The organism is Streptomyces sp. NPDC048297, assembly GCF_043201585.1.
In the GTDB taxonomy this organism is placed as follows: Bacteria; Actinomycetota; Actinomycetes; order Streptomycetales; family Streptomycetaceae; genus Streptomyces.
The window spans coordinates 1-41455 of sequence record NZ_JBICZA010000053.1 but is presented as its reverse complement, the minus strand read 5'-3'; the positions used below and the strand labels follow the sequence as shown (position 1 = coordinate 41455).

At 70.6% G+C, this 41455-nt stretch carries 37 protein-coding genes and 2 pseudogenes; 24 read left to right on the top strand and 15 right to left on the bottom strand.

Features of this window, described 5'->3' with window-relative positions; translation table 11 throughout:
• From ACGFYV_RS35290 to ACGFYV_RS35280, 3 genes and pseudogenes are all read left to right on the top strand, one after another.
• A pseudogene (locus ACGFYV_RS35290) lies at positions 1 to 97 on the top strand (IS5/IS1182 family transposase); the annotation flags it as partial.
• A gap of 1 nt (position 98) precedes the next feature.
• Positions 99 to 4196: pseudogene (locus ACGFYV_RS35285) on the top strand (RHS repeat-associated core domain-containing protein); the annotation flags it as partial.
• Complete coding sequence (locus tag ACGFYV_RS35280) at positions 4178 to 4615, top strand: hypothetical protein (RefSeq protein ID WP_393882624.1); 438 nt, start codon at positions 4178 to 4180, stop codon at positions 4613 to 4615. The pseudogene ACGFYV_RS35285 and the gene ACGFYV_RS35280, both read left to right, overlap by 19 nt.
• A 315-nt stretch (positions 4616 to 4930) precedes the next feature.
• Here ACGFYV_RS35280 and ACGFYV_RS35275 read toward each other — a convergent pair whose 3' ends face one another.
• Positions 4931 to 6625, bottom strand: a complete 1695-nt coding sequence (locus ACGFYV_RS35275; RefSeq protein ID WP_393882629.1) for an ATP-binding cassette domain-containing protein — start codon at positions 6623 to 6625, stop codon at positions 4931 to 4933.
• Between the two features lie 555 nt (positions 6626 to 7180).
• On the opposite strand from ACGFYV_RS35275, the gene ACGFYV_RS35270 reads away from it, so the two are divergent.
• Entirely contained in the window at positions 7181 to 7735 is a 555-nt protein-coding gene (locus ACGFYV_RS35270) for a YciI family protein (RefSeq protein ID WP_393882623.1), read from the top strand.
• A gap of 353 nt (positions 7736 to 8088) precedes the next feature.
• On the top strand, positions 8089 to 8589 hold the full coding sequence (locus ACGFYV_RS35265; RefSeq protein WP_393882622.1) for a transglycosylase SLT domain-containing protein: 501 nt from the start codon (positions 8089 to 8091) through the stop codon (positions 8587 to 8589).
• Between the two features lie 109 nt (positions 8590 to 8698).
• Here ACGFYV_RS35265 and ACGFYV_RS35260 read toward each other — a convergent pair whose 3' ends face one another.
• A complete protein-coding gene (locus ACGFYV_RS35260; protein WP_393882621.1) occupies positions 8699 to 9271 on the bottom strand; it encodes a dihydrofolate reductase family protein in 573 nt (190 codons plus the stop codon).
• A gap of 272 nt (positions 9272 to 9543) precedes the next feature.
• On the opposite strand from ACGFYV_RS35260, the gene ACGFYV_RS35255 reads away from it, so the two are divergent.
• Complete coding sequence (locus ACGFYV_RS35255) at positions 9544 to 10308, top strand: YqjF family protein (RefSeq protein WP_393882620.1); 765 nt, start codon at positions 9544 to 9546, stop codon at positions 10306 to 10308.
• Positions 10309 to 10401: 93 nt separating this feature from the next.
• On the opposite strand, the gene ACGFYV_RS35250 is transcribed toward ACGFYV_RS35255, so the two are convergent.
• Together ACGFYV_RS35250 and ACGFYV_RS35245 are read right to left on the bottom strand one after the other, a co-directional pair.
• Positions 10402 to 10839 (bottom strand): glutaredoxin domain-containing protein, encoded by a 438-nt coding sequence (locus ACGFYV_RS35250; protein WP_393882628.1) that lies wholly within the window; start codon positions 10837 to 10839, stop codon positions 10402 to 10404.
• Positions 10840 to 10954: 115 nt separating this feature from the next.
• On the bottom strand, positions 10955 to 11932 hold the full coding sequence (locus ACGFYV_RS35245; RefSeq protein ID WP_393882627.1) for a phosphotransferase family protein: 978 nt from the start codon (positions 11930 to 11932) through the stop codon (positions 10955 to 10957).
• A gap of 224 nt (positions 11933 to 12156) precedes the next feature.
• On the opposite strand from ACGFYV_RS35245, the gene ACGFYV_RS35240 reads away from it, so the two are divergent.
• Positions 12157 to 12366, top strand: coding sequence for a hypothetical protein (locus ACGFYV_RS35240; RefSeq protein ID WP_393882619.1), 210 nt, complete (start codon positions 12157 to 12159; stop codon positions 12364 to 12366).
• Positions 12366 to 13133 carry an NPP1 family protein gene (locus ACGFYV_RS35235; protein ID WP_393882618.1) on the top strand — a complete coding sequence of 256 codons (768 nt, stop codon included), beginning with the start codon at positions 12366 to 12368 and terminating at the stop codon, positions 13131 to 13133. The genes ACGFYV_RS35240 and ACGFYV_RS35235 overlap by 1 nt, the downstream gene beginning before the upstream one ends.
• A gap of 169 nt (positions 13134 to 13302) precedes the next feature.
• On the opposite strand, the gene ACGFYV_RS35230 is transcribed toward ACGFYV_RS35235, so the two are convergent.
• Positions 13303 to 13821: a hypothetical protein gene (locus ACGFYV_RS35230; RefSeq protein WP_393882617.1), complete on the bottom strand. Its 519-nt coding sequence runs from the start codon at positions 13819 to 13821 to the stop codon at positions 13303 to 13305.
• A 250-nt stretch (positions 13822 to 14071) separates the two neighbouring features.
• Between ACGFYV_RS35230 and ACGFYV_RS35225 the strand changes: the two genes are divergently transcribed.
• Positions 14072 to 14938 (top strand): LLM class flavin-dependent oxidoreductase, encoded by an 867-nt coding sequence (locus tag ACGFYV_RS35225; protein ID WP_393882616.1) that lies wholly within the window; start codon positions 14072 to 14074, stop codon positions 14936 to 14938.
• 45 nt (positions 14939 to 14983) lie between these two features.
• Here the strand turns inward: ACGFYV_RS35225 and ACGFYV_RS35220 are convergent, their stop codons facing one another.
• Together ACGFYV_RS35220 and arsM are read right to left on the bottom strand one after the other, a co-directional pair.
• Entirely contained in the window at positions 14984 to 15679 is a 696-nt protein-coding gene (locus ACGFYV_RS35220; protein ID WP_393882615.1) for an alpha/beta hydrolase, read from the bottom strand.
• 82 nt (positions 15680 to 15761) lie between these two features.
• Positions 15762 to 16589, bottom strand: a complete 828-nt coding sequence (gene arsM / locus ACGFYV_RS35215) for an arsenite methyltransferase (protein ID WP_393882626.1) — start codon at positions 16587 to 16589, stop codon at positions 15762 to 15764.
• A gap of 94 nt (positions 16590 to 16683) precedes the next feature.
• Between arsM and ACGFYV_RS35210 the strand changes: the two genes are divergently transcribed.
• The 5 genes from ACGFYV_RS35210 (at position 16684) to ACGFYV_RS35190 (ending at position 19942) form a co-directional block, all read left to right on the top strand.
• Entirely contained in the window at positions 16684 to 17058 is a 375-nt protein-coding gene (locus ACGFYV_RS35210) for an ArsR/SmtB family transcription factor (RefSeq protein WP_393882614.1), read from the top strand.
• Positions 17055 to 17828 carry an aquaporin gene (locus ACGFYV_RS35205; protein ID WP_393882613.1) on the top strand — a complete coding sequence of 258 codons (774 nt, stop codon included), beginning with the start codon at positions 17055 to 17057 and terminating at the stop codon, positions 17826 to 17828. Before ACGFYV_RS35210 ends, ACGFYV_RS35205 begins: the two co-directional genes overlap by 4 nt.
• 30 nt (positions 17829 to 17858) lie before the next feature.
• A complete protein-coding gene (locus tag ACGFYV_RS35200) occupies positions 17859 to 18281 on the top strand; it encodes an arsenate reductase ArsC (RefSeq protein ID WP_393882612.1) in 423 nt (140 codons plus the stop codon).
• A 114-nt stretch (positions 18282 to 18395) separates the two neighbouring features.
• Positions 18396 to 19343, top strand: a complete 948-nt coding sequence (locus ACGFYV_RS35195) for a GNAT family N-acetyltransferase (RefSeq protein WP_393882611.1) — start codon at positions 18396 to 18398, stop codon at positions 19341 to 19343.
• Between the two features lie 98 nt (positions 19344 to 19441).
• A complete protein-coding gene (locus ACGFYV_RS35190; protein WP_393882610.1) occupies positions 19442 to 19942 on the top strand; it encodes a GNAT family N-acetyltransferase in 501 nt (166 codons plus the stop codon).
• A gap of 106 nt (positions 19943 to 20048) precedes the next feature.
• Here the strand turns inward: ACGFYV_RS35190 and ACGFYV_RS35185 are convergent, their stop codons facing one another.
• Both ACGFYV_RS35185 and ACGFYV_RS35180 read right to left on the bottom strand, forming a co-directional pair.
• Positions 20049 to 20576 (bottom strand): hypothetical protein, encoded by a 528-nt coding sequence (locus ACGFYV_RS35185; RefSeq protein ID WP_393882609.1) that lies wholly within the window; start codon positions 20574 to 20576, stop codon positions 20049 to 20051.
• A 164-nt stretch (positions 20577 to 20740) separates the two neighbouring features.
• Positions 20741 to 21712 (bottom strand): alpha/beta hydrolase, encoded by a 972-nt coding sequence (locus tag ACGFYV_RS35180; protein WP_393882608.1) that lies wholly within the window; start codon positions 21710 to 21712, stop codon positions 20741 to 20743.
• A 504-nt stretch (positions 21713 to 22216) separates the two neighbouring features.
• Between ACGFYV_RS35180 and ACGFYV_RS35175 the strand changes: the two genes are divergently transcribed.
• The 5 genes from ACGFYV_RS35175 (at position 22217) to ACGFYV_RS35155 (ending at position 28082) form a co-directional block, all read left to right on the top strand.
• The gene (locus ACGFYV_RS35175) at positions 22217 to 24100 is read left to right on the top strand and encodes an amidohydrolase (RefSeq protein ID WP_393882607.1); all 1884 of its coding nucleotides are present in this window, start codon (positions 22217 to 22219) and stop codon (positions 24098 to 24100) included.
• A gap of 279 nt (positions 24101 to 24379) precedes the next feature.
• Positions 24380 to 25042 carry a hydrolase gene (locus ACGFYV_RS35170; protein ID WP_393882625.1) on the top strand — a complete coding sequence of 221 codons (663 nt, stop codon included), beginning with the start codon at positions 24380 to 24382 and terminating at the stop codon, positions 25040 to 25042.
• Positions 25043 to 25095: 53 nt separating this feature from the next.
• A complete protein-coding gene (locus tag ACGFYV_RS35165; RefSeq protein WP_393882606.1) occupies positions 25096 to 25620 on the top strand; it encodes a DoxX family protein in 525 nt (174 codons plus the stop codon).
• Entirely contained in the window at positions 25601 to 26338 is a 738-nt protein-coding gene (locus tag ACGFYV_RS35160; protein ID WP_393882605.1) for a YoaK family protein, read from the top strand. Before ACGFYV_RS35165 ends, ACGFYV_RS35160 begins: the two co-directional genes overlap by 20 nt.
• Positions 26339 to 26420: 82 nt before the next feature.
• Complete coding sequence (locus tag ACGFYV_RS35155; protein WP_393882604.1) at positions 26421 to 28082, top strand: MFS transporter; 1662 nt, start codon at positions 26421 to 26423, stop codon at positions 28080 to 28082.
• A 63-nt stretch (positions 28083 to 28145) separates the two neighbouring features.
• Here ACGFYV_RS35155 and ACGFYV_RS35150 read toward each other — a convergent pair whose 3' ends face one another.
• From ACGFYV_RS35150 to ACGFYV_RS35135, 4 genes are read right to left on the bottom strand one after another with little or no spacing between them, the layout of a single operon-like run.
• Complete coding sequence (locus tag ACGFYV_RS35150; protein ID WP_393882603.1) at positions 28146 to 29015, bottom strand: carbohydrate ABC transporter permease; 870 nt, start codon at positions 29013 to 29015, stop codon at positions 28146 to 28148.
• Complete coding sequence (locus tag ACGFYV_RS35145; RefSeq protein WP_393882602.1) at positions 29012 to 29980, bottom strand: carbohydrate ABC transporter permease; 969 nt, start codon at positions 29978 to 29980, stop codon at positions 29012 to 29014. The genes ACGFYV_RS35150 and ACGFYV_RS35145 overlap by 4 nt, the downstream gene beginning before the upstream one ends.
• The gene (locus ACGFYV_RS35140; RefSeq protein ID WP_393882601.1) at positions 29974 to 31503 is read right to left on the bottom strand and encodes an extracellular solute-binding protein; all 1530 of its coding nucleotides are present in this window, start codon (positions 31501 to 31503) and stop codon (positions 29974 to 29976) included. The genes ACGFYV_RS35145 and ACGFYV_RS35140 overlap by 7 nt, the downstream gene beginning before the upstream one ends.
• Positions 31500 to 32480 (bottom strand): GNAT family N-acetyltransferase, encoded by a 981-nt coding sequence (locus tag ACGFYV_RS35135; RefSeq protein ID WP_393882600.1) that lies wholly within the window; start codon positions 32478 to 32480, stop codon positions 31500 to 31502. Before ACGFYV_RS35135 ends, ACGFYV_RS35140 begins: the two co-directional genes overlap by 4 nt.
• A gap of 280 nt (positions 32481 to 32760) precedes the next feature.
• Between ACGFYV_RS35135 and ACGFYV_RS35130 the strand changes: the two genes are divergently transcribed.
• Genes ACGFYV_RS35130 through ACGFYV_RS35115 form a run of 4 tightly spaced genes read left to right on the top strand, consistent with a single transcriptional unit; the run spans position 32761 to position 38882 of the window.
• Entirely contained in the window at positions 32761 to 34128 is a 1368-nt protein-coding gene (locus ACGFYV_RS35130; protein ID WP_393882599.1) for a cytochrome ubiquinol oxidase subunit I, read from the top strand.
• Entirely contained in the window at positions 34121 to 35383 is a 1263-nt protein-coding gene (locus ACGFYV_RS35125) for a cytochrome d ubiquinol oxidase subunit II (RefSeq protein WP_393882598.1), read from the top strand. The genes ACGFYV_RS35130 and ACGFYV_RS35125 overlap by 8 nt, the downstream gene beginning before the upstream one ends.
• On the top strand, positions 35380 to 37146 hold the full coding sequence (locus ACGFYV_RS35120; RefSeq protein WP_393882597.1) for an ABC transporter ATP-binding protein/permease: 1767 nt from the start codon (positions 35380 to 35382) through the stop codon (positions 37144 to 37146). Before ACGFYV_RS35125 ends, ACGFYV_RS35120 begins: the two co-directional genes overlap by 4 nt.
• Positions 37125 to 38882, top strand: a complete 1758-nt coding sequence (locus tag ACGFYV_RS35115) for an ATP-binding cassette domain-containing protein (protein ID WP_393882596.1) — start codon at positions 37125 to 37127, stop codon at positions 38880 to 38882. Before ACGFYV_RS35120 ends, ACGFYV_RS35115 begins: the two co-directional genes overlap by 22 nt.
• A 147-nt stretch (positions 38883 to 39029) precedes the next feature.
• Here the strand turns inward: ACGFYV_RS35115 and ACGFYV_RS35110 are convergent, their stop codons facing one another.
• Positions 39030 to 39563: a CE1759 family FMN reductase gene (locus ACGFYV_RS35110; protein WP_393882595.1), complete on the bottom strand. Its 534-nt coding sequence runs from the start codon at positions 39561 to 39563 to the stop codon at positions 39030 to 39032.
• A gap of 153 nt (positions 39564 to 39716) precedes the next feature.
• Between ACGFYV_RS35110 and ACGFYV_RS35105 the strand changes: the two genes are divergently transcribed.
• Positions 39717 to 40568, top strand: coding sequence for an NmrA/HSCARG family protein (locus ACGFYV_RS35105; protein ID WP_393882594.1), 852 nt, complete (start codon positions 39717 to 39719; stop codon positions 40566 to 40568).
• A 63-nt stretch (positions 40569 to 40631) separates the two neighbouring features.
• On the opposite strand, the gene ACGFYV_RS35100 is transcribed toward ACGFYV_RS35105, so the two are convergent.
• Entirely contained in the window at positions 40632 to 41354 is a 723-nt protein-coding gene (locus ACGFYV_RS35100) for an alpha/beta fold hydrolase (RefSeq protein WP_393882593.1), read from the bottom strand.
• Between the last annotated feature and the right edge of the window lie 101 nt (positions 41355 to 41455).

Below are 41455 nucleotides of genomic sequence, written 5' to 3'. Positions count from 1 at the left end.
CCGCACCCGCTACGAACGACGCGCCGATCTCCACCAGGGCCTGCTCGAACTGGCCTGCAGTCTCATATGCCTCCGCCGCCTACGAACCTCATTCTAAGTCCTCCGACGGCTCGGCGATCTCGTCCTGGCCTGTCGCCGTCACCAGTGGTGTCCCGGCGGCCTTGACGTGGAACGTCACCGACTCCCTGTCCGAGGACGGTTTGCTCGACATCCGGGCGGCCTTCACGGACGGTACGACGACTGCCTACTCGTCGGCCCACACGATCACCTTGGACCGCAACGCCGGCACCGCCCCCAGCGCAGATGTCGGCCCCGGTTCTGTCAACGCTCTGACCGGCGACTTCACCCTGTCCGACACGGACGCCTCCGGCTTCGACCTGTCCGTGTCGCGGACCGCCTCCTCCCGCCGCCCAAGTGCGGGTTCGGATGCCGAAGGCCAGGTGGCGATCTTCGGCCCGCAGTGGACCTCCGGGACCACTGCCGAGATCACTGACTCCGACTGGGCCTACATCCGTAAGACCTCCGGGACCTCGACCTCCGCGACCTCGGTGGCCCTGGTCGACGCGGACGGCGACGAGACCGGGTTCACCGCCACCTCTGCGGGGGGCTGGAAGTCCGAGCCCGGCTCGGAGTACCTGACCCTGACCGGTTCGCTGACCGGATCGTTTACACTCAAGGACGACCAGGGCACGACCACCACGTTTGCGAAGGTGGACTCGGCGGCGACGACCTGGCAGGTGGCCAGCACCTACTTGGCGACCGACAACTCCACCACCAAGGTGGTCTCAGAGAAGGTCACCTCCGGCAGCAGCACCCTGGCCCGCCCGAAGTACATCATCGCCCCCACCTCGGCGGTGTCGTCCTCGACGTGTGAGACCACGCCGTCGACGAAGGGCTGCCGGGTTATGGAGTTTGTCTACGCCACCTCCACTACCGCCACCTCCACCGCGCTGGGCGACTACAGCGGGCAGGTCAAGCAGATCAAGGAGTGGGCCACCGACCCGGGTGCCTCGGCGGCGACCGCCACGGTGGTCGCCCAGTACTCCTACGACGACTCCGGCCGGCTGCGTGAGGACTGGGACCCCAGGATCAGCCCCGCGCTGAAGACGACCTACACCTACGACTCGGCAGGCCGGGTCGTCACACTGACCCCGGCCGGCGAACTGCCATGGACATTCACCTACGGCACGGCCGGCAACGCGGCCACCGCCGGTTCGGGGATGCTGCTGTCGGCTTCCCGGCCGAACCTGAAGGCGGGCAGCAAGAGCGAGACCGACGGCACGACAGCCACCACGAGCGTGGTCTATGACGTGCCGCTGACCGGCTCCAAGGCGCCCAACGCGATGGGTACCTCGGACGTCGGAGCCTGGGGCCAGACGGACGTGTCGACCGACGCGACGGCCGTCTTCCCAGCCGACGCCGTGCCGTCGTCCAACACCGGCAGCGACCTGGCCGCCTCTGACTACAAGCGGGCGACGATCACCTACAGCGACGCCTCCGGCCGCGCGGTGAACACGGCCACGCCAGGTGGTCATGTCGACATGACCGAGTACGACCGCTTCGGCAACACCATCCGCGAGCTGACCGCCTCCAACCGCGAGTTGGCTCTGGCCACCAGCGGTGACAGGCTGGCCGAGCAGGTCGCACTGAGCATCGACCAGATGAGCAGCGCCGACCGGGCAGAGTTGCTGTCCACCCGCTCGGTGTACTCCAGCGACGGCCTGCGGACGCTGGACCAGAAGGGCCCGCTGCACCTGGCCACCCTCACCTCCACCCTCGCCGCAGGATCCGGTGGAACCGACGTGCCCGCCGGAACCTCATGGCCGGTCCGCCAGCACACCGTCAACACCTACGACGAGAACCGCCCCACCGACGGCACCGCCACCGTCGCCAACCAGATAACCACCACCAAGGTCGGGGCGTGGGCCAACGGCTACCCCTCCGATACCGACGTACGAACCACGAGTACGCAGTATGACTGGGTCAAGGGCCTGCCCACGGCCACCATCACCGACCCGTCCGGCCTGGCGCTGAAGACCACCACGTCGTACGACTCTCAGGGCCGGGTCACCAAGACCACCCTGCCGAAGTCGTCCGGCTCGGACGCCGGAGCCACGGTCACCACGTACTACTCGGCCACCGGCAGCGGTGCCTGTAACGGAAAGCCCGAGTGGGCCGACTTCGTCTGCTCCACCGGCCCGGCCGGCGCCATCACGCTCGGCGGCTCCAACCCCACCGAACTGCCCACCAAGACCGTCGAATACGACCGCTGGGGCAACGCCGCCAAGACCACGGAGACCGCGAACTCGGTCACCCGCACCGCCATCAACACCCACGACGGCGCGGGCCGCGTCCAGACCACCTCGGTGAGCGGTGGGGTGGGCACGGCCGTGCCAGACACCACCACCACCTACGACACCGACAGCGGCGACGTGGCCACGGTCACCTCCAACGGACAGACCATCACCCACACCTATGACCAGCTCGGACGGGAGATCTCCTACAGCGACGGCGCGGGCAACACCGCCGCCACGCAGTACGACGCGCTCGGCCGGCCGGTGAAGACCACCGACTCCGCCCCGTCGACCACCACCTACACCTACGACACGTCCAAGGACCCGCGGGGGCTGGAGACCTCGCGCACCGACTCGGTCGCCGGCACCTTCGCCGCGACCTACGACGCGGAGGGTGAACTCGCCACCGAATCGCTGCCGGGCGGCTACACCCTGACCATCGGCCAGGACGAGACCGGCGCCGAGACCTCCCGGGTCTACACCCAGGACAGCGACAACACTGTCGTCGCCTCCGACACCACGGACGAAAGCGTCCAAGGCCAGGTCGTTGACGACACCAACACCGCCGGCCAGACCCGCAGCCGCAACTACACCTACGACGCGGCCGGACGCCTCACCCGGGCGGACGACACCGACCCGGACGGCGCCTGCACCCGCCGCGACTACACCTTCGACAACAACACCAACCGCACTGCCCTGGCCACCTCGACCAGCGACGTCGGCGCGGCCTGCACCTCCACCGGCGCCACCACCACGTCGTACTCCTACGACAGCGCCGACCGCCTGGTCACCTCCGGAACGGTCTACGACGCCTTCGGCCGCACCACCACCCAGGCGTCCGGCGCCACCATCGGCTACTACGCCAACGACCTCGTCCGCCAGCAGACCAAGGACAGCAAGCGCCAGACCTGGTCGCTGGACGCGGCCGGCCGCCTGGCCTCCTGGACCACCGAGTCCCAGGGAACAGACAGCACCTGGACCCAGACCGGATCCAAGACCAACCACTACGGCTCCGATGGTGACAGCCCCGACTGGATCCAGGAGACCAGCTCCACCATCACACGCAATGTCCAGGGCAGCAGCGGAGACCTGGACGCGATCACCAGCGCGTCCGGCGACACCGTCCTGCAGCTGACCGACATCCATGGTGATGTGACAGTCCGACTGCCGCTGGACACCTCCCAGGCTGTCACCGCGCTCGCCTACGACGAGTACGGCAACGCGGAGGGCGACACCTCCACCACCCGCTACGGCTGGCTCGGCGGCAAGCAACGGTCCAGCGAGACGGTCACCGGCGCCACCCTCATGGGGATACGCCTCTACGACCCGACCACCGGACGCTTCCTGTCCGTCGACCCGGTCCCCGGAGGCTCGGCAAACGCCTACGAGTACTGCAACGGCGATCCCGTCAACAACTACGACCTCGACGGCAAGAGCTGGTGGCGTCGGGCACTGAAATACACCGCTATCGGAGCCGGCATCGCCGGCGCAATCGCATGCGGCGCCTCGGTCGTCTGCGGTATCGCTGTGGGCGCGGCAGCAGGCGCCGGTGCCTACGCTGCGTCGCACGCGGGACGGCGAAGCTGGAGATGGGGTGGATTCGCCAGGGCAACGACCGTCGGAGCCCTCAGCGGTATCGGATGGGGCGGCTTTACCCGGGGCGCCGGCCATGAAGGCATACACTTCGCCTGGCGTGGCGCAAGGCGCTTCGGAGTAAGCTTCACCAAGAAGGCATCCGCACGCGGCAGCAATTTCTGGTGGAACCGCGCCGGAAGATACAGCAACAACTTCCGCATTCACAGTCACCGCATTCCGGGAATGTCGCGCTGGAAGTTCGTCCACTACCACCGTCGTGGAAACGGAAACATCGGAAATCACAGGCCGTGGCAGGGAAGGTGGTAACCACGAACAACGAGCAAGGGCAAGCGGACAACGCGGTCTCCTTTCCGATCGTTCTGATCGACGACGATCATTGGCTGACCGTGTGCGGATCCTTGCCGGACCTACAACTGGCCGTCGAGCCGGATTTCCTCGATGACATCGTGGCCGGATATGATGCGCTGGCTCGCCCTCTGCAGCTCTTCGCACAAGAGAAAAACGGCAGTTGGGGTACGAGGGATGCTGATACGATGGTCCGGGTGTCAGGAGCACCCGAACCGGAAGCACTTCAGCGAGACGTTCGGAGCTTCTTTTCGCTCTGGACCGATGAAGAGGAACCCGGGTTCGGTGACGATCTACTGCAGTACATCAACTCCGTAAAGTCCCGCGTAGAAACAGTGCGGACCCGGAGAAAAGCAAGAAGGCCAGAGGATCAGATTTGACGCCGTTGACGGCCCGCCATATTTCTTGGCGGGCCGTCGACGGTCTCCTGGCATCATGGCCCCGGAATGGCCCCACCCGATATCAGGTGACAAGGCATAGGGCCCAGGAGCTGGTTGGCTCGTGGACCCTGATCATGATGGTCACAGGGTTGGTGTGCGGGAGCCCATGAATATTCTCCGCCCCCGGAGATACGCCTACGGTGCGGCCAGGAAATGAAACGGGCACACCTCCGACAGCCACGTGATCACCTGATCCAGCGATAGCACCACACCTGTTGCAACGAGTAGGCTCAGGCGAGCCGGGGCTGAGCTGCATCAACCGGAACGTCCCGTCACCGCTACGCTCCGAACCCCCGGAGAGTTCGTGTTCTCGAGTTGGTGGGTGACGACGATCGTCATGCGTTCGGCGGCGATGCGCTTGATCTGGAGGAAAATGGCGTGCTCCCCACGGGCGTCCATCTGCGAGGTCGGCTCGTCCAGGATCAGGAGCGGTGTCCGCCGGTACAGTGCGCGGCCGCACACGAGTCGCTGCCACTGTCCTCCGGACAGTTCCGCGCCGCCCCACAGTTCTCTGGCGAGGAGGGTGTCCAGCTGCTTGGGGAGCTTCTCGATCGCCTCACGCATGCCGACGGCGTCGACGACGTCCCACACCGGCCCGTCGTCGTACGTCCTGGGCCGGCCGAGAGTGATGTTCTCGCGGGCGCGCACCGGCCAGCACGCGAAGTTCTGCGGGACGAGCGCGGTGCGCTTCCACACGGCGTCGGGGTCGGCGTCCGCGAGGTCGACGCCGTCCCACAGGACCCGTCCCTCGTCGGCGAGCAGGATGCCGGTGATGAGCTTGGTCAGGGTCGACTTGCCCGAGCCGTTCTCGCCGACGACGGCCACGATCTCGCCGCGCCGGAGCGTGAGCGACACCCCGGCGACGGCCGGCTCCTCCTTGCCGGGGTACCGGTACGCGACCTCGTCGAGGCGGATCTCGTCCACGCGCTCGGGGATGACCGACTCCCCTCGTTTCGGCGCGCGTTCACTCGCCATCTCCAGGAAGGACCGCATGTCCGCCAGATAGAGCGAGGTGTGGAACATCGCGGCACCGTGGATGACGAACTGGGACAGCGCGCCCAGTGTGGTCTGTACGGCGACCACGGCGGTGGCCGCGACAGGCAGGGCGATCCGGCCGGACACGGCCAGCCACGCCAGGGTGGCCCAGGTACACAGCAGGAAGATCCCGCCCAGGGCACTGGTGGCCACGACGATGCGCAGCATGCGGGGGGCCGCGGTGAGCATGCGCTGGTCGATGCGCTCCGACAGGGCCCGGTACCAGTAGATCAGGTAGTCCGTCATCCCGTTGGCGCGGACCTCGTCGCCGTAGCGGGAGTAGGTGGCCCAAGAGCGCATCATGGAGCGGACGTTGCGGTCGCCGACGTTCAGATAGTGGGTCTCGTAGTCGACGCGGGCGGACAGCACGGCCCCGACACCTGCCGGGATCACGGCCAGCAGGAGGAGCGGGAGCATCAGGGGGTGCAGCGCCGTGATGACGCCGCTCGCGGCGAGCATACGGATCAGGGCGGACATGAACCGCTGGGCGTCCTGCACCATCAGCGGCGTCCGGGTGACTCCGACCTCGGCGGCCTCCTGCCGGTCGGCGAATCCGTCCTCGCCGTACGCGGAGGACTCCACTCGGCACACGGCGGCGACGAGGGCGATGTCCGCCTCTGTCGTCAGCAGAGGGGTGATCCGGCCGTCGGCGTACGAGGACAGGGCGCCACTGACACGGCCGACGCCCGCAGCCGTCGTCACGACGATCAGCGCGGGCAGTGCGGCGTGCAGGCGTTCGGAGACGGCGCCGGTGGAGAGGATGTGGGTCATCGCCTGAGCGGTGAACGCGAGGACGACGGCTGCCGCGGCACCGGTGAGCAGCTGGCAGACGAGCAGGACGACGTCGCCGGTCCTGTCGACGCCCCACGCCATCCGCGCGGTGTGCCCGAGTACGGAGGGAAGCCGTCGGCACATGGCCCCGAAACCGGCGTCTGCCAGGGGGGTCTTCCCGAACTTCCCCTCGAAGCTGATGGTGGCCGGGGGCGGTGGTGGTGGCGTCTCCGCGTGCGCGTTCGCGGTCGCGTGCGCGTGCGCGTGCGCGTCCGTGTTCGAGGCGTCAGTCACAGTCACCTGGATCCCTCCTCGGGATTCGGTGCCGCACCTGGATGGCTCGGCGGTGCACGGCATAACGACGTGCCACGAGATTCGAACGCACTCGATTCCGGACGCCTTGGAGCCCATGCAGCACAAGGGGTCGAACGCGTGTGCGCCGTGACAGGGCCCTCCTCGGGCGCCATGAGTTGGCCGAAACGCCGACCGTTGAGACGCCTGTGACGTATGAGGTTTCACCTCGGGATCGGGATCCGGATCTGGATGGATCTGGATCAGGATCTGGATCCGGGCGGATCGGGATCGGGTCGGGGTGGATCGGGGTCAGCGGAGGGCTCCTTCTCCCCACTGCCGGTCCGCGAGATCGATCCCGCCGGATAACCGCTGTGCCGATACCCACGAACCCGGAAGACTGCCGGCATGGAATTCCTCTGCTACCACCGTGATCGGCAGGACTCCCTTGCGCTTCGTATGGAGTTGCTGGAAGCGCACTGGTCGTACATGGACCGGTACGAGAAGGAGATGATCGCCCGCGGCCCGACCCTCGCCGCCGACGGCGAGAAGCCCACCGGCAGTGTCCACATCGTCGATCTGCCCGATCCCGCCGCCGCCCGCGCGTTCGCCTTCGACGAGCCCGGCTACCAGGCGGGCGTGTACCGGGACGTGCTGCTGCGCCGGTGGCGCAACCTGCTGGGCCGCACCATGTGGGACTTCCCCGGCGGACCGACCGAGGGCCCGCGCCACCTGGTCCTCGGCCTCGGCAAGGGCCATGGACCGGCCGCCGACCTCGCCGTACCGGCGGACCGGGACGGACTCATCGCCTACGGCCCCCTCCTCTCCGACGACGGCGCGACCTGGCTGGGTACGGCGACCCTGGTCAGGGCGTCCGACCCCGACACGGCACGTGCCCTCCTGACAGCGGACCGCTACGCCGAGATCGAGGTCCACCCCTGGCGGTTCGGCGGACGATCATGACGCGCTGCCGGCGTTCCGTAGATCCACAGGGGCTCTCGGGGCCCGGAACGCGTGAGCCCGCGCACAGGACGCAGGTCACGTCCTACCTCGCATCGTAGAACCAGACCGCTCCGAACAGCACAGAAACACCTCAGAACGGCACATAACGGGCATTGCTCCGTAGTCGGGTAGTACGTCACATCATTGCGCCGCGCCCCGTCGGCTGCTCAACATGGCTGACGTCGCTGGGAGCCACCGACGCAACCGGGCCGGACCACACGGCCCCACCGCATCGGACTCCAGCGCGGGCCCCGCCCACACGCCACCGCACCGCGGCCGGCGCCGAAGACGACGACCCACACTGGAGTACACCCATGACCCGCACCCGCTTCTCCCGCCTGCGCACCCTCGCCCTCACCGGCATCGCCACCACCGGCGCCGCCACCGCCGCCCTCACCCTGATGCCCACCGCCGCGCAGGCCGCCGAGCCCGTCCACGCCAAGACCACGGCGGTCACGAGCGAGAGCCGCGACCTCGTCAAGGCCCACGGCTACGCCAACAACCTCGACGGCTGGATCAAGCAGTCCCTCGACATCATGAAGTCCAAGAAGATCCCGGGCAGCTACGACGGCCTCAAGCGCAACATCATGCGCGAGTCCAGCGGCAACCCCAACGCCCAGAACAACTGGGACATCAACGCCCGGAACGGCATCCCCTCCAAGGGCCTGCTCCAGGTCATCCAGCCGACCTTCAACGCCTACCACGTCGAGGGCACCTCCCACAGCATCACCGACCCGGTCGCCAACATCACCGCGGCGGCCAACTACGCGGCCCACCGCTACGGTTCGATCGACAACGTCAACTCCGCCTACTGATCAGGCGTACGGAGAGCGGGGGGACCGCCACTCCGGGCAAGCGCATGAAGACCGTGATCGGCCGACGGATCGGCTGCCGGTGGCCGGCATGCCCGCACCCCGCAGATCGTCAGCGGACGACGTCGAAGATCTGCTTCTGCAGGCCGTTGGTGTAGACGTCGTGCGCGACCAGCTTCAGCTTCTGGGTGTCCTTGTCCGTGGCACTGAACAGCCGCTTGCCGGCGCCGAGCAGCAGCGGGAAGACGAGCAGGTGGTAGCGGTCGATCAGGCCGGCGTCCGAGAGGTCGTGGTTCAGGCGGGCGCTGCCGTGGACGATGATCGGACCACCCTCGGTCTCCTTGAGGGCGGCGACCTCGTCGAGTGAGCGCAGGATCGCGGTCTCGCCCCAGTTGGTGACCAGATCGCCCTCGGTGAGGGTGGTGGAGACGACGTACTTCGGCATCGCGTTGTACCGCGCGAACTCCTCCATGTCCGGCCAGACCGGGCTGAACGCCTCATAGCTGGCCCGGCCCATCAGGACCGCGGTGGCGCCCTGCTGCTCCCGCCCCTTGATCTCGAAGGCCTCGGGCACGAACTCGATGTCCTTGAAGGTCCATCCGGAGTTCCGGTAGCCGGGTTCGCCGCCCGGGGCCTCCATGACGCCGTCGAGGGAGATGAAGGCGGTGCTGATCAGGGTTCGCATGGCGGATTCCTCGAAGTCTCGATGGCTGGGCGTCTTGGCGCCACTGGGTGTCGTGCCGTCTCGGCGACTTGGCGACTTGGTGTCGTGGTGTCTTGGTGTCTCGCGGACAGTTCCCGTGCGGCGGCACCGCCCCAGGATCCCTCCGACAAAATTATTTGTCAAGAAAAGCAAAGTCGTCGGCTGGGGGAAAGCAACGGGTTGTGAAGCGCCGGGGACAGCTGGTGAAGTGTCCACGACTGCTCCGGACGCCCGGCTGAAGGGACTTCGACGCGATGTCACTCACCCCCGCCCCGGCGGAGCCGATAACACCCGATGCGGTGCGCGAGGTGCCGGAGACACTGCTCACCCAGTCATGGCTGGACCTGTCGTTCCTGCACTGGGCCGCCGACCCCACGGACGTGGCGCCGTTGCTGCCGGACGGGACCGTGCCGGACACGCACGACGGGCTCACCTACATCGGGCTGGTGGCCTTCCGCATGTACCGGGTCGGCTGGTTCAGGGTGCCGGGGATTCCGTACCTCGGCACGTTCCCGGAGACCAACGTGCGGCTCTACTCGGTGGACCGGCACGGCCGGCGCGGTGTCGTGTTCCGCTCGTTGGAGGCCTCGCGGCTGTTGCCGGTGGCCATCGGTCGCGGAGCGTTCCGGCTGCCCTACATGTGGGCCAGGATGGGGATCCGGCGGGACGGGGACACCATCGGCTACACCAGCAGTCGGCGCTGGCCGGGGCCGCGTGGGCTGCGCTGCCGGCTCGCGGTCCGTATCGGTGAGCGGATCGAGGAGCCGACCGCCCTCGAACACTTCCTGACCGCCCGCTGGGGCATGCACAACACCTTCTTCGGGCGCCCGTTGTACCTGCCCAACGTCCACCCGCGCTGGCCACTGCACCGCGCGGAACTCCTGCACTGCGAAGACGAGTTGGTGGTCGCGGCCGGGCTGCCGGCGCCGGTCGGGCCGCCGGTGAGTGTGCTGTACTCCCCCGGCGTGCCGGTCCGCTTCGGCGCGCCCTTGCGCCCAGGCGGCCTGCCGACCCCCTGAGGTCTCACCCAGTTGACGAAACGGTCGCACCCCACCTTCCTCGCCGACTCCGCCTCGCGTCGAACAGCCGGAAGGGATGCGTACCGCTCCCGGTCACGCTGAGGCGGACAACTGCTTGCGCACCCATGACGGATCGGGGTTGACGTGCGGCTCGCCGCCTATGAAGACGGTCGGCACGGTCTCGTTGCCGTTGTTGACCACTCGCACCGCCGCAGCTCCCTCGGGGTCACGCCAGATGTCGACCCAGTACGCCTGCTCGGCGTGGCGCCCCAGCCGGAGGCGCAGTCGCTGGCAGTACGTGCAGCCCGGCCGCCAGTAGACGATCGGCCGGCCGTCGGCCGCACTACGACGTTGTGCCTCCTGCGCGCCGATCGAACTCGGGAAGATCAGCGGCGAGTTCACGCCCGCGAGCACCACGAACGCCAGCGCGCCCACTGCGGCCGCGCCGGGGCTTCCCCCCACGATCAGCGCCGTCGCGAAAACCGCGCCACAGAGCACCAACACCACCGGCAGGAACCACGCGCGCGTCATCATGGTGCCCCAGGTTACCGATCGGCGATTCGACGAGCCGAAGTGCTCGGCGTGCGAAGGCCGTTATGCGTTGGCCCCGTGGGCCCGGAGTGTCGGCGGAGTGTCCGGCGAGTGGTCATGTGGCGTGGAGGAGTTCCAGGGCCTGCTTCAGGTTGTGCTCGGCGATGCCCGCCATGAGGGCACGGTCGGGGAAGTCGCCGTCGAGCAGGCGCAGCGGACCCGCCGTCAGGGAGAGCCGTTGTGCCAGCGTGTACAGGGCGAGACGGTTCTCGTCCAGTCCGTCCGTCTCCAGTGCCTGGTAGGCGGTGTCGAGGCGGATGCGGAGGAAGACGTGTTCCCACTCGACGTCGAAGTACGTCGTGCCCTCGATGTCGATCACCACGGGGTTCCCGTGCGTGTCCACGAGCACGTGGTCGGGGCCCAGTTCGCCGTGTACGACCGCGTACTGCGCGCGTGGCCGTACCGCCGCCGCCAGTTCCAGCAGCCGTTCCTCCAGGCGGTCACGGGCTGCCGCGATCCGCGGGTCGCGCGAGGCCGCCTCGGCGAGGTCCCACAGCGCTCGGTCGAGGACGACGCCCTCGCACGACGTCCCGCGCGAGGTTCCTCCTCCGTCGACGACGGCCACCTTGCCGTACGCCGGTGCCCGGTGACGCCGCATCGCGTCCAGCGCCTCCCCGAGCCTGCCCAGCACGGGAGTTGCGGCCTGCGGGTCCCGGCTGAGCAGGGTCTGCAGGTTCTCGCCCGGGAGGTCCTCTACGACGGCGAGGTCGGCCGGGCAGTGGGTGCCGTCGCGGTCGACGAGACGGATGTCCGGGACGCGGACGCCGAGCGCGTGCAGTCGTGCGTGCGCGGCTTCGAACAGGCCGAGGCCGAGACCGGGCGAGAACGGGTCGGTGAGGTCGTCGTCGCCGTCGGCCGCCGGCCAGTAGTTCTCGGTGTCGTCCCACAGGTAGGCGATCGCCGTCGTCGCGTCGTCCATGACCAGGCGGTACACACCCTTCTTGCTGCCGCCCGCCACCCGCTCGACGGTCTCCAACCGGCGCCCGCCGCCCAGCGCGGCCCGCGCCGCACCCGCCCACTGCTCCCTCGTCACTATGCCGGGTGCCACGTTCCCAACCACCTCTCCGCCACGACAACCCGCGCACCCTACGCCAGGAGAGGGCCGTTCGGGGGCACAGCGCCCGGCGCGCACACACGGCACGCCCTCAACCCCCTTCCCTCATGGCTTACTTCACTCCTTGACGGGATTGGTCTGCACCTCTAGTTTCTCGGCTCGGGCAACGCATCGCGCGCCCCCACCGAAAGGCCACCCCCCACATGGCCAGACCCCTGCCCGCGGCCGGCGCCCGCACCACGTCCGCATGCGTGGTGCCCGAGGCGCAGTTCGACCAGTTGTTTCCGAGCAGGATCGCCTTCCTCGCCGACGCGGGTCATGAGAGCGGCGGCCCGGTGCACGTCGTCAAGCGCCTCGCCCCGGATGGCGACGACCTGACCTGCCGGCGCCGGCCGCTCGACAAGGAGAGGTAATGCGCAAGTCGAAGTCCCTGACCAAGGTCCTCCTCGGTGCACTCGGCGCGATGACGCTCGTCGTGGCGGTCCCGGCGAGTGCCCACGCCGACGTCCTCACCCTGCTGCCCCAGAACGCCGACGGTCTGGAACAGACCTTCTCCCCCGCCTACGACTACGACGGCGACGGCTGCTACGCCACCGCGGCGATCGGCGCCGACGGCACCATCAACCCCGGCCTGAAGCTCGGGGGCGATGTCAACGGGCACTGCCACGACTACGCCCAGCTCGCCAACGCCAACACCTACTCGCGCGAGAAGTGCAACAACGGCTGGTGCGCGGTGATGTACGCCAGCTACTTCGAGAAGGACCAGGCCACTCTCGGTCCGGCGGCCATCGGCCACACCCATGACTGGGAGCACGTCGTCGTCTGGATCAGCAACAACGAGGTCCAGTACGTCTCGGTGTCCCAGCATTCCGGCTACCAGGTGGCTCCCCGCTCCTCGGTCCGCTTCGACGGCACCCACCCCAAGATCGTCTACCACAAGGACGGCGTCTCCACCCACGACTTCCGCTTCGCCAACACCAACGACGAGCCTCCGGAGAACGTGACCGGCGGCTGGTTCTTCCCCCGTCTCGTGGGCTGGAACGGCTACCCCGCCGGGTTCCGCGACAAGTTGATGAGCGCCGACTTCGGCGCGGCCACCATCAAGATCAGGGACTCCGACTTCTCCTACGGCCTGGCGCACTCCATGCCCTCGGGCATCCCCTTCGACCCCAACGCCTGACGTTCAGCCCGCCGCGCGCCCCACCGGAGGTCGTCCGAGGTGGGGCGCGCGTCAGGTTCAGGTCGGTGTCGCGGTCGGGGTGGCCCCGGCTCGGGCCTGACTCGGGGCCTGACTCGGGGCCTGGGCCTGGGCCGTTCATCGGCCTGGGCCGTTCATGAGCCTCGGCCGTTCAGACGAGGGCGGTTGCGGCGAGGGCGAGGCCGGCCGCCCCGAAGACGATGACGTGGCGGGCGTTCTGCAGGACCCAGACCCAGCGCGGGAAGCCGGATTCGGCGGCCTTGAGCAGAGCCGCGACGTCGACGCGGGCCAGCTCCGGGTCCCCCTTGCGGGCGAACGCCGCCTGGACGGAGCCGACCGCGGTCAGGTTGCTCCACAGGATCACGCAGTTGATGGCCAGGACCAGGCCCAGGATGATCCAGTTCAGGACCCCGGTCCACGAGCTGCCCGCGAGGTTGAGGGCGGCGGTCGCGGCCAGGACGGTGGCGATGGAGGCGGGCGCCCAGGTCTCGTGGCCCCCCGCGTCGAACCGCATCCCGTTCTCCTCCAGGACGGTGGTCCGCACGCCCTGACGGCGCAGTTCGGCGTGGGCGGCGGCGGTCGCGGTGGCGCCGAAGCGGGCCCTGACGACCGGGATGCTCACGAAGGCACCGGCGACGGACAGCTGCATGGCGGCGATGAATGCGTTCATGGTCGTTTCCCCTTCAGATGTGCGCCGCCCGGTCTGTCACCGGAGCGCTTGAACTAAGTACAAGAAGAAGGTAGCTCAACGCTTGCACATAGTGCAAGTGGATTCATGAACTTAGTGCAAGTGGCGTGGTGGCGGGTCGACGCGCAGGCACAGGGCGGGGCGCGCACGCGCGCCGGCGCACGCCGGACCGTGGTCACATCCGGCCCCGAAACCGATTGCCCCCACGCGGCCGGCTCCGCATCATGCCGGAATGCGCTTCTCCGTCAACATCCCGAACTTCGGCGACTTCGCCGACCCGCGCAACGTCGCAACCGTGGCAACCGCCGCCGAACAGGCGGGCTGGGACGGGCTCTTCGTCTGGGACCACGTGCTGCACCGATCCCATCAGGGCCGCCCCTTCGGGGACCCCTGGATGCTGCTGACCGCGGCCGCGCTGGCGACGTCCCGGATCCGGCTGGGCACCCTGCTGACGCCGGTGCCCCGGTACCGCCCGCAGCAACTCGCCCGCCAGGTCGCCACGTTGGACCGGCTCAGCGGCGGCCGGGTGATCTTCGCCGCGGGCCTGGGCGGTCCCGTCGAGGACGAGTACCGCAGCTTCGGCGACACCGCCGCACCACGGGAACTCGCGGACCGGCTGGACGAGGGCCTGGAGCTGCTGGCCCGATTCTGGTCCGGTGAGCCGGTGAACCACCACGGCCCGCACTACGAGGTCCACGACGTGACGCTGCTGCCCGCCACCGTGCAGCGGCCACGGCCGCCGGTGTGGATCGGCGGGTTCTGGCCGCGCCGTCCACCCATGCGCCGGGCGGCACGGTGGGAGGGCGCGGTACCGCTCTTCGAGTCGGCACGGCATGGGCATGCGCCGGACGCCGCGGAGGTACGGGAGTTGGTCGCCTACGTACGCGAGCACCGTACGTCCGACGCCGACCGCCCCTTCGAGTTCGTGCTCGGCGGTGCCACGCCCCCGGACGCGGCCGGGGCCCTGGACGTCGTCGGCCCGCTGCGCGACGCGGGCGCCACCTGGTGGGACGAACGTCAGGTCCAGACCGGCCCCGACCTTGATCGCCTGGCTCCGGTGCTGCGCCGCGTCGAGGCGGGACCGCCGGTGGTCCGGTGATCCGGCCGGCGCACGCGTCGTTCGCGTCGGGCCCGTGGAAGTCGATCAGGTGGTCGTGGCCAGCTCGACGAGGTGTCGGGCCGTGCCGGCGGGGTCGGCGATCTGGTGGAGGTGTGCGCCGGGCAGGTGGGCCACGCGCCAGCCACGTGCGCCGGCCTCGGCGGCGAGGTCGTCGTACGGAGGGCCGAACAGCAGATAGGAGCAGGGGTGGTCGTCCCAGCCGTCGGGTACGGGGATGTGCTGCTCGTAGTAGGAGAGGGGCAGGGTGGGCTGTTCCTCGACGACCGTCTTCCGCATCGCCGGATCCGAGAACATGGGGGCGACGTCCTCCTCGTCCCACCAGTCGGTCCAGCGCGGCAGCCTGCCGTTCACAGCCAACGGGCGCAGGAACTCCAGCAGTTCGGGCGGTGCGACGGGGGTCGGCCCGGTCCGGGCCGGCAGCGCGGCGTCGACGAAGATCGAGCCGGTCACCAGGTGGTCGAGGCCCGAGCGGATCGCCGGGAGGAACAACCCCGCGTTGCTGTGCACCACCAACGTGACGGGTCTGTCGGCCGGTACGTGCCGGAGGTCGTCGCGGACGGCGCTGACGGCGCGGGGCCAGAACGGCGGGGCGCCCTCACCCACGTCCAGCAGGGACGGCACCCGCACCTGGTGTCCCGCGGCCGTCAGTCGTTCGGCCACGGGGCGCCAGGTGGAGGGGCCTACGGACGGGCTGTGCACGAGAACGAAGATCGGCTGCATACGATCATCCTGGCGCCGGACCCGGCTGATCCGCACCGGACTCGGCCGACAGCAGAACCGTCTCGCCGCGGCATGCGGCTCCTCAGTCCCGGCAGCCGCAGCCAGGTGCGGTGGTGACCTGGAGCACGGGCAACTCCGCAACGCTGTCGGTGCGTTCGGGAGCCGCCGGCTTGACGGCGCGCACGATCGCGGAGTGCATGCCGTCGGCGACGGGGTGGGTCGGGGTGATCTCGATGCGGGTGAACCCGGCGGCTTCCAGGCCCGCGCGGTATTCGGAGAAGGAGAGGGCACCGGCGATGCAGCCGACGTAGTCACCGCGCTCGGCGCGCTGTTCGGGGGCGAGCGTGTCGTCCGCGACGACGTCGGAGACACCGATCCGGCCGCCGGGCCTGAGGACACGGAAGGCCTCGGCGAACACGGCCGGCTTGTCCGTGGACAGGTTGATCACACAGTTGGAGATGACGACGTCGATCGTGTTCGCGGGCAACGGGACGGCCTCGATGGTGCCCTTGAGGAACTCGGCGTTCGTCGCGCCGGCCTTCTCCGCGTTGGCCAGGGCGAGTTGGAGCATCTCCTCGGTCATGTCCAGCCCGTGCGCCTTGCCCGTCGGGCCGACGCGCCGGGCGGACAGCAGGACGTCGATGCCTCCGCCGGAGCCGAGGTCGAGGACACGCTCGCCGGCGCGCAGTTCGGCCACGGCGGTGGGGTTGCCGCAGCCGAGGGAGGCGGCGACGGCCTCGGCGGGAAGGGCGCCGCGCTCGTCGGCGTCGTACAGCGTGGAGCCGAAGTTCTCGTCGGCCTCGACCGGCTGCGGGCCGCAACAGGCGGTGGCGCCTTCGGTGACCTGCACGGCCGCTGCCGCGTATCGCCGGCGGACGGTTTCCCGCAGGTCGGTGGACTGCTCGCTTATGACTCACTCCCTTCGGAAGGCCCTGAATTGATGTTTGTCGATGCAACCTGAATGCCACCTTGTCCCTTGATTCGAAGAACGTCAACATAGAGGTATGTCGAAACAAGAGCTTGAGGTGATCGGGCAGGACGCGGCCTGCTGCCCGGGGCTGGCCGCCGCGCCGTTGGGCGAGGATCAGGTGGCCGAGCTGGCGAGGGTCTTCAAGGCGCTCGGCGACCCGGTCCGGCTGCGCCTGATGTCGATGATCGCCTCGCGCGGGGAGGGCGGCGAGATCTGCGTCTGCGAGCTGACGCCCGCCTTCGACCTGGCCCAGCCGACGATCTCCCACCATCTCAAGCTGCTGCGGCAGGCCGGGCTCATCGACTCCCAGCGCCGCGGGACCTGGGTGTACTACTGGGTGCTGCCCGGCGTCCTGGACCGGATCGCCACGTTCCTGACCGGCTCGCAGCCCGCGGGAGCCGACGCGTGAGCGCACCACTCGGCCGACGCGTCAGCGCACCGCTCGGCCGGCGCGTCGCCGCCGAGGTGATCGGCACCGGGCTGCTGGTGGCGGTCGTCGTCGGCTCCGGCATCCAGGCCACCGAGTTGTCGCAGGACGTCGGCGTGCAGTTGCTCGCCAACTCGCTCGCCACGGTCTTCGGACTGGGCGTGCTGATCACCCTGTTCGGGCCGGTCTCCGGCGCGCACTTCAATCCCGCCGTCACGCTCGCCGCCTGGTTCGTCGGCCGTCGTGACCCGGATGGCCTCGCGGTCCGCGACGTCTGCGCGTACGTGGCCGCCCAGGTCGCCGGCGCCATCGGCGGATCCGTCCTGGCCGACGCGATGTTCGCCAGGCCGCTGGTGAAGTTCTCCACGCACGACCGGTCGGCCGGTCATCTGTGGCTCGGGGAGGTCGTGGCGACCGCCGGGCTCGTCGCCCTGGTCTTCGGCCTGGAACGCGTCCGCCGGGCCGGTCCCGGTCCGATCGCGGTGGCCTGTTACATCGGCGCGGCGTACTGGTTCACGTCCTCCACGTCGTTCGCGAACCCGGCGGTGACCGTCGGCCGGGCCTTCACCGACACCTTCGCCGGGATCGCGCCCGCCTCCGTGGCCCCGTTCGTCGCCGCCCAGTTGCTGGGTGCCGTGCTCGGTCTGGGCGTCGTGGCCGCCGTCCACGGTCCGGACCGCGCCCCGGCGCCGCGCGAGGCCGCCGTGCCGCACACCGAACCCGAGCCTGAACCCGAGCCCGCTTCCTCCTGACCGCGCCCACCCTCGGAAAGAGACCCTGTCATGACCGCTTCCGCCCCGCGCACGTCGGTGCTGTTCGTCTGCGTCCACAACGCCGGCCGCTCCCAGATGGGCGCCGCCTTCCTGTCGCACCTCGCCGGTGACCGGATCGAGGTCCGCTCTGCGGGCTCCGCGCCCGCCGAGTCCGTGAACCCGTCGGTCGTGGAGGCGATGAAGGAGGTCGGCATCGACATCTCCGCCCGGACCCCGAAGATCCTCACTCCGCAGGCGGTGCGGTCGTCGGACGTGGTGATCACCATGGGTTGCGGCGACGCCTGCCCGGTCTTTCCCGGCAAGCGGTACCTGGACTGGCAGTTGGACGACCCGGCGGGCCAGGGCGTCGACGCCGTCCGGCCGATCCGGGACGCCGTCGAACAGCGGGTGCGCGGGCTGCTCGCCGAGCTGGGGATTCCCGCCACCGCGTGACCGCGTGACCGCGCGTCCCCGGCCCCGACCCCCGCCCCCAGCCCCCAACTCCGGGCTCCGAGCCCCCGGAAATTGGTTCGCCGCCTTCGCTGAGTGCTGGCACAGTGGCGCACCATGGATGACTCCGAACTCATGACCGCGGCGGACGTGCGGCTCATGCAGGGGCTGGCGCAGCGGGTCACCGCCGTTCGTCCGGACCTGGTGAACAGCGACGCGTCGTACGGGGAGCTGGCCTGGATCTGGGGCAGGGGACACACGCGCCACCGCGAGAGCTGGCCGCGTCGACTGTGGTTCTCCGGGGGCGAGTTGGTCGCCTGGGCCTGGGCCTTCCTGCCGCACCGGGTGAGGCTGAGCGACGGGTCGGTGAAGGACGTCACCAGTGCCTATCTGGCCTATCAGGTCCATCCCGACCACGGCGAGCTGGTGGACGAGGTGATCGGCTGGTACGACGGGGTGGCGGTCGGCGTCGAGCGCACCCTGCTGCCGTGCGCCTGCGACGAGTTCGCCCTGAAGCGATGGGCGGCGCACGGCTACGAGACCGATCCGGCCTCGCTCGGCGACACCGGCTCATGGACTCAGCTCAACGAACGGGACCTCGACGACCTGGAACGGCCGGTGCTGCCGGACGGATTCCGGTTCCGCACCGCCGGCGAGGCCGGGCCGGAGGCCGTCGTGCAGGCCCACGTGGACGCCTGGGCTCCGTCGCCCTATACGGTCGAGGCCTACGAGGGCGTGCGGCGGACAGCGCCGTACCGCGGCGACCTGCACGTCCTGGTGGAGGCGCCGGACGGGACGATGGCCGCGTCGACGATCACGTGGCTCGACGAGGCGAACGAGACGGCCGAGTTCGAGCCGGTCGGAACGCATCCGGCCTACCGGCGGCTCGGGCTGGGCAGGGCGATGCTGCTGCACGGGATGCACCTGGCGCGGGACGCCGGGGCCCGTCACATGACGGTCGCGTGCCTGGGGGCGCCCGGCCGTGCCGAGGCGCGCGGGCTGTACTACAGCGTCGGATTCCGGAAGTTCACACGGGACGCGCCGCTCGTCAAGGGCCGGGAGTAGTGCTCCCGTCGGGGATGGATGCCGGCCCGGTCGGCAGGGCTGTCCTCGCGGGAGAAAACCCGGGTGGGCTCGGCTCACCGTCCGGGTACGGTGGGGCGGTGCCCGAGCTGAAGCGGCTGCACGCCGGCCATGCCCCGGCGGTCCTGGCGTTCGAGCTGGCGAACCGCGCCTACTTCGCCGCCTCGGTCTCCGATCGCGGCGACGACTTCTTCGCCCGGTTCACCGACCGGTACAACGCTCTGCTGGCCGAGCAGGAGGCGGGCATCTGCGCCTTCTATGTGCTGGTCGCCGAGGACGGCTCGGTACTCGGCAGGTTCAACCTGTTCGACATCGCGGACGGCTCCGCGGACCTCGGCTACCGGGTCGCGCAGCACGTCACCGGCCACGGCGTGGCGACCGCGACCGTGCGGGAGCTGTGCCGGCTGGCCGCGGAGCAGCACGGGCTGCGCACGCTCAGGGCGGCGGCCGCCCACACGAACCCCGCATCCCGGAAGGTCCTGACCAAGGCCGGGTTCGTCCCGGACGGTCCGGCGGACCCGGCCGACCTCGGTGGCAGGCCGGGCACTTGGTACCGGCGCGACCTGGAACTCCCGCGCTAGCGCAAGCTCCTCAAGCGCGCGGCCACGTGAAGGCCCGCTGGTACGCGTTCCCTCGGCGCAGCCCAGTGCCCGGACGGTGCTCAGGCGTGCTGTCCGGGCCGTGCTCCTAGGGCGTCGGCAGGCTCCAGTCCTCCGCGTGGCCGGGAGGGAGTGCGAGGTCGCGGCGGACAGCCGCGTAGTACGCGTGTCGCGCGGCGCGCTGCCGCGCGAGCATCGCCGACCAGGTCTCGGGGGTGTGGCTCCGGTCCCGCAGGGACCGTTCCATGTCCATGACCGTGACGACCCACTCGCGTGCCTTCTCCACCACTTCGGGGCCGCCGAGCATGAGCAGGGCCTCGCCGGGGGAATCCCGGGCATCGGATGCGGCGGCCAGGTGGGGAGCGGCCTCTTCCGGCGACAGGGGGTGCGGGTGGGGGTCGTGGCCCAGGTGGGCCGCGATCCGATAGGTCAGGGTGACGGTCTGCTTGAGCGACCTCGCGTAGTCCGCGTAGACCGCCAGCCTGCGCTCCTGCCAACGGGCTGTCTGCTCACGGCGGAAGCGGGCCTGATCACCGCGTGCGATCGCCAGGTACGAGCCGATGGCACCGACGACGACCCCGATCAGCGCCTGAAGTTGTTGTATGAACGCAGACATGGGCACACGGTATCGGCTGGTCAAGGCCGCCGGTCATGGCCATCGGTCATGGCCTCGTCCGGCATGGTGCCGTGCCTGCGGTCACCGACCGTTGCGGGGCCGCGCGGACGCGGTGCGGGCAGTCCGCGCGGCTGGCTGTTCCGCTGGTCGGTGCGCCGTACGACTCAGGCGGTGTGCAGGGCCGCGTGCAGGGTGCGGACGGCCATGGTGATGGCGGCCTCGGCGGCGTGCGTGCCACGCAGGGCGTTGAGCATCACGAAGTCGTGGATGATGCCCTGGAAACGCACGGCGGTGACCGGAACCCCCGCCTCGCGGAGCTTGTTGGCGTACGCCTCGCCCTCGTCGCGCAGCACGTCGGCCTCGCCGGTGATGACGAGGGCCGGGGGCAGGTCCTTGAGCTGCTCGACGGTGGCGCGCAGCGGGGACGCGGTGATCTGGGCGCGCTCGGCCTCGTCGGTCGTGTACTGGTCCCAGAACCACTGCATGCCGTCGCGGCGCAGGAAGTAACCGGTGGCGTACTGGTGGTACGAGCCGGTGTCGAAGTTCGCGTCCGTGACGGGGTAGAACAGCACCTGCTGGAGCAGCGGGATGCCGCCGCGCTCCTTGGCCATCAGGGTGAGGGCGGCCGACATGTTGCCGCCGACGGAGTCACCGGCGACGGCGAGCCGGGAGCCGTCGAGACCCTTGGAGGCGCCCTCGTCCACGACCCACTTGGCCACGGCGAAGTTCTGCTCGATGGCGACCGGGTAGCGCGCCTCGGGCGACAGGTCGTACTCGGGGAACACGACGGCCGCGTTCGCGCCGACGGCGAGTTCACGCACCAGACGGTCGTGGGTGTGGGCGTTGCCGAACACCCAGCCCGCGCCGTGGATGTAGATGATCACCGGGAGGGTGCCCTCGGCGCCGGCGGGCTTGACGATGCGCGCACGGACGCTGCCCGTGGGACCGCCCTCGACGGTGATCCACTCCTCGTCGACCGCCGGCTTCTCGATCTCGCCGGACTGCACCTCGTCGACGGCCTTGCGCCCCTCCGCCGGGGCCAGATCGAAGAGGTAGGGCGGGTTGGCGGTGGCCTCCGCGAACTCAGCTGCCGCCGGTTCCAGGACCGGCTGGACGGGCTCGTGGGCGTCGGACATGTGAATCTCCTGGAATTTCGTCGTGGGAAGCCGGCCGTACCGGCATACGGCCCGGATTGTTGTGGCGTGTGCTCCGGGGCCGTTGATCTGCACCGTAGATCCCCCGCACGGGCGGCCATTGCCCGCGAGCGCATTACTGGTGTCCTCATAGTGCACGGCGGCCCACCCTGATAGCGCACGGCGGCCCGCCCTGCCGTGATCCAGGCAGGGCGACGGCCCGGCAGCCGTATGACGGGCCGGGCAGGTCGACGGCCTGACGGCCGTTTGACGGGCCGCACGCCCGGCCCGTCATGAGCACCGAGATCCACGTGCGCTGTGAGGAACACTCCAGTGCACTGACGGGACACACCTCCACGTCCGACCGGCCTAGCGTGACGGCTCGTTGATGGGAACTCGCGCCCGTCCACCGACACCGAGCACCCGCGCGTTCCTCGCAGTCCTCGTCCGCCGACATCGGCCACAGCGGACGTCGAAGTCGTTCATCCCTGAGAGGGTCGTACACACATGTCACCAATGCCGGTCGGCGGACTCGTTCCCCAGGACATCGACAACCCCGCAGACCTCATCGTCCGTAACGCTGAGGTCCATACGGGAGACCCGAGACACCCGCACGCGGAGGCCATCGCCGTCCGGGACGGCGTCATCACGGTCATGGGCGACGACAAGGCCGTGGCCCCGTACGTCGGCCCGCACACGAAGGTGGTGGACGCGCTCGGCCGGCGGGTGATCCCAGGGCTCAACGACGCTCATCTGCACGTGATCCGCGGCGGGCTCAACTATGTGCTGGAGCTTCGCTGGGACGGGGTCCGGACGCTGCGCCAGGGCCTCGCGATGCTGCGCGAGCAGGCCGCCCGTACCCCGAAGGGCCAGTGGATACGGGTGGTGGGCGGCTGGTCGGTCGAGCAGTTCGCCGAGCGGCGGCTGCCGACCGTCGCGGAACTGAACGCCGCCGCCCCGGACACCCCCGTCTTCGTGCTGCACCTGTACCAGTCGGCCATCCTCAACCACGCGGCGCTGAAGGCCGCCGGGTTCGACAAGGACACGCCCGATCCCAAGGGCGGGCAGATCGTGCGCGGTCGCAACGGGGATCCGACGGGCATGCTGCTGGCCGCGCCCAGCGCCCTCATCCTCTACTCGACCCTGGCCAAGGCGCCGGTGCTGGAGGGCGAGGACAAGAAGACCTCGACCCGTCACTTCCTGCGCGAGCTGAACCGGTTCGGGCTGACCTCGGCGATCGACGCCGCCGGCGGCTTCCAGAACTTCCCCGACAACTACAGCACCGTCATCGAACTGGCGAAGGCCGGGCAGTTGTCGCTGCGTATCGCCTACCACCTCTTCCCGCAGACGGCCGGCCAGGAGATAGCCGACCTCACCCGCTGGATCGAGATGGCGAGCCCCGAGGACGGCGACGAATGGCTGCGCCTCAACGGCGCGGGCGAGAACCTCACCTGGGCCGCGGCGGACTTCGAGAACTTCAACCAGCCTCGTCCGGAACTCGGCGATTACGAGGGCGAGTTCGAGAAGGCGGCACGTCTTCTCATGGAGAACGGCTGGGGCTTCCGGCTGCACGCCACGTACGACGAGACGATCCGCCGCGACCTCGCCGTGTTCGAGAAGCTGGCCGCCGAAGGGCTCTTCCCGGCCGGCAACCGGTGGCTGTTCGACCACGCGGAGACCGTGTCCACGGACAGTCTCGACCGCGTCGTCGCGCTCGGCGGTGCCATGTCCGTGCAGAACCGGCTGTCGTTCCAGGGTGAGGCGTTCCTGCGCCGCTACGGTCCCGGCGCCGCCGCGGACGCCCCGCCGATCCGGGAGATGCTCGACCGCGGCCTGACGGTGGCGGCCGGCACGGACGCCACCCGGGTCTCCACCTACAACCCGTGGGTCGCCCTGCACTGGCTGGTCAGTGGCCGCAACGTCGGCGACCTGTCGCTCCGCCCGCTGACCAACCGTGTCGACCGGCAGACCGCGCTGAAGATGTTCACCCGCGCCGGCGCCGAGCTGACGGGCGAGGAGGACGTCAAGGGCGTCCTGCGCCCGGGGTGTTACGCGGACTTCGCGGTCCTGTCCGACGACTACTTCGCCGTGCCCGAGCCGGAGATCGCGAACATCGAGGCACTGCTCACCGTCACCGGCGGCCGGATCGTGTACGCCGCCGCCGAGTACGAGGGGCTCGACGAGGAGCTGCCGCCCATCAGCCCCGGCTGGAGCCCGGTGGCGCACTTCGGCGGCTACCAGACCGCCGGGCGCCGGCCCGCGGGCGTGCGCCAGGCCGAGTTGCTCGGTGAGGCGGTCGCCGAGTCGGAGCAGCACCGTGAGTGGCGCGTGGCGCGCGGCCTGTTCCCGGACGCCACGGGCACACCCTTCGACCCGTGCTTCTCGCTCTAGAGCAAGCCTGGTTCTCGCTCCAGAGCAAGCTTGCTTCTCACTCCAGAGCGACTTGGATTCCCGCTTCTGGAGCGACCCCGCCTCCCGCTCCGGGGCGACCACCGCTTCACGCCCCGGAACACCCTGCACAAGAACACCCTTCACACCCCAGAACTCCCGGGAGGGGTCCGGCCCCGCGCCACCCCTTCCGGGCTGCCACCCCCCGCCGAATCCGTCCACCGGACGGTTCCCGCCCGTCGCGGACGCCTGTCCGCGCCGTACCTCATGAAAGGCACCCTCATGGTCGACATCGCCGAGGTCACCGCGGCCCCCAGCCCGGACCTGCTCACCCCGGACAACTGTGCGGTCCTGTTCGTGGACCACCAGCCGCAGATGTTCTTCGGCACCGGCAGCAGCGACCGTACCGCGATCATCAACGCCACGGTGGGCCTGGCCAAGGCCGCCAAGGTCTTCGACGTCCCCGTCGTGCTCAGCACCGTGGCCGCCGAGTCCTTCTCCGGCCCGATCATGCCGCAGCTGCCCGCGGTCTTCCCCGACCACAAGATCATCGACCGCACCACGATGAACGCCTGGGAGGACGAGTCGTTCGTCGAGGCCGTCAAGGAGACCGGCCGCAAGAAGCTCGTCCTGGCCGGTCTGTGGACCGAGGTCTGCGTCGTGCTGCCCGCCCTCTCCGCCATCGCCCAGGGCTACGAGGTCTACGTCGTCACCGACGCGTCCGGCGGTGTCACCCCGCAGGCTCACGAGCACGCCATCCAGCGCATGATCCAGGCCGGCGCGATCCCCGTCACCTGGGTGCAGGTGCTCCTGGAGCTCCAGCGTGACTGGGCCCGCCAGGAGACCTACGGCCCGGTCACCGATGTGGTCAAGGAGAACGCCGGCGCGTACGGTCTCGGGATCGTCTACGCGCAGACCTTCATAGGCGCCCACGCCGCCGGCTGAGCCCCGGCGCGGCAAAGAGAGTAACGGACCGAGTCAGGAACAGGCAGGAAGAGATGGACGCTGGACTGCTGCTCCTCCGAGTGGTGGCGGGGCTGCTCGTCGCCGGCCACGGAGTACAGAAGGTGAGCTACCGGCTCGGGGGCCACGGCCTGGCGGGCGGGACCGAGGAGTTCCGTCACGACGGATTCCGGGGCGGCAAGCTGACCGCCGTCGTCGCGGGAGCCAGCCAGATCGGTGCCGGCCTGTTCCTGACCGCCGGACTGCTCACTCCCCTGGCCGCGATGGCCGCGATGGGCGTGATGACGGTCGCGGGCACCGTCAAGTGGCCCAAGGGCCTGTGGGTGCAGAACGACGGCTACGAGTACCCGATGGTCCTCGTCGTCGTCTCGGCGGCACTGGCCCTCACCGGGCCCGGAAAGTGGTCCCTCGACCACGCGCTGGGCCTGACACCCTGGCCCCTGTGGATCGTGCTGGCCGCGATCGTGATCGGCCCCGCCAGTGGGCTGCTGACCCGTGTGGTGCTGCACCGCACGCCCACCGTTACGGAGAGGACGCCCCATGCACCGGCTGCTGACTGACGCGGTCCACACCCTGGCACCGCCGAAGGGAGACCGCCACGGTCCGCTGCCTCCCCTGCTGCTGACGCTGACCCTGGTCACGGGTCTCGTCGACGCGGTGAGCTATCTGGGACTCGGGCACGTCTTCGTGGCCAACATGACCGGCAACGTGGTGTTCCTCGGATTCGCGCTGACGGGCGCCCCGGGGCTGTCCGCGCTGGCCTCCGTCGTGGCGCTGCTGACGTTCCTCCTCGGCGCGCTGGCCGGCGGCAAGCTCGGAACCCGGTTCGCGGCCGACCGCGGTCACCTCCTCAAGACGGCGACCGCCGTGCAGACAGTGCTCGTCGCCGTCAGCGTCGCCGTCGCGGCGTCCTCCGGTGGCGAGGTCACGACCGGTGTCCGGTACACGCTGATCGTGTCCCTCGGGCTGGCCATGGGTCTGCAGAACGCGGTCGCCCGCCGCCTCGGCGTCCCGGACCTCACCACGACCGTGCTGACGCTGACCCTCACGGGGCTGGCCGCCGACTCGCACCCGGCGGGCGGCGAGGCCCCGAGGCCCGGCCGCCGTATCCTGTCCGTGCTGGTCATGTTCCTGGGAGCCGTCGTCGGAGCCGCACTTGTCCTGCACGGCCACCTCGTGCTCACGCTGGCCCTGTGCCTGCTGCTCCTGGCGCTCACCTCCGTGATCACGCATCGCCTGTCCGCCACCCGGCCCGCCTGGGCGGGGCCGCCGTCCTGACACCCCGGCGCGCCGCCTCCCGCCCACCGCGCGTCAAAGCCCCGAAGTCCCTTGCCCCCTCCCTGCACCGGTCTGGACGGACATGAACAGCACATCTCCCTCACCAGCCTCCACAGCGTCGGAGTCTCCGTGGGCGCCGCTCGCGGGGCGGGTCTTCCGGGCGCTGTGGATCGCCCAGTTGGTCTCCAACGTCGGCAGCTGGATGCAGACGGTGGGCGCCCAGTGGCTGCTGGTCGACAACAGCGCGGCCCTGGTGACGCTCGTCCAGACCGCGTCCAGTCTTCCCATGGTGCTGCTGGCGCTGCCCTCGGGAGTGATCGCCGATCGCTTCGACCGGCGTTCGGTGCTGCTGGCCGCGCAGTTCGCGATGCTCGCGGTGTCCGGTGTACTGGCCGTGCTGGCGTTCATGGACGTCCTCACGCCGGCCGTCCTGCTCGTCCTCACCTTCCTTCTGGGGTGCGGTACGGCGCTGATGGGCCCGGCGTGGCAGGCGATCCAGCCGGAGCTGGTGGAGCGTCGCCGGCTCGGGCAGGCTGCTGCGCTGGGCGCGGTGAACATGAACCTGGCGCGTGCCGTCGGCCCGGCGCTCGGCGGAGCGGTGGTCGCGGCGGCGGGCGCGGGATGGGTGTTCGCCTTCAACGCGGCCTCGTATCTGGGTATCGCGGGGGTCCTGCTGCTGTGGCGACGGCCTGAGACGGCCTCCCCCGGCGTGGGGAACGAACGGCTGCTGGCCGCCCTGCAGGCCGGACGCCGCTATGTGTGGAACGCGCCCGGCGTACGCCGGGTCCTCCTGCGCACGCTCCTGTTCATCCCCGGCGGCGCGGCTCTGTGGGCGCTGCTGCCGCTGACCGCGAGCCGCTCCCTCGGGCTCGGCTCGGCGGGTTACGGACTCCTGCTGGGGGCGGTCGGCGCCGGGGCCGTGGCGGGAGCGTTCGCACTGCCCCGGATCCGCAAGACGCTGGGAGCCAACGGCACGCTCACCGCCGGCGCGCTGGTGTTCGCCGCGGTGCTGGCGGTACTGGCCACGGTACGGATTCCCTGGCTGGTGACCATCGCCCTGCTGCCCGCCGGTCTCGCCTGGATCGCCGTGCTGTCGACGCTCAACGCGGCCGTGCAGACCAGGCTTCCGGGCTGGGTCAGGGCGCGTGGGCTGGCCGTCTATCTCCTGGTCTTCCAGGGCGGTCAGGCGCTGGCGGCGCCCTTGTGGGGTGCGGTGGCCGACTGGGTCGGGCTCGCCTCCTGCCTGCTGATCGCCGGCGTCGTGATGGTGCTGAGCGCGGCCACCGTGCGCCGGTGGCCGCTGCACGACGCCGAGGGCATCGATCCCTCGCCGTCCGACCACTGGCCCGCTCCTCCCCTGGTGTTCGAGCCGGGCGAGGCCGACGGTCCCGTCCTGGTCTCCGTCGTCTACCGCGTTCCTGCGGAAAGCCGCGCCGAGTTCACCGGCTGCATGAGTCATGTCGCACGTTCGAGGCGCCGTACGGGGGCGCTCACCTGGGGCCTCTACCAGGACGGCAACGACCCGGAACGCTTCGTCGAGAACTACCTGATCTCCTCCTGGGCGGAACACCGCGCCCAGCACCACTCCCGGCTGACCGCCACCGACCGCGAGCGCGAGGAGCGGTCCCGCTCGCTGCTCGTGCCCGGCACCCAGCCCGAGGTGATCCACGCGTTCGACACCTCGTCGGGCCCGGCTGTGCCGACCGCGGCGGACGCGGCGGGCAGTCGCGATCTCCACACGTGAGGCGGCTCAGCTACGTGACGCCACTCAGCCGCATGAGGCAGCTCAGTTGCATGAGAGGCTCAGCTACTTGAGGCCGCTGAGCATCACCCCGCGGATGTAGTACTTCTGCAGCAGCAGGAAGAGCATCAGGACCGGCAGGACGCTCAGGACGAGACCGGCCATGACGACGGGCATCGTGCGCGTCGGATCCACATAGCTCTGCAGGAACTGGATGCCGACGGGCAGGGTCATCACCGCGGGGTTCGCGGTCGAGACGAGCAGGGCCCAGATGTACTCGTTCCAGGCGTCCACGAAGGTCAGCAGCCCGAGCGTCACCAGGACCGGCTTGGTCTGCGGGACCACGATCCGCCACCAGAGGGCGAACTCGCCCGCCCCGTCGATGCGCGCGGCCTCCAGCACCTCGTCCGGGATCGCGACCATGAACTGGCGCGTCAGGAAGATCCCGAAGCTGCTGACGAGGAACGGCATGGCGAGCGCGACGATGCTGACGGTCAGCCCGGCCCCGCCGCGCCCGAGCACGTCGTTGCCGCCTGCGAGCGGCCAGTGCACCAGGATCAGGAAGTGCGGGACGAAGAAGAGGAACGGCGGGAACATCATCGTCGACAGCACGAGCCGGAAGATGAAGTTCCGTCCGGGGAAACGGAGTTTGGCGAGCGCGTAGCCCGCGAGGGACGACGTGAGCAGCACCGACCCGGTGATCACGGCGGTGGCGACGACGCTGTTGCGGAAGAGCACCGGCAGGTCGAGCTGCTCGATCGCCGCCCGGTAGTTGGACAGGTCGAACGCCTTGGGCAGGAAGCGGTACGGCAGTGTGCCGGCCTCGTCGGGGCCCTTGAAGGACGTCATCACCATGTCGAGGAACGGCACCACCGTGAGCACGGCGCCGGTCACGACCAGCAGGTACGAGAACCACGGAAAGCGGCGGCGGCTCATGCGTCCTCCCCCTTGCGCCGGAAGATCCACAACTGCACCAGGGTGACCATGAGGACCACCACGAACAGCACGAAGGCGGCGGCGCTCGCGGTGCCCCAGTCGCCGTAGGAGAAGGCCTGCCGGTACATCTCCAGTGCGGCCACGTTCGTCGCGTCGCCCGGCCCGCCCTTGGTCATCACGATGATCAGCGCGAACGACTGGAGCCCGGTGAGGAACTGGGTGACGCACACGAACAGCAGGGACGGCCGCAGCAGCGGCAGCGTGATCTTCCGGAAGACGGTGACGGGCCCGGCCCCGTCGAGAGCCGCCGCCTCGTAGTACGACTCCGGAATCGACTTCAGCCCGGCGGTCAGGACGAGGATCGCCGAGCCGACCGAGGCCCACGCCTGGACGACCACGACGGCGGGCAGCGCGGTGTCCGGATCCTGGAGGAAGGCCACCGAGCCCAGCCCGACGGCGTTGAGGACGCCGTTGACGAGGCCACCCGGCTCGTACATGTACTTCCACACGTTGCCGACGGCGACGACGGTCGTGACGATCGGCAGGAAGTACAGGGTGCGCCACAGCCCCTGGAACCGCAGCTTGTCGATGCAGGTGGCGACGAGCACGGAGCCGGCGAGCGCGAGGGCGACCGTGCCCAGCGCGAACAGCAGCGTGTTGGTGAGGATGGGCGTCAGGAAGGTCGATCCGTCCGCGAAGAGGCCGGTGAAGTTGTCCAGGCCGACCGGCTCGATGTCGCCGAGGTCGAACCCGGCCCAGCGGGACATGGACAGCGACAGCGCGAAGCCGAGCGGCAGGATCAGGAAGACGGCGAAGAACAGCAGCGCCGGCGCGAGGAAGAGGTAGGCGACGACGGCCTGACGGCGACGGCGCCGATGACGGTCGCGGAGGCCGGCGGCGGTCTGCCCGTGACGCGCGCCGTCCGCCGCCCGTCCGGTCGTCTCCGGTGCCAGGGTGTTCACCATGAGCGAGCCACCTCCTGGTCGACCTGACGGCGGGTGGTGCGCAGTGCCTCGTCGACCGACCGCTGACCGGTCCACAGCGCCTCGATGTTCTTGCGCAGCAGCGACTTGGCCTGCTGCGCGCCCGGCACGTTCGGCTCGGGCACCGCGTACGCCAGCGCGTCGAGGAACGGGCGCAGGTTCGGGTCACCGGCCGCGCCGAGGAGTGTCCGCATGTCGTCGGCGCGGCCGGTCAGCGAGCCGACCGACACCTGGAGGGAACCCATCCGGGTCGCTGTCGCGGCCTTCTGAGCGCTGTGCCCGGCGCTCTGTCCGGCGCTCTGTCCGGTGCTCTGTCCGGTGCTCTGTCCGGCACTTTGCCCGGCACTTTGCCCGGCGCTTTGCCCGGCGCTTTGCCCGGCGCTTTGCCCGATGCTTTGCCCGGCGCTCTGTCGGGTGCCTTGCACCGTGCTTTGCCCTGCGCTCTGCGCAGTACCTCTCACGCTCGCCTTCTCCGCATTGAGCCAGCGCAGGAACTCCCAGGCCTCGCGCGGGTGTTCACTGGCCGTGTTCACCGCGAGCATGAAGCCGGTGGAGAGGGTGGCGCGCTTGCCGTCCGCCTCGGGGACGGGCACGGGCGCGACACCGACGTCGCGGTAGTCCTTGCCCATCAGGGCCTTCAGGTTCGCGGTCCACCAGCCGGCGCTGATCACCATGGCGACCTGCCCGGACGCGAACGCCTGGTAGACGTTGACGCCGGGGGCGCTCGCGCCCTTGGTGACGAGGCGGTGCTCCAGGTCGAACACGGCCCGGCCGGCAGGCGAGTCGATGGCGGTGCGCCGGCCGTCCGCGGAGACGAACCTGCCGCCCGCCGCGTTCAGCAGGGCGAGCGTCTGGCCGACGGTGGTGGAGTCGTCGTACGTCGACAGACCGAATCCCTGGACCAGCGTGTTGCCGTAACCGTCCCGCCTGGCGGTGCGGTACGCGGTGTCCTCCAGCTCGTGCCAGGTGCGCGGGGGGCTCTCGATGCCGGCCTCGCGCAGCAGCCGCTTGTTGTAGTAGAGGGCGTAGGTCTGCACCTCGGTGGGGTAGCCGTAGATCCTGCCGCCCACCGACGCGGCGCCGACCGTGGCCGTGCTGTAGCCGCGTCCGATCTCCTCGGCGTGGTCGGGCGGCGCGGGCCGCAGGACGCCGGCCCGGACGAGCTGGCCGTTCCACAGGCAGTACGGGTGGATGATGTCGGCGCCCTGCCCGGCGGCCTGCCGGACCATGAACGTGGTCAGCAGGTCCGTGAACTCGACCGCCTTGGTGCGCACCTTGACCCGGTCGTGCGTGGCGTTCCATTCGTCGACCGGGCCTTGCAGGGCGTCCTTGAGTTCTCCGCTCGCGTAGTGCGACAGCAGGGTGAGGACGACGGGGTCCCCGGGCCGTCCGGTGCCCTGGTGCGGGGCGGCGCATCCGGCGGTGAGCAGGGCCGAGGGGAGCGCGAGCGCGAAGTGACGGCGGCTCAGACCGCACGCCGCCCTGGTGCGCTGGAACGGCGTCACCGAGCGGCCTCCCGGCGCATCACGCGGAACACCCGGGTCGTGCTGAATCCGGCCTTGCGGTACAGGTGGCCCGCCGGGGACCGCTCGCCGGTCCACAGGAACCACGCGGAGTGCGCTCCGCGCGCCCGCATCCGCTCCAGGACCAGATGGAGGAGGACCTTGCCGAGTCCGGTGCCGCGCATCTCCTCCAGCACGCCGAACGGTCCGAACCGCTCGTCCACCGACTCGTACGCGCCGTGCATCGCCCAGCCGACCAGGCGGCCCGACGGGTCCCGGGCGACAACGATCCGGTCGAGCGGCGTGCCCGCTACCAGGCATTCCCGGATCGCGCGTGCCCAGTCCGGGGTGAAGTGGGTGCCGGCGAGCGCGATCAGTTCCACCAGGTCGTCGTCGGACGGGGTGGTGAACCGGTGGCCCCGCGCCGTCAGTTCGTCCATGCGGCGGACCACGTCGTCCGGGATGCGGTGGCCGGTCAGGCCCCGGTCCATCGCCGCCGCTTCGTACAGCGTGCGAAAGCCCAGCGACTCGAGGAGGCCGGCCGCTTCCGGGTACGCCTCGGCGTCCAGTCCGGGCAGGATGTAGTTCGGGGTGTACGAGGAGAAGTCCACGCGGGTGCGGCCGTGTGCGTGCAGCCAGTCGAGGGCGTCGCTCAGCAGCCTGCGCCCGAGGCCGTGTCCGCGGGCGGCCGGGTCGACGAGGAAGAACGGGATCCAGCCCTGCTCCGGTTCCAGGTCGGTGCCGGCCATCGGCGTCAGGCGGCGGACCGCGTAGGCGGCGCCGACGACACGGTCGCCCTCGACGGCCACGCGAAGCCCGTCCGGGTCGAAGTTGGCGTCGAGCAGCACGAGGGTGCGGAAGCGGTCCGGGGTGAGGGGGTCGGCCGGCGCTGCGCGGCGCCACACCTCCACCACCCCCGGCCCGTCTCCCGTACGAAAGCCGCGGATCCGGGCCCGGGATGTCGTCGTGGGGTCGGTCATCGACGGGGGTGTCCTTCCGTGCGGTTGCCGGAAATTTACTGGTATGTCCTTTCGTTTCGCAATGATCGATCAATAGTTCACGCGTGCGGAGGTGCGGAGAAGGCTCGGAGAAGGCGCGGCGGAGATGCGGGAGCCGGCGCACGGCGGGCCGCGGCGATCGCGGTGCACTGACCGGCATGCGCGCGTGCGCTCCAGGACAACGATGTTCCCTGCGCAGCCCCTAGCGTCGACCGCGCCTGCGCAGTTCGGCATGGCTACCGCTGTTCCCCGGGAGTACCCCATGGCTTCGCCCACCGTCGTCGAACTGTCCCGCTGGCAGTTCGCGATCACCGCGATCTTCCATATGACCTTCCCCGCGCTCACCGTGGGGCTCTCCGTGCTCCTCGCCGTCGTCTACACGGTGTACGTACGCACGGGAAATCCGCTGTACCTGCAGATCTTCCGGTTCTGGAAGAAGATCTTCGCCGTCGGCTTCGGCCTGGGTGTCGTCGCGGGCACGGTGATGACCTTCGAGTTCGGCCTCAACTGGGGCGTGTACGCCCACGCGGTGGGGCCCGTCATCGGGGTCACCATCGGCATGGAAGTGATCACCGCCTTCTTCCTGGAGGCCGGCTTCATCGGGCTGATGCTCTACGGGGACGGGCGAATACGCCCGCGCACGATGGCCCTGGCCAGCTGGATGGTCGCGTTCGGCACCCTGCTGTCCACGACCTGGATCCTGTCGGCCAACAGCTGGATGCAGGACCCGGTCGGCTACGAGAAGTCCGGCGGCCAGTTCCACGCCGAGGACTGGACCGAGATCCTGCTCAACCCCGCCTTCGCCCACCGCTTCCCGCACATGCTGCTGGCGGTGCTGATCAGCGCCGCCTGGTTCGTCGGCGGCATCTCGGCCTGGTACCTGGTCAAGAGCAGGGTCGGGGCCCAGCCGATGGCGCGCCGCTGCCTGTCCATCGCCCTTGGCGTCCTCGGCATCCTGATGCCGATCCAGCTGTACGTGGGAGACGGCACGGCGGTCTTCATGGGACAGCATCAGCTGCCCAAGCTGGAGGCGTTCGAGGGCAACTGGAAGAGCGACAACAACGGCTACAACCTGCTCGTGGTCCCCGACACCGACAAGGGCGAGAACCGGCTGCACGTGGAGATCCCCTACCTCGGCTCGGTCATCGCGCAGGATCTGAGCGGGAAGACGATCACTCCCGGGCTTCTGCAGACACCGCCCGAGGAGCGCCCCAACATGTGGACCACGTTCTACGGCTTCCGCGCGATGTACTTCACGGCGCTGCTCATGTTCGGCACGGCGTTCGCGGGTGTGGCCCTGAGACTGCGGCGGCGCCTGTTCGACTCACGGCGCTTCCTCAAGTGGATGGTGTGGATGACCCCGGCCGGGATCATCGCCATCACCGGCGGCTGGATCGTCGCCGAGACGGGCCGCCAGCCCTGGGTGGTGTACGGCCAACTGCGCACCGCCGACGCGGTGTCCCACCTCTCCACGTTCGAGGTCGCCGCCAGTCTCGTCGGCTTCGTCCTGCTCTACGCCTCCCTGCTGGCCATCTGGATCCGCTACATCGTCCGTACGGTCAAGGCCGGCCCCGAGGCACTGCCCACCGGTCCCGCCTCGCCCGACGCATCGGAGGCCCTCGTTGCTTGAGTACGCCGCTTACGCCCTGGTCCTCTTCTCCCTCGGCATGTACGTCGTCCTCGACGGTTACGACCTCGGGGTGGGCATGCTCAGCCTGGCCGCCCGGCCCGAGCGCCGGCGGGAGTACTCCGAGATCGTCGCCACCGCCTGGGACGCCAACGAGAGCTGGATCATCCTGGTCGGCGTCGTCCTGTGGGCGGGTCTGCCCGGCGTCTACGCCGTCGTGCTTCCCGGTGTCTATCTGCCGCTGATCGTCATGCTGGTGTCCATCATCCTGCGCGGGCTCGGCCTGGAGATGCAGAGTGCGGCCGGCGGCTACCGGCGCGGCTGGGCGCTGCTGTTCGGCTGGGCGTCGCTCGTCGCCACGGTGTGCCAGGGCCTCGTCCTGGGTGCCGTGCTTACCGGTCCGCAGCAGCACGACGGCACCTTCAGCGGTGGGGCCTTCGACTGGTTCAGCCTCTACGGCGTGCTGTGCGCCCTCGGGGCGGTCGCCCTGTACCTGCTGGCAGGCGCGGCCTGGCTGCAGGACAAGACCGAGGGATGGTCGCGGTCGAGGACCCTGCGCACCGGACGGTCGCTGCTGGTCGCCACCGCGGTCATGGTGCTCGTGCTCGGTCTGACGCTGGACGGCGCCGACCCGCAGTCCTTGCACCTGGGCGACCCGGTGCGGGCCGTGCTGGTCGGGCTCGCCGTCGCCGTCGCCGTCGTGGCCGGCGCCTTCGCCTGGTACGGCTTCGGCCGCCGCCCCGACTGGCGGCCGTTCGCGGCCGTGACGACCATGACGGCCGCCGGGCTGCTGGGGCTGGTCGCGCTGACCGCACCGGTCGTCGTGCCGCCCGGACTGACCGTCCATCAGGCCGCGAGCCCGCACTCCTCCCTGGTGTTCCTCGTGCTCGGCGTCGGCCTGTGCATGCCGTTCGTGCTGGCCTACAACTTCTACGCGTGGCGGAGTTTCCGCGGCAAGTTCACCGATCCGGTGGAGACCCCGATCCCGCCGCTGCCCTCCCGGGTCCAGCCTCTCGTGGCCCCGCCCGCACCCACCGGTGCGCTGCGGACGATCGTGCGCCGCGTCCTGCTGGTGGTGCTCGGCATCCTGGCCACCGGTCTGTCCCAGGACGTGTTCGGCGGCGTCTCGGATCTGATCGGCCCGCTCGGCGTCACCGTGCTGTGCTGCGCGGCGCTGGTCGCCTGGATCGCCGGGGACCGCCGCGACGGACGTGCGGGTCACTTCGACGCGGACGCGGGGGCGGAGACGCGCTCGTGAGTTCCACCACCGTCCTTCTGGGCGAGCTGGCCGCGGAGCGGGACGGCACCGCCGAGGACCCGGTCGCCGCCCGGCTGAAGGACTGGGCGGCCGTCGGCCGCACCGAGCTGCGCCGCGCGGGACTCCTGCGCGGCGCGGCCCAACTGGGCACCGTGCTGTGGGCGGCCGGGCTCTCCTGGGGAGCGCAGCGAGGCCTGTCCGCCCTGCGCGGCGAGCTGCCCGCGGCGGCCGTACTGCTGCCCGCCCTCCTGACGGCGGCCGGAGTGGCCCTGCGCGCCGCGCTGCTGGCGGCGGGTGACGCGGCGGCCACGCGCGGCGCCCGGACCGTGCGCCAGAGCCTGCGCCGCCGGATCATCGAGACGTCCCTGCCCGCCCACGGCCCGCTCCACGGCGACCTGGACGACGCGGCGTCCACCCGGACCGTCGACGGCGAGGTCGACCACCTCACCGACTGGCTCACCGGTTACGTCCCCGCGCGGACCACCATGCTGCTCGGCAGCGGCATCGCCCTGACGGCGATCGCCTGCCGCAGCTGGTTCACCGCCCTGCTCGTCCTCGCGGCCACCCCGCTGCTGCCGGCCAACCTCAAGGTCATCGGCCTCGGCACGCAGACCGCCGTGCGCACCCAGCTGTCCGCGATCCGCGGCCACCAGTCCCGGCTGCTCGACCATCTGCGCGGACTGCCCACCCTGGTCGGGCTCGGCGCCCACGACGAGGCCGCGCGTGCCCTGGAGGAGGACGACCGGGAGGTCGCCCGGCGCACCGAGAAGGTGCTGCGGATCGCCTTCCTGTCGACGGCGTGGATCGAACTGCTCATCACCGGAACCCTCGCCGTGGTGGCGACCTACTGCGGCCTGGTCCTGCTGGACTATCTGCGCCTTCCTCTCGTCCCGGACCACATGAGCCTGTCCGCCGCGCTGTTCGTGCTGGTCCTGGTCCCCGCCTACTTCGCCCCGGCCCGTGACCTGGCCGCCGGCTACCACGCCCGCGCCCAGGCGGCCGCGGCGGCCGAACTGCTGGCCCCGGTCCTGGACGCACCCGACGAGAGCCCCGCGCCGCCCACCGGACCGGCGCCGACCGCGCGGCGGACGGCCGCACCCCCCGGGGTGCTGCTCGACGCCGTCACGGTCCAGCACCCGGGACGGGACACACCCGCTCTGGACCGCGTCAGTGTGCGGCTCGAACCGGCCCGGTGTCTCGCCGTCACCGGGCCGAGCGGAGCGGGCAAGTCCACCCTGCTGGCCGTGGCGGCAGGGCTGTCCGCCCCGCACGGCGGACGCGCCCTGCATCTGCTGGACGGCGAGGCCGTACCCGCCGATCCCGGCCGGGTGTCCTGGGTGGGCCAGCCGGCGCACCTGCTGCCCGGCACCCTGCGCGAGAACCTCCTCCTCGCCCGGCCCACCGCGACCGACCGCGACCTGCTGGACGCCGTCGCCTCACTCGGCTTCGACGACCTGCTGACCGCGCTGCCCCGGGGGCTGGACACACGCCTCGGCGAACGCGGCACCGGACTGTCCTCCGGCCAGTCCCAACAGCTGTCTCTTGTAAGGGCGTTGCTGCGCGACGCCCCCCTTCTGTGCCTCGACGAACCCACCGCGCACCTCGACCCGCGTGCGGAGGAACGCGTCGTGGCGGCGCTGCGGACCCTGGCCCGCAACCGTACGGTCCTGCTCGCCACGCACAGTCCCGCACTGCTGCCGCTGGCGGACCAGGTGATCACACTGGAGCACGGGAGAGCCCGATGGAACGGGAGCACCCGATGAACCGGGCCGCCATGACGAACCCGGCCGACAAGATGGACCGGGCCGGCGTGACGAACCGGGCCGGCGTGATGAACACCGTCGGCGTGTGGCGCCTGCTGCGTTCCGCGGTTCCGCGCCGCGCCCTGCTGGTCGGCGTCCTGCTGGCCGTCGCGGGCGAACTCAGCGGCGCCGCGCTGCTGGGTGTGTCCGGGTGGTTCCTGACGGCCTGTGCCGTGGTCACCCTCCAGGCGAACACCACCTGGTCCTGGATGTACCCCTCGGGCGCCGTACGAGCACTGGCCCTGGCCCGCACCGGGCTGCGCTACCTCGAACGCCTCGTGAACCACCGGACCCTGCTGACCGCCTCCGTGGCGCTGCGCACCCGGATGGCCCGGGGCGCTGCCCGGCTCACCCCCCGTGAGCTGCGCGCACAGCGCGACGGGACGCTGCTCACGCGGCTCACCACCGACGTCGAGACCGTGGCGGGCCTGCCGGCGAACGTCCTCGCGCCCCTGGCCGCCGCGATCACCACCGCGTGCCTGGTCGAGATCCTGCTGCTGTCGGCGATGCCGCTGCTGGGGGCCGCCGAACTGGCCGTACTGGCGGCCGGATGCGTCTGTGCCCTGCGGGCCCACCGCCGGGCGCGAGCCCATCTCGCCGCCGCGGCGCAGGCCAGGGCCACGCTCCGTACCGTGCTGCTCGGCAGCCGCGCCGCCTTCAACGAACTGCGCTGCCTGGACGCCGTACCGCAGGCGCGGCAGGCGGCGACGGCCGCCGTGACGGCCGTGGAGTCCGCCGAGTGGGCGGCCTCTCGCGCCGAGCGGCTCGGCCGGCTGGCGCTGCGACTTCTTGCCGCGCTGGGCCAGGCGTCGGTCCTGGTGATCGCCCTGTGCGCGAAGTCGGCCCAGCCGGTCGCCGTCGTGGTGGGTGAGGTGCTGCTGATGGCCGCCGGGTGGGAGCTGCTGGAGCGACTGCCCACGCTCATGCAGCACTTGGCCCAGGCCGGGGAGGCGGCCGAACGCCTCGCACCCCTCGCCGGCGAGGAGCCCCCGGCGGCTCCGCAGCTCCCGACGGCTGCGCGGCTCGCTGCCGCACGCCGCGTCGAGACGAACGGCCTCCCGCTGCCCGGCTCGTCCGGAACGCTCACGACCACCCTGTCGGGCCCTGTCCTCATGGTGGTCACGGGCCCCAACGGCAGCGGGAAGTCGACCCTGCTCGGTCAGCTCGCCGGCCGTCTGCCGGCGCCCGACGGCACGGTCCTCCTCGACGGCACGCCCGTGCACACGCTGTCGGCCGGGGCCGTCGCCGAGACGGTCACGCTGGTCGAGGCCGACGACTGGCTGGCCGACGACACGGTGGCCGCCAACCTCCGTCAGGCCGCGCCCTCGGCCGACGCCGCCGGCCTACGGGCCGCGCTGGAGGTGGTCGGCCTGTCGGCCCTGCCGCTGGACGCCTCGGTGGGGGCCGGCGGGCGCCGGCTGTCCCAGGGACAGCGCAGGCGCCTCGCCGTCGCACGCGCCGTGCTGCGACGCCCTCCGGTCCTGCTGCTCGACGAACCCACCGCGGGCCTGGACCGCCCCACCGCCGAGGCCCTCCTGTCCGCGCTCCCCCAGGCCCTGCCCGGGACCGCGCTGGTGATCGCCCTGCAGGAGCAGGACATCGGCCTGCTGCGGCGGAGGCCCACCGCGGTCGTCCGCCTCGGTCAGGCGACCGCCCCCTCGCACGAAGGGCCCCGCAGGGCGGTGCGCGCATCGTGACAGCACGCACGGGTACGGGGGCGGGGCTCCGGGCCCGGATGCGGATGTGAGTACGGGCACGGGTGGGTGTGCGTGTGCGTGTGCGTGTGCGTGTGCGTGTGCGCGTGCGCGTGCGCGTGCGCGTGCGGACGAGCGTACGCGTGCGGCTCAGTCGAAGCGCAGGTCGGACAACTGGCGTTCGAGTGCGGAGACCTCGTCCTCGGGTTCCGTCGTCCCCTCCGGGCGTGCGGCCATGAGGGCGGCCAGCTCGCCACCCGCGCGCCGGATGCGCTCGGGCAGTCCTTCCGCGTACGCGTCTCCTCCGGATCCCCAGTCCTCGGAGGCGGCGTAGACCGCGGTGGGGACGACGGTGGCGCGGAGGTAGGAGAACAGGGGACGCAGCGCGTGTTCCAGGACCAGGGAGTGGCGGGACGTGCCTCCCGTCGCCGCGATCAGGACCGGTTTGCCGGTGAGGGCGTTCGGGTCGATCAGGTCGAAGAAGGACTTGAACAGTCCGCTGTACGAGGCGGTGAACACGGGCGAGACCACGATCAGACCGTCGGCCCGCGTCACCGCGTCGATCGCGGTGGCCACGGGAGCCGGCGGGAACCCGGTGACCAGGTTGGTTCTTCTGGTTCTTCTGGTTCTTCCGGCAATGCGTATGAGAAGTCGAACGCTAGAGCCTGGTCGGGCGCTGCTCATGACTGTGCGTGCACGGGTACGAGCCCTCGAGCGTCCTCTTCCCTCCCGGCCGGGCGGCGCGCTGCGATGCTGGGCGTGTCGTCCGGGACGGACGGTTACCGTGGGCGGCGGCTGATGATCATGCCGCTCATGTCTGAGGAAGGGAGTTCTTCGATGGCCGATAGGCCGATCCTGGTGCTTGCGGCGACCGGCGGACAGGGCAGTGCCGTGACCGATGCGCTGCTGGAACGCGGGGCCCAGGTCCGGGCGCTGGTCCGTGACCCTGCCCGGGGAGCCGCGCGCGAGCTGGCCGCCCAGGGTGTCGACGTGGTGGCGGGCTCCCTGAGTGACCGTGATTCGCTCGCCGCCGCGATGAGCGGGGTGGCGGCGGTCTTCGCGTACACCACGCCGTTCGAGGCCGGTGTGAACGCGGAGGTCGCCCAGGGGCGGGCGATCCTCGCCGCAGCGGCCCAAAAGCGTGTTCCGCACCTCGTGTTCAGTTCCGTGGCCGGGGCCGACCAGCACACCGGGGTGCCGCACTTCGAGAGCAAGGCTCGCATCGAGGCGGAGCTGGTCTCCGGTGACGTGCCGTACACGATCCTGGGGCCGACGTACTTCTTCGACAACGCGCTCGGCGGTGCGCAGCGCATCGCCGACGGCATCCTGGACCTGCCGCTGCCCGCCGACCAGCCGCTGCAGCAGCTCTCCCGCCCCGACCTCGGCGCGTTCGCGGCGGAAGTGCTGGTCGCGCCCGCTTCCTACGCCGGGCGGCGTATCGAGCTGGCCGGTGACGAGCCCACCCCCACCGAGATGGCGGCCGCACTCGGCGCGGCCCTGGGCCGCCGTGTCCGCCACGAGTACGTACCGCTGTCGCTGATCGGCAGTCCGGACATGCACGCGATGTGGTCGTTCCTGAACGGCCCCGGATATCGCGTCGACATCCCCGCCCTCCGCGCCGCCCATCCGGCGGTCCCCTGGACCCGGTTCGCCGACTGGGCGCGTGACATCTGGGCGCCCCTGCGCTGACGGCGGCGGCGGTGACGGCGGGGGGAGCGCGTCGGGAGGCGTGCCGGGTGAGGGACGGCGGGGTCAGGCGCCGGTGCTGCGGACGGCTTCGCGGATCAGGTCCGCGGCCTCCTCGGGGTGCGCGAGCATCACCAGATGGGAGGAGTCGACCTCGACGGTGGTCATGCCGGCTCGCTGGTAGCCGAAGCGGACGACCTCGGGGTTGATGGTGTGGTCCGCGGTCGACACCAGGCCCCAGGACGGCTTGTCCTTCCACGCCGCGACCGGGGCAGGCTCGGCGAACGCCGCACCGGCCAGGGGGCGCTGGGAGACGGCGAGGACCTGGGCGAGGTCCGGGTCCACGTCGGCGGCGAAGATCGCGGGGAACTCGTCGGTCCGTACCGTCACATCCGTGCCGGGCTCGGACGAGCCCTCGACCGGGTACGGCGTGAAGACCAGGGCCTTCGCCAGGTCGGAGTCGGGGAACCGGCCCTGCAACTCGCCGAGGCTCTCGCCCACTTCGAGGGCGTACCCGGCGAGGTAGACCAGCGCCCGGACGTTGTCCTCGGCGCCCGCGACGGTGATGACGGCCCCGCCGTAGGAGTGTCCGACGAGGACGACGGGACCGGGGATCTGCCGGACGATCGAGGCGATGTAGGCGGCGTCGCCCGTCAGGCTGCGGTTGGGCACGGCCGGGGCGAGCACCTTCAGGCCGTCGGCCAGCAGCTCGGGGATGACACGCGCGAAGCTGGACGCGTCGGCGAAGGCGCCGTGGACGAGGACGACGGTGGGTGCGGAATCGGTCATGGGAGTTCCCTAAGAATGTGAGGCGGTCCGGGAGGACCGGGTGTGGCTGATGGGTGGTTGCCCTAGATGGCTCGGAAGGAATGGCCGCCCGGTCCTCCGGG

Excerpts from the sequence above, each read along its gene's own strand:
- ACGFYV_RS35275 (WP_393882629.1), bottom strand. The coding sequence starts at position 6,625 with ATGTGCCGACGGCTTCCCTCCGTACTCGGGCACACCGCGCGGATGGCG.
- ACGFYV_RS35270 (WP_393882623.1), top strand. The coding sequence starts at position 7,181 with ATGGAATTCCTCTGCTACCACCGTGATCGGCAGGACTCCCTTGCGCTT.
- ACGFYV_RS35265 (WP_393882622.1), top strand. The coding sequence starts at position 8,089 with ATGACCCGCACCCGCTTCTCCCGCCTGCGCACCCTCGCCCTCACCGGC.
- ACGFYV_RS35260 (WP_393882621.1), bottom strand. The coding sequence starts at position 9,271 with ATGCGAACCCTGATCAGCACCGCCTTCATCTCCCTCGACGGCGTCATG.
- ACGFYV_RS35255 (WP_393882620.1), top strand. The coding sequence starts at position 9,544 with ATGTCACTCACCCCCGCCCCGGCGGAGCCGATAACACCCGATGCGGTG.
- ACGFYV_RS35250 (WP_393882628.1), bottom strand. The coding sequence starts at position 10,839 with ATGACGCGCGCGTGGTTCCTGCCGGTGGTGTTGGTGCTCTGTGGCGCG.
- ACGFYV_RS35240 (WP_393882619.1), top strand. The coding sequence starts at position 12,157 with ATGGCCAGACCCCTGCCCGCGGCCGGCGCCCGCACCACGTCCGCATGC.
- ACGFYV_RS35235 (WP_393882618.1), top strand. The coding sequence starts at position 12,366 with ATGCGCAAGTCGAAGTCCCTGACCAAGGTCCTCCTCGGTGCACTCGGC.
- ACGFYV_RS35230 (WP_393882617.1), bottom strand. The coding sequence starts at position 13,821 with ATGAACGCATTCATCGCCGCCATGCAGCTGTCCGTCGCCGGTGCCTTC.
- ACGFYV_RS35225 (WP_393882616.1), top strand. The coding sequence starts at position 14,072 with ATGCGCTTCTCCGTCAACATCCCGAACTTCGGCGACTTCGCCGACCCG.
- ACGFYV_RS35220 (WP_393882615.1), bottom strand. The coding sequence starts at position 15,679 with ATGCAGCCGATCTTCGTTCTCGTGCACAGCCCGTCCGTAGGCCCCTCC.
- ACGFYV_RS35210 (WP_393882614.1), top strand. The coding sequence starts at position 16,684 with ATGTCGAAACAAGAGCTTGAGGTGATCGGGCAGGACGCGGCCTGCTGC.
- ACGFYV_RS35200 (WP_393882612.1), top strand. The coding sequence starts at position 17,859 with ATGACCGCTTCCGCCCCGCGCACGTCGGTGCTGTTCGTCTGCGTCCAC.
- ACGFYV_RS35195 (WP_393882611.1), top strand. The coding sequence starts at position 18,396 with ATGGATGACTCCGAACTCATGACCGCGGCGGACGTGCGGCTCATGCAG.
- ACGFYV_RS35185 (WP_393882609.1), bottom strand. The coding sequence starts at position 20,576 with ATGTCTGCGTTCATACAACAACTTCAGGCGCTGATCGGGGTCGTCGTC.
- ACGFYV_RS35180 (WP_393882608.1), bottom strand. The coding sequence starts at position 21,712 with ATGTCCGACGCCCACGAGCCCGTCCAGCCGGTCCTGGAACCGGCGGCA.
- ACGFYV_RS35175 (WP_393882607.1), top strand. The coding sequence starts at position 22,217 with ATGTCACCAATGCCGGTCGGCGGACTCGTTCCCCAGGACATCGACAAC.
- ACGFYV_RS35170 (WP_393882625.1), top strand. The coding sequence starts at position 24,380 with ATGGTCGACATCGCCGAGGTCACCGCGGCCCCCAGCCCGGACCTGCTC.
- ACGFYV_RS35165 (WP_393882606.1), top strand. The coding sequence starts at position 25,096 with ATGGACGCTGGACTGCTGCTCCTCCGAGTGGTGGCGGGGCTGCTCGTC.
- ACGFYV_RS35160 (WP_393882605.1), top strand. The coding sequence starts at position 25,601 with ATGCACCGGCTGCTGACTGACGCGGTCCACACCCTGGCACCGCCGAAG.
- ACGFYV_RS35155 (WP_393882604.1), top strand. The coding sequence starts at position 26,421 with ATGAACAGCACATCTCCCTCACCAGCCTCCACAGCGTCGGAGTCTCCG.
- ACGFYV_RS35150 (WP_393882603.1), bottom strand. The coding sequence starts at position 29,015 with ATGAGCCGCCGCCGCTTTCCGTGGTTCTCGTACCTGCTGGTCGTGACC.
- ACGFYV_RS35145 (WP_393882602.1), bottom strand. The coding sequence starts at position 29,980 with ATGGTGAACACCCTGGCACCGGAGACGACCGGACGGGCGGCGGACGGC.
- ACGFYV_RS35135 (WP_393882600.1), bottom strand. The coding sequence starts at position 32,480 with ATGACCGACCCCACGACGACATCCCGGGCCCGGATCCGCGGCTTTCGT.
- ACGFYV_RS35130 (WP_393882599.1), top strand. The coding sequence starts at position 32,761 with ATGGCTTCGCCCACCGTCGTCGAACTGTCCCGCTGGCAGTTCGCGATC.
- ACGFYV_RS35115 (WP_393882596.1), top strand. The coding sequence starts at position 37,125 with ATGGAACGGGAGCACCCGATGAACCGGGCCGCCATGACGAACCCGGCC.
- ACGFYV_RS35110 (WP_393882595.1), bottom strand. The coding sequence starts at position 39,563 with ATGAGCAGCGCCCGACCAGGCTCTAGCGTTCGACTTCTCATACGCATT.
- ACGFYV_RS35105 (WP_393882594.1), top strand. The coding sequence starts at position 39,717 with ATGGCCGATAGGCCGATCCTGGTGCTTGCGGCGACCGGCGGACAGGGC.
- ACGFYV_RS35100 (WP_393882593.1), bottom strand. The coding sequence starts at position 41,354 with ATGACCGATTCCGCACCCACCGTCGTCCTCGTCCACGGCGCCTTCGCC.